Source organism: Pseudoalteromonas sp. NH0006-46 (assembly GCF_057547735.1).
Genome location: NZ_BAAJML010000002.1, coordinates 576,717 through 634,387 on the forward strand (window position 1 = coordinate 576,717; position 57,671 = coordinate 634,387).

Below are 57,671 nucleotides of genomic sequence, written 5' to 3' on the forward strand. Positions count from 1 at the left end.
AATTTATTGAGCAGTTAAAATCGGTAGGGCGTGGTAGTTACGATTTGATCACAGCCATGCTGTATACGTTATACAGTATTCCTGGTGATTTAGTGGTGTTTTTTCCTATGGCTGCATTGATTGGTGGCTTAACAGGGCTTGGTGCGCTTGCTTCAAATAGTGAATTAGTGGTTATGCAAGCTGCGGGTATGTCGCGGTTGCAAATTATTGGTTCGGTGATGAAAACCGCCATGTTTATGGCCATTTGTATGATGGCGCTTGGCGAGTGGGGCGCGCCAGAGGCACAGTTACGTGCAAAAGAAATGCGAAACCAAGCGATACATGGCGGTGATGTGTTTAGCGCGCAAAAAGGAGTTTGGGCAAAAGATGGAAATAACTTTATAAATATAGAAGATGTGGACGAAAGCGGTAAGCTTAACGGTTTGCACATGTACTATTTTGATAATTCGCTTGAACTGACTCAAATTACTAAAGCTAAAGAAGCAATTAGCCGAAAAGATGGGTGGCTTTTACGTGATGTAAACAAAGTCATTATTACGGATGAGTTAATTACTACTGAGCTACATTCAGAAGAGTTTTACCCATCGCAACTAACCGCCGAAAAGTTAGGGGTTGTATCTGTAAAGCCCGAGTCGCTATCGTTTACAGGGTTATGGTCGTACTTAAGTTATTTAGAGCAAAACGAGCAAGATACCAGTACTTACGATCTCGCTCTTTGGCGTAAGTTTATGCAACCTGTGTCGGTTGCGGTTATGTTACTGGTTGCGCTTTCGTTTATATTTGGCCCATTACGTACAGTAACTATGGGCGCACGTATAATCATGGGAGTGGTTACAGGCATTGTATTTCATTTAACAAACGAGATATTTGGTCCTGTGGTAATGGTTTACCAAATACCTGCCATAATCGGCGCCGTGCTGCCTAGTGTTATTTTTATAGGCTTTGCGACTTACTTGATGAATAAACGGGTATAAGCGCTCATATTTAAAAACAAAAAGGGTGACTATTAGTCACCCTTTTTGTTTTTAAATGATTATATCATTATGTATTTACAGGCTAATCGAGCTCGCGGTATATGCGTTTATTCTCTTCTTTTGAAAGCGCAACAACCTCTGTTTTAGATAAGTAATCTTGTAATGCTTTTTTATTTTTAAAATCAACTAACACGACTAAGTTGCCTAAACCAAGTAACGCGGCAAGACAGCGAATAACGGATTGCGACCAGCTAATTAAATTACCGTCGTTAGTTTGCACTCTTAAACGCCATGCTCGCATACCAATTGTTTGCCCACTTTTGGTCCAAAAGTAACTAAAAAAGATAACATTAACGCCCACAAATAACGCACTGCGAATGCCATCTAGTAAAGGCGAATTTTCTATAAATGCAGCAGGGTCTTGGCCTTCTGTTTGCTCAATAAGACCCGTTGAAATTAACACTTGGATTGCAGCAAAGTACAAAATAGCGGTTAGCATAGATAACGAAATGACGACTAAAGAGTCGTATATAAGCGACGCAAAACGGCGCCAAAAACCAGCACGTGGAAACTCACCCGACATAAAAATACTCTCACTGTTAATGTGTGGCTAGTTTAGCAAAAAAGCGCAAAAATACTAAGTGCTATAGTATGTTGGTATCATTTAACTCTAGGTTTAAACAATATCCGTATTTTTAAAAGTACTTTATTTGCATGGTGCTTTAATTTTTAAATGTTAATAGTTGCCTAAATGTTAAGCGGTTGATCATGCTTATGTAATAAAAGGCTTGCTGCTAACCCTATTGTTTGTATAATGCTTGGCATAGAGACGCGGGAACATAAATAATCCTAAGCTCTAAAGTGGTTTTTCTTTATCTTCTCGTGTTTAGAAGGTTAAAGAAAAATGATGCCAGCGTGATGAAATTGGTAGACATGGGGGATTCAAAATCCCCTTCCGAAAGGAGTGCCGGTTCGAGTCCGGCCGCTGGTACCACTTTTTATAACCCCTGCTAGATTTAGCAGGGGTTTTTTTATGTCTGAAATTTGTGATTACGAACTCGAGCGGCACTCAAGTGCGCTGCTATAAGTTAAAGTCCGGCCGCTGGTACCACTTTTTATAACCTCTGCTAGATTTAGCAGAGGTTTTTTTATGTCTAAAACTTGTGATGACGGGCTCGAGCGGCACTCAAGTGCGCTGCTATAAGTTAAAGTCCGGCCGCTGGTACCACTTTTTATAACCTCTGCTAGATTTAGCAGGGGTTTTTTTATGTCTAAAATTTGTGATTACGGACTCGAGTGGCACTCAAGCGCACTGCTATAAGTTAAAGTGCGGCCGCTGGGTGAGAGTAAACCGAAACGAAGTTTCGCAGTTACTAGAAGTGAGTTCATGGATGAACGATGGATATAGCTTCAAGGACGAGTTAAGACTCTATGGTGGGATTTGCACTAACGAACTCGAGCGGCACTCAAGATGATATTTTAAAATATGATGCATTAAATTTTAAATGGTCATATCGCTTTGCGTGGGCTGTTTTTGTATTAGTTTTGTAAATGAATCAGAAGGCATAGGGCGGTACATAAAAAATCCTTGTGCCATTTCGCACTGCGCCTTTGATACGTAATCGAGCGTTTCTTGATCCTCTATTCCCTCTGCAATAATAGCTAAATCCAAATTATGACCAATATCGATAATGCATTTGGCAATGGCAGCGCTTTGTTCATCAGTGATTACATTTTGTAAAAACGATTTGTCTATTTTTAAATAATCGATAGGTAACAACTGTAAATAACTAAAAGAGGAGTAACCTTTACCAAAGTCATCCAGCGCAAACGCAACACCATAGTGTTTTAGCTTATGCATGGTTTTACTCATCTTCTCTTTATTTTCCATAAAAATAGATTCAGTCAACTCAATAATTAATTGATTGCCACTAATTGTTGAATTCGAGATGCTTTCAATAATGTAATCAATAAAGTGCTCATCCTGAAACTCAATAATTGATAAGTTAACCGCAAGTTTTAAAGGCGTTATGTTCTCTTTTTGCCATTGCTCTAATAGTGATATAGCCGAGCTAATAGCAAATTCACCTATTTTTTTTATTAACCCGGTTGATTCAGCAATAGGAATAAATAAATCGGGCGGTACAGACTCTCCGCTGGCCGTAAACCAGCGCATCAAAACTTCTGCTCCTAAAATCTGATTGCAGTCTAAACCTATTTTAGGCTGAAGATATATTTCTAATTCTTGGTTATTTATCGCTTTACGAAGTTCGCGCTCAATATCCATTTGTTCACGGGCATGCGCTTCTAGTTTTCTGTGATAAAAACGGTATGCATTTTTGCCATTATTTTTGGCATCATACATCGCCATATCGGCGTTACTCAGTAAGGAGTCGGGCGTGATACCATCTTCTGGGTATAGTGCAATTCCAATGCTTGATGATACATATTGAGGTCGCCCATTTATAATAAACTCTTTACTTATTGTTTCTAACAATGCGTCACAAAGGTTTTCAATATTATTTTTTGACTTAACAAGCTCAACAAGTATTACAAACTCATCTCCACCTATTCGTGCAAGTGTGTCTTGCTCTCTTAAACGGTGGTTAATACGCTCTACCATTTTAATTAGTAGTTCGTCCCCGCCCTTATGCCCCTCAGTGTCGTTAACCCGCTTAAAGTTGTCTAAGTCTAAAAAGAGCACTGCGGTCATCGAGTCATCACGTCTTGCCAGCGTTAATGAATGCTCAAGGCGGTCCATAAATAATTGACGGTTTGCTAATCCAGTTAGGGCGTCATGGTAGGCTTGAAAATGAATGATTTCTTCATGTTCTTTTTCAACGCTAATATCACGAATACAAAATACACGACCAATAAGTTGGCCATTCTTAAGCTGAGGGAGTGAGCGGTAACTATAATGTTTGTCGTCGATAGATTCAAACTCGCCACTCAATGCCTGTTTTGAGTCTGCTTTTAATTGCGCGATAATGTCGGCGCTTTTGTTGCCTTTTTTTATTACTTTATCTATTTGGCTAAAGTAATTATATGCGTCTAAATTAAAGCGCTCGAAGAACTCTCTGGCCATTATATTGGCGCTCACAACGTTACCTTTTAGGTCTAGCACAGTAACTTGTTCGCCTATAGCGTCAAATGTTGCATTAAGCACACTAATTGAATGTTCTAATTGTTGCTGTGTATCTGAAAGCTCATTAAGCTGGTTTTTAAGTAAATCATTGCGTTCATTTAATTCATTGGACGTAATAAACAATGACCGCTCTAAAATATTAATTTCGCGCTCATTCAGTTCGTAAGCATCAGATACCCGCGATATAATATCGGTATACTCTTGAACGAAGCTTTCATCAACCTTACTCCGTTTTAACTGGCGTGCTAGCAGTTTATGCAACTTGTAAACCTCTTAGTCTTCAGTTAGCAAGGTGAGTGTCATGGTTTGATTATGTAAATGACACGGGCCAAAAGGAACATGAGGCGATAACTCGCCGTAAGAGTAAAAACCGGTTCTAGCGCAGTTCTCGGGAAGTAAGTCTGCGATTGTTTCAAGTTCTTCTTCAATTAATTGGTCAAGTATCATTCGTCGACCAACACAGCTCACTAAAAGCGCAAGAGTAGGCTGGTTACTGCCCATCATGTGTATGGCGGCTTCACCCGCTTGTTGTGCTCCATCAATTAGATTTTCGTAGTTTGCGCGCATTAGTTGGCATTTAGCCCCTTCAGGAAGATTACCTGCAAAGGTCATGCTTTTTTTATCTTCATCAATACTTAAAATGGTTCTGACTACGGATTGTTCTTCACCAACTTCTTGCATAGATAGCGGGAATAATAAAGCAGAGCTTGGCAGCCCGTCAGCGTATTCACCTAGCATCGTTTTGTACAATTCCAGTGAAGGACTGTGGTCTATTTCATAAAGGGTATTTTTAGTTGATTTGGTGATTTCGCGTATAGGGCCAAATGGTTTCCACCCGCCCATGGTGCCATGGCTAATATTTAACTTTTCGCCATAAAACCCGACAAGAACAACTAGGCCTTTAGTAACGTTATCATTGTGCCATACTATGGTTTCTTTAAAGCGAGCCTGATCACCCGCTAAGCCACCAGTTACAAGTACGTTTTTAGGTAATGCGCCAGTAATACTCTCAATGAGCTCGCTGCCATTTATAAGCTGTCCATCAGAAACAACAAACACATAACGTAAGCCATTATGATCTAATTGATTTACAAGTGCGGTGCCCAAAGAGCTTGAGTCGGCATAGTTACTAATGTTATCTGACTTGGCAACAACATGACTTTTCTCAAAGTGGACGGCGGTCAGCGCTATACTTTCGTCGTGTATTTCACTACCTTGAATTTCTCCGCTGGTAGAGCACCCTACAATTTCAGCCTCAGGGAAAGATGATTTTAATTGAGACAACATGTGTGATGTTGCCATGGCATGTCTGTCACCAAAAGCAAATACTAATGCAGCATCAGATTTTTTAGGTAGCGACGTTTGCCATTTGCCTTCTTTATAAATAGATTGAAAAGTGTTCATAATTTAAAGGCTTTCCCGTACAACTATGTTATTTATAATATAGATTATAGGGTAAATGCAGGTAAATCCACATTTGTTACGTTTAATTAACGCTCTTTTGAAGTGCTTACCATTTTATATATTAAATATTTAACCCTTTTAGATAGGAAATTAGGCTTAACATTTAAAAATTGATTTTTTGCTTAAATACAATGAAATCCAACTAAAATGTTTTAGCGTATAATGTAATTAAGTATCATGTTTACAACACGGTTTTAAGAACGTTCATATGACTCAGCTAAGTGCCAAACGAAATATTCAAGCAATTGTTAAAGCTATAAAAGCCGAAGAGGCAGTACTTCGCCAAAAATACCCTTTGCTTGCTCATCAAAATACCATTGGGCTTGTTATATTATTGCTCTCGTTGAGTGCTTTAATTGGTGTTGGGGTTTTGTATTACCTTGCCATTATACCTGCATGGGCTTGTATTATTTTGGCAGCTATGGCGGCTTCGATTTCTCACGAACTTGAGCATGACCTCATTCATAAACAGTATTTTAGTAATCAGCCTTTAATTCACAATTTTATGATGTTAACGGTTTGGTTAATGAGGCCAAACACCATTAGCCCATGGTATCGCCGCAAAATGCATTTACATCATCATAAAACATCAGGTACGGAGCAAGATCTCGAAGAGCGCCTAGTGGGTAATGGCATTAAAAATCCATTTACGCGTGCGCTTGTTATTGTGGACGGTTTACTCGGTTTAGTTATTAATACCAAACGTTTTAGTAAAGAAATTAAAGGATTTAGTTTTTTAAGCGTGTTTAATGCGGGCTTTCCAGTAACAACTACATACTTTATTATTTTGTATAGTGTAATTATATTCCATACAGTTAACTTTTTTGTACCCATTGAAGCAAGCACCCCGGCTCTAGCGTTAGAGGTTTTAAATGTGTTTGAATTTATGATGATTGTGTTAATTGTGCCAAATATAGTGCGCTCAAGCTCGCTTAACTTTGTTACCTCAAGCATGCACTATTATGGCGGCGTAAATAATATGCTTGAGCAAACACACGTAATTACAAGCCGTTTGTTTATGCCGTTTCACCTTTTTTGTTTTAATTTTGGTAAAACGCACACTATTCACCACTTTGTACCAAACCAACCTTTTTACCTGCGTCAAATGCTGAGCAAAAAAATCCTCGACGTAATGCGCCAGCACAATGTACGGTTTAACGATTTTAACAGCATAAAAAATGCAAACGCTTACGACCCCCAAGCTAGTTAAGAAAAAAAGTCTGAGTTTGATTATTAAAACCAATTGTATACGCGATTGGTTTTTTTGTTTTAATTACATTTAACATTTAAATTCAATTTTAGTATCGCAGAGTAAATCTATGTCGTCTGTGCGGTTTAAGGATAGTGTATTAAAAATAGTGTAGGCTATAACTCAACAGCACTCTTCGATAACACTAAATCGGTTGTTGGGTTTCATTAAAATAATAAAGGAAAATAGGATGAAAAAATCACTACTTTCAGTGGCATTGGGTTTTGCTGCGCTCGGTGCGTTTAACGCAAAGGCAAACCTTGATCAGCACGTTAAAAATGTAGAGCAGCAAGTAATAGAATGGCGACGCGATTTTCACCAAAACCCAGAGTTGGGTAACCGCGAAACACGTACCGCAGGTATTGTGGCTAAACATTTGAAGTCGTTGGGTATGCAAGTACAAACCAACATTGCTTACACCGGCGTAGTGGGTATTTTAAAAGGCGCAAAACCGGGGCCTACGGTAATGTTACGTGCTGATATGGATGCACTGCCTGTAACCGAAAAAACAGATGTACCCTTTAAATCAACAAAAACAACAAACTACCGCGGTGTAGATGTGGGAGTTATGCATGCCTGCGGGCATGACACGCATGTCGCCATGTTGATGGGGGCAGCACAAGTATTGGCCGATATGAAAAGCGAGCTGCACGGTAATATTATGTTTGTGTTTCAGCCTGCAGAAGAAGGCGCACCCATAGGTGAAGAAGGCGGTGCTGAGTTAATGCTAAAAGAGGGGATATTTACTAAATATAAACCCGACGTGGCATTTGGTCTTCACATAACATCGAGCCTACATACGGGAAAAATTGGTTATCGAAGCGGCCCAGCTATGGCAAGTTCTGACCGGTTTGAAATAACGGTTAATGGCCGCCAAGCGCATGGATCAGCTCCTTGGACAGGTGTAGATCCTATTGCAGCAGCTGCACAAATAGTAACGGGCGTTAATCATATTGTGAGCCGCCAAGTAAACATAACCAAAGAGCCAGCAATAGTCTCGTTTGGCAAAATAGCAGGTGGGGTGCGTAACAATATAATTCCTGAAAAAGTTGAAATGGTAGGTACTATTCGCAATTTTGACATGAATAATAGAGCACAGATTTTTGAAAAAATAAAAACAACGGCTACACATATTGCTAAGTCGTCGGGAGCAACAGCCGATGTACATATTCACGAAGGCTACCCGGTAACGGTTAATAACCCGGCCCTTACTGCACAGATGCTACCAACCCTTGCAAAAGCGGCGGGTAAAAGTAACGTAGTGGAAATGGATAAAATTACTGGTGCAGAAGACTTTTCGTTTTATGCATTAGAAATCCCCAGTGTATTTGTATTTTTAGGTGGTACGCCAAATAGCCAAGATTTAAAAACGGTACCAAGTAATCACTCACCTTATTTTTATGCTGATGAGTCATCATTTAAAGTAGGCACTAAAGCATTGAGCCAGTTAGCGGTCGATTACTTAGAAAGTAAAAAGTAGACTCCTAAAAATTGAGTTAGTGAAAGTCATAAGCTAACTCAATGTACTTTAAGTACAGTACGTAAATATATGTGAAGGTTTTATAGAACTAAGTTAGAGGGTTACTATATGAAAATTACAGGAAGCTGTTTTTGTGGCGATATAACTTACGAGGCCACGTCACAAAATAATAATGTAGTAGTGTGCCACTGTAGTGATTGCCAACGCATGTCGAGTGGCCCATTTAGAGCCGTTGTAATTGCAGAGCTTAATTCGGTTAATTTTACAAAAGGGCAACCTAAAGAGTATGTAAAAACAGCGCAAAGTGGCAATAAGCGAGCGCAAGGTTTTTGTGCCAATTGCGGCACATCACTTTATGCAACAAATGAGTCACCTATCGATCGCATATATGGGCTACGCATAGGGGCGATTGCTCAACGTGATTTATTTAAACCTTCAATACAAATTTGGACGAAGTCAGCACTGCCTTGGCTTGATGATTTACATCATGTTGATGCATTTGATAGCACTCCACAAAATTAGTCCTGTAAATGCTTGATTAAACGTATGCTTGTAATAAAAAAACAAAACGACTTACAGCGTATATAAGTCGCTTTGTTTAAATAAGCTTTATTTACCAAGTATACGATGCCGATAACATTGCATTGCGTGGTTTACCCGGGAAGTATCTATCGCCAGTAAAACTGGTGTAATCAGCTCGCTCAGCATAGGCTTCGTCGGTTAGGTTAATAATGCGAGCCAAAACCTCAACATTTTTAGTTACTTGCCATTGTGCTCTAAAACTTAAAACTGAGTGGCCTTCGTATTTATTTAAGTTTTCGGGGTCTGTGTAATAGTTTCCAACATGATGCCACTGTAATGCAAACCGTGCATTACTAAGCGCTTGCCAAATAACATCGAGGTTTGCGATGTTGCGAGGCGCCGTATCTATGTCGTTGCCATTTATGTTTGAGCCATTAATTATCTGATCATTTGTGTAACTGTGTTTGGCATGTGTGCCTGCAAAGTTAACCGACACATTATTTGTTAATTGATAATCAAGCTCAAGTTCAACCCCTCTATGGCGAGAGCTGCCATCATTTACAGTAAAAAAGTCGCTATCGCGGTAAATAGTATTGTGCTTGCTCATGGCATAGATAGATAAGCCGTAACTAAGTTTACTGTATATTCCTTTTAAACCAAATTCGGCGTTGTTGGCTATTTCTTCATTTAAATCAGTCGTGGTTTGCATACGTTGTAGTTGGTACAACTCTGCAGCTTGTGGTGCTCGGTAACCACGAGAAAAGTTGGCGTAAAACGTGTTATTAGTGTTGTACTGGTAACTTATTCCAAGCTTAGGCGAGGCATTGCTAAAGCTATTTTCAGTGCTGGCAGGGCGGCTGTACCTACAGCCACCAAACCCACACTCGCTGCCGTCTTCTTTTGTTCTGCCCGCAAGTATATTGTTTGTGTAGTCGTACTGCATGTGTTCGTAACGCACCCCTGCGGTTATCAGCCATTTATTTAATTGCCAATCTAGTGATGCAAATGGTGCATAGAGGGTCGCATTAACATCGTAATCATAATGCTTACCTTGTGGCACGGTAGCGACTAAAAATGCAGATCCTTGCGTTGCCTCATTTTGACTTTGTAAAAATGAGGCTTGGGTATACTCGCCATCTAAGCCTAAGTTTATAGTTACGTTATTATTTATAGGGTGCTGATAAAGCGATTGAATTCCAATACCTGTTTGACTGTTTTTTTCAAGCGGCGTGCCCGGCAAAAAGTGCTTAAAAAAGTCCATGTTTTGATCGCGCATATACACAGTGGTAGAAAGCACATCGTTATTGGCTAATTGCCATGTTGCATTACTCCATGCGCGCAAGGAGGTTGCCTTTCTAAATGCCTCAGGGTCAAAGTTTTGCTGTGCTATATCTTCATTTTTATAGCTTTCGAACCCTGTAATAAAACCAGCCGTTTGCTGATCTAAATGTGTGTATGTGATACCCGACGTAAGCAATACGTTATCACGCTCTAAACGATGACGAATGTTTACTTTTTGCTGCTTAACACTTTCATCATCACGATACCCTGTGTCGTCAGTAATGCTAGCGTTTATGCCAATACCACTGTTGCCATAGTTTTTTCCTGCGCGTAATTTAACGCGTGCGTAACCGTATGAGCCATAATCTAGGCCTAATAAACCGCCACCCTGGGTGGTATCGGGCGTTATTACGTTAATAACACCATGCACAGCGTTAGAGCCATAAAGCGCAGAGCCCGGGCCTTTTAATACTTCAATACGCTTTGCCATTTCGCTATGCGCTTCAAATAGCTCGTTTATATTACAAAAGCCCGCAGCCCGAAGGGCAATACCATCTTCTAAAGTTAACACACCACCACATGCGCCGGCACCTGATAAAACCTGGGAGCGAAGCGCAGGTAAATATTCTTGGCCATTGCCGCGTTGTATATTAGCGCCAGCAACGCGTTGTAGGGCTTCTTCAATATGAGTAGGTGCAATACTATTGAGTTGCGCCTCGGTTAATGTAGAGATCGACAATGGAAGGGGGGCAGAAAGTGCTTCTACCCTTGATGCTGTAGTGGTAATAACTTCAATTGGGTCAGTACTTTTCTGATCAGCAAAAACAGGTTGGCTAAACGGCAAAATGAGCGGCAAACAATAATATTTCATACATACCTAAAACGTTGTAAAAATAGCTTAGGCTGATGATATGTGGTTTTTGTATGCATTTAAACTTGTTGCGTTAAAGCACATACTAACGCTAACCAATTAGCGGTCATTAAAGCGTTTAATTTGCTCATTAATTATGTTTATGTCAACGACACCTTGTTTAAATGCAATATAAACAGGCAAGCTAGATTCATCAAACTGGCGAGCATAAATGTCTGTATTATTTTTAGCAAACCAAAGACCAGCCTGATAATTGGTGATTACATAATCAACGCGTTTTTTTTCTAATAATTTAAATGAATCTGATGTTGAAAGTGAATGTATTATATTTTTAGGCAATATTTTGTATTTATCAGCTATTTCATTAGGTAAAGCAACGCCTCGGAGCATAGCTACTCTAGTGTGAGAAAAGTCTTCGTTATTTAGCGAATTTTTATCTAAAGCAAATAGTCCAAATTTGGTGACATGTGTAGGGTGCTGAGTAAACTCTAAATGTTTTTCGCGCAGTGTATTTGTCGCCAAGGAAAAATAACAGTCGTAATAGTTTAGGATCATTTCTTTTTTTACACGTGCCCAGGGTAAGTGTATTACTTTAATGTTTAAACCTAAGCTTTGCTTTAAGTAATTTATCAGATCAATGTCTGAGCCTGTAAATGTGTTTTTTTGCTCGTCGAAAATAGTATAAGGCGGGTAGTGAGTTGTAACGCAGCGCAATGTTTTACCTGGTTCGGCAAAGGCTAACGATGACGCCGTTAAAGCGAAGATTAATAAAATAAAGCGCATAACTATCAAATCCATTTTCTTTTAAGTATATAACCTATTTTTTAATTTTAAAGTGACTCATGAAATTGATGATCTATGCGTATTATTAACGCGTATATAAACATTTTTGGAAGGCATTATGTTTGACGCAGAGCAGCAATCACGCATCATAGAAATGGCATGGGAAGACAGAACGCCCTTCGAAGCCATTGAACAATTATACGGATTAAAATACCCTCAGCTTGTCGTTTTTATGCGAGATCATATTTCTAAGGGAAGCTTTAAAGTGTGGCGTAAGCGCCACGCAGGGCGTAAAACTAAGCACTTAAAGTTACGCGATCCCGCTATTATGCGCAGCCACTGTAAAACTCAGTATAAACACCGTTAACACCGTAAGTTTAAATTTAAGGGCTATTTCATTTGATGTTCATCCTAGCTTGTTAGTCTTAGATGACTATTAGCACTGGAGATATCCATGAAAGCAGTTATTTATACCGCACTCATCACACTTGCGCTGGCATCAGTTGGTGCACAGGCTAAACCAAACAAAAATAATTATGGTCAGCACCAAGGTAAAAAGGTTGGCCATAAAAAACACAAGCATCATGATCATAACTCTCTTTCTAAAAAAGAGAAAAAGCAGCTACTTCGTGCAGGGTGGACCCCACCTGGTAAAAGTAAGCGTTACTATACCGGTGACATTTTAGAAGTTGATATATACAAACGTGGTAGAGTTGTTGAACGTTCGAAAAATAATGGTACTGTAAGTATTGAAATCGACCGTAAAATTATTCACTTAGTACACGACACACGAGAAATCTTATCAATTTTGAGTCGCTAAATTAATTTAAAGGGATTTAAGTAATGCTTACATTGTTGGCTGTAACTACTGGCTTTTTTTTACTGGTAACTTTACTACCTATGTCATACAGCCAACACTACTTGGTTAGAAGTTGCGACTTTGTCCGCTTACAGGTGTTTTATATTGCTAGTTTTATATTTGTTAGCGCGTTATTTTTATTATGGTTAAACAGTAATACACACTATGCTTTTATTACGATCGTAGCCTTAATTATTATGATATTACAAGGGAAGTGGATTTTTCCTTATACTTGGCTTGCAAAAAAAGAAGTACAAAGCGCAAGTAAAAATAGCCAGCACAGCATAAGAATAATGTCGGCAAATGTCCTTATGTCGAATCACAATAGCGAGCAACTAATAACGTTGGTAAACCAGCATAAACCTGATTTACTCATTACCCTTGAAAGCGATAGCTGGTGGGAAGAAAAGTTATCGGTGCTTAAAAAAGATTACCCTTACTATATAGAATGCCCGAAAGACAACCGCTATGGCATGCATTTATACAGCAAATTTAAATTACTCGATGCCCAAATATGTGAGCTCATTGAAGATGATATTCCTTCAATTCATATTTTATTTGAAAACGACGAAGGCCTAAAAATGCAGGGGCACTTTATTCACCCCGCACCACCTAGCCCAACTGAAGAAGATTCATCGCGTCCGCGTGATAGCGAATTAATCATGGTTGCCAAAGCAGTAAAAAATCCAACTCGCCCAACCATTGTAGCGGGCGATTTAAATGATGTAGCTTGGTCGCGCAGCACACGTTTATTTATGCAAATAAGTGGCTTTTTAGATCCCCGTAAAGGTCGCGGTTTTTATAACACATTCCATGCTGGTTACTTTTTTATGCGCTGGCCGCTCGATCATCTATTTCATAGCCAAGGGTTCAAAGTAAAACGTATTAAGCGCCTCGCAAAATATGGCTCAGACCACTTTGCGCTGCTTACTGAGCTTTCTTATGAAAATGCCAATCAGCAGTCATTAGAGGACAAACCCGACAAGTTAAAGCAAGAGGAAGTAGCAGAACTGACTATGAGCAAAGCCGATAAGCGAAAGGTGCCAAAGTTTGAGAAGAGCTAGCTGTTAGCTATTAGTTTTTAGCTGTTAGTTGAATACGTTTTAACTTGAACGCTCAGGTTTGATTCATGATACTTCATCAGCTAGTGTAGGTCGGACAAGCGAAGCGCCATCCGACACAGTAAAATACCTTGCCAGTTATAATCAATATTTTATGTTGTCGAGTGGCTCAGGGCGTGGAGTTGCCTTCCAGGTTTAACTCGTTTCTGCCCTAAAACGAGTTTAGGCGACGGTCGCAATTGAGCGATAAGCGATCAGCGATCATTGAGATTGGATAAATTTTAAAAATAACCAATATAGCTTATAAATACAGAAATCCAGACGAATGAACATATCAATAGCGCAATTAATACTGCTGCGGAGCCTAAATCTTTAGCGAGACCTGACAATGGATGAATCTCTAAGCCAACTCTGTCTATTGTTGCTTCTATTGCTGTATTAACAACCTCTGCGAATATCACAAATAAAACAGAGATTAGTAGCATGACCTTTTCGTAAATACCTATCTGCCAAATCGAAATAATAGTTAGCGATAAAGCGAGTAAAAAAAGCTCTTGTTTAAAAGCGGCTTCATTTTTAGCAAGCCATTTAAATGCACGCTGTGAATTTTTAAAAGCTAAAACTATTCGATTAATACCTGACGGCTTATTTGCACTATCAAATTGCATTGGAAACTCTCTTTATAGACTTAGGGCCTTACAGGCGTTAAAAATATCGTATTCAGGTTGGTATTGACTGCTGCTTACTTGAGTTAAGCCAAGTAAAGTGTCAAAAATATTGTCGTGTGAAAATGCTTTTAAGCGTTGTAACTCAATACAATGATTAAATTTAGAGTTAGCGAGTTTATTACTCCAAAAAATCATTGGAATATGGGTTTGCTCGCTTGGTGCTAATGCATATGGAAACCCGTGAAGGTATAAACCTTTCTCACCAAGTGACTCACCGTGATCTGACACATATAGGAGTGACTTCTTCGTTTCGTTACTTGTTTGTAATACTTTTATCAACTGGCTCAACACCTTGTCTGTGTATGCGATAGTATTATCATATGTGTTTGTTAGTTCAGTTGTACTACAGTTCTGAATATCGCTTCGAGAGCAATCAGGTTTAAACAAACTCTCGTGTTCAGGGTAACGACGATAATAAGTTGGTCCATGTGAGCCTATCATATGTAGAACAACCAATTTATGTTTAGCGTTACTAGTAGCTATCTTGTCTGCTAGTTTCGTAACTAATATTTCATCAAAACAGTAATGACCATCACATAACGGATCTTCTTTATTCGGCTCAATGTTGTCCGATTTGATGCGAGCACACACTCCTTTACAGCTGCTGTTATTATCAATCCATGTTACTTCAACACCACTACGCTGAATAATGTCTAGAGCATTTTCTTGACTACTAGCAAGCCGAGAATCATATTCTTTGCGGTTCAGTCGTGAAAACATACAGGGGACTGAAATAGCCGTCGCCGTTCCACATGATGAAACATCACTAAAATACTTTACGCCTAACTTGGGAGTATAAGCATTCGTTGCTCTACTATAGCCTTGTAGTGAAAAGTTAGCCGCCCGAGCTGTTTCCCCGACAACCATTACTGTTAGCGAAGTGCTCGTTTTATTTTTTAAACTGGGCAATTTATCGAGTACCTTGAAAGGTAATGGTGGATAAAAGTAATTATCCCTCAGGTATTTATAACCCGCTGTATAGAATGAAAACGGGGTGATATAACTTGTTAGTTGTCGGTTGTTACGCCCAACAGAAGCGTATTCTTTATAAAAAGTTACTACTATTAAGGCACAACAGAGCAAAGCAAGTAGATTTAGCTTTGCAAAGCTTTTTAAACGTGCTCTAAAACTCCCAATAATTGTGAACTTGGAAAATAAGTAAGTAGGTACAACTCCCAATAAAACAATAAATAACACAAGCTGAAAGTTTAAATATGAAAATGCTTCACCTGAATTTGTTTCAACGATATTTTGTAACATGCTTTTGTCAAAAATAACGCCATAGTTAAGTGTTGAATAAAACAACAATGAGCAAACTAAAACACTAAATAGAAGTATAGGTTTAACAAAAGTAATTAAGGACAACCAACTTAAAACTAAAACAGTCAATGAGAAAAGCAATAGAGGGATTGACGCGATAAAAAGCCAATTTATATGCCCTGACTGTGTTGCAGCCATAAAAGTATTGTATAAAAACAAGCCATTAAATGCGATAACGATATACATTGAAACTAAGCAAACAAATTGGCTGTAACTTACTTGCCAAGACGAAATACAAAATCTTTTAAAAGCAATTTTCATAATTATTCCTTATCGCTATTTTTATTAGCTAAACGATAAAGCTGCTCGGTGTAAGCTAAGTTGCTAAATAACACATGAGCGAGTGCCTTTTCAGCTAACGTTTGATCTGCGTTTTGCTGTTCATTTTTTTCTTGTATTTTGGTTTGTTTGTTATAGCGCCAATAGCTGGTTTGTTGATTTGGCATTAGGATGACAGCGCGATCATTTTCTAGGTATGCAAAATTGTCGTAGTACTGCATCATTGCACGTTCAACTGGGTAACTTTTAGTTAGATCAAAGCCCAGCATAGGGGTTGCTTGGTCAATTCCTAAAAGTGACAACAATGTAACAGGTAGATCAATTTGACTAACGAGTCTTGGATCGCGTTTACTTTTCATATCGCTGTTTAAAATAACAGCGGGTATATGAAAAGACTTCAAAGGGACAGGTTCAGAGCCAAAAACACGCACATCATGGTCTGCCACAACCAAAAATACGGTGTTTTCCCAGTACGACCGTGTTTTTGCTTTATTTATAAATTTCCCTAGTGCGTAATCGGCATACTTAATTGCAAGATCACGCTTATAGTTTTCAGGGTTATGCCCTTTGGGTAGCGATACTTTGCCTTGTGGTATATCAAACGGATCGTGATTACTAGAAGTAAATACAAGACTAAAAAATGGCTCTGTCGAATTACTTAATTTAGTCAGTTCTTTATCTGCTTGATTGAATAAGTCCTCATCACTTACCCCCCAAGAGGAGATAAACTGGGGATTTTCAATATGGTTGATGTCAACAATATCGTTAAACCCGTTTCCTAGAAAAAAGCTTTTCATATTGTCAAAATGGCTTTCACCGCCGTAGATAAACTGTGTTTTGTAACCTTCTTGACTCAATACATCCGCTAGTGAAAAAAAGTTATGCTGCGATTTAGATAGTTTAACTACCGAGCGAGATGGTGATGGTGTAAAACCTGTGGTAATTGCTTCAATACCTCTTACGGATCGCGTGCCCGTAGCATAAAGGTTGTCAAATCCCCACCCTTGTTGATAAAGCTCATCAAGTTCAGGCGTAATATCTAACCCACCAAGTTCCCCAACAAATCGGGCACCTAAACTTTCCTCAAGTATTATAACTAAGTTTTTTTTAACACCAGACACAAAAGGCTTGTTGTGCGCCAAGGTTGGAATATTTCCGGTGACAAACTGTTTTCGATAAGAAGCCTTTTTGACCGTATCTATAATTTGTTGACGAGGCATTGTGCCATACAAATTACTGGCACTTTTTTCGTTACCCATGTTTTTCAGCGCAAACGCAACACTGTAAGTGGAGTTAAGAACAAGTGAGTTTACTAGTGAATCTTGAGAAAAATAGACTAATGCAGGATTAAGCGGCCGGTGGCTCAATGTACCTCTAGCAGCAAATAAGCAGATTATTAAAGCAGCCATTAGAATGGGTAAATTGGATGCTTTTTTCAGTGACTGTGGTTGTGTGAATGCCCTGCATAAAAGGCGATAGCTATAAACGCTTGTTAACGAGGCCAAAAGCAATGTACTTAGCATTGCAAAAAGATGGCCATGCACTAACATTGAGAAGACTTCTTGTGGGTAATCAAGGTATTCAATATATAATCGGTTAGGCCTTACATCATATTGATTGATGAATGCAGGTGTTGATGCTTCAACAATAACAACTACAGTTACAACGCTGCTACCGTAAAGTGTAAAAATACGCTGGAAAAGCTCTGTTTTATGGCGTGCAACTACATGCAGTATCAGTATAAAAACCCCAATAGTTGCTAAGTATCCAATGCTACTTAAGTCTATTCTGATTGCTCCTGATATGATCGGCCAAATATCACCATCATTTAATCTTGAATGTTGCCAAAACAATAAAGCAATGCGGGAAGTTATAAAGATTGATATCAATATAATAGTAAAACGCAACAAGGGTTTTAAAACGGAAGTATTTGCTGTCATAGTTGTGCTCGATCTTAATAATTGCAGCAATACTAAAAACCGAAACTTAAGAAATCCTGAGTCTAAACTTAATATTGGCTAAACTATGGAAACTTAAGCAAGTCTTAAGTAAAACTTAAGCTATATGGCGTAACCTAATGATGAAGTTGCATTTCAGGTGAATGAGTAACACATGAAGTTATTAATAATTGAAGATTCAGCGTCACTAAGGCGTAGTTTACGAATTGGCTTAGCAAATCTAGGCTTTGCGGTTGATGACACCGGTGATGGTGCACAAGGGCTGAGTATGGCGATGACAGGTGGGTATGAGCTTATAATACTTGATATTATGTTACCGAGTATCGATGGTATTACTTTATTGCAAACCATAAGAACCAAACAGCTTGATTCTAAAGTCTTAATTTTGTCAGCTAAGCAAGAACCTGAAGACCGTGTTTTAGGGCTTTTAACAGGAGCGGATGATTATCTGACTAAACCCTTTTCATTTGATGAGCTCCACGCTCGACTGCTAAATTTAATGCGCCGTGGAGGATTGAAGATGATGAGTGATATCATAACCATTGATAATTTAGCACTGAATTTACAGTTAAAACTGCTAAAAGTTGCTGACAATGTTATTGACTTAACACCCAATGAGTACAAAATCGTCGAATGTTTATTTAGCAATCAAAATAAAGTGTTTAGTGCAGAAAAGCTAAGTACCTACCTTGCAGGGCAATATGATTTGATATCAAAGAACTCGATTGAAGCCCATCTATCATCTGCTCGCAAAAAAGTAAGAGTTGCAGGAGGGGAGCTGCCAATTCAAACCAAACGTGGTTTTGGTTATATTGTACAAGGACAATAATGAAATCTATTCGCAGTAAATTAGTTGTTACACTCTCGGTAACTATAACTAGCTTTGTTTTATGCATTTTGTTGGCAACCGACATTGCTGTTGATAGTTGGATAGATAATGAGTTTGATCGCAGCCTGCAATCAAAAGCAGGTATGTTAATGACCTTAGTACATAAAACTAATGAAGGTTTTTCGTTTAACTTTTCTAGTGAGTTTATGCCTGAGTTTGCAGGGGAAATAGAGCCTGAGTACTTTCAAATATGGAGCAAAGAAGGCACTTTCACTCGCTCCAAAAGTTTAGATTTATTTGAGGTTAAAAACTTACCATTTGAAGACTTGGAGATTGGCGAATCAAAAATACGCCTTTTACAATTACCTGATGGCCGAGATGGTCGAGTGTTTTATAGTCGTTTTATACCAAAAGGAAAAGACAATACATCAGAAGATACACATAAAAAAACAAATGATGAGCCACTGACTTTAGCTTATGCAGCGTCTTCTGAGGAAGTTGATTTTGTACTTTGGTTGATTGATGTTATTTTTATAGTGACCACAATTGCAGTTATTGTATTTATTCGATTATTTGTCAGGAAGGCGATAGATACATCACTTGCGCCATTAATTAAACTCAACCAAGATATTAGTCAGTTAAGTATTACCAGTGAAGGTTCACAGATATTTATACAAGAGCCAGTTCAAGAACTCTTGCCTATTGTTGAAAGTTTAAACGCCTTTATTAAAGAGAATAGACAACTTTACCTAAGGGAAAAGCGACTTACATCCGATATTGCCCATGAAATAAAAACGCCCATTGCCGAATTGATTAATATGGCTGAAGTTGCTATCAGGTTTCCAAATGAGATAGAACTCAATGAGGATTTTAAGCCAGAAGCGTTGAAAATAAGTTTACGGCTTAAAAATATCGTTTCGAACTTATTGCTATTACATAAATACAGTGATGGTAAGCTAATAAAACAAGATGCTTGTGATTTAAATCAAGTTATTACCAGAGTCTTAGAAAACACTGATTTATCGCGTGTAAATTTGGAGTTGAATGAGAGTGCACCAGCAATTATAAGCAACTTGTTTGCCCTCGAATCAATTATTAGCAATTTAGTTAACAACGCTAAACAATACAGTCCACTAGATTCAAAAATTTTAGTCTCCACGAAGACTGCAAAAGAAAAACGTTTAATACTATCAGTTAGTAACTCCCTTATTGAACCTTTGAATGATAACGATATCGACCAATTATTTGACCCTTTATGGCAAAAAGACACTTCAAGAACATCGAATGATAACTTTGGATTGGGGTTATCAATCGCTAAAACGCTTAGTAAAGCAATTGATGCGCAATTAAGTGCAGAAGTTAGTGACAGAAGAATCACATTCTCTTTAGCCTTAAACACTGATTAGTTTATTTAGCCCTACATAGAAATAAAGGCTGGGGAATGCAATTATGTGATGAGGCTCCTAAATACTTAATTGTACTGGCAGCTATCAAACAATCAACTACGTTTCTGCGGCTTAGCAGGGTGTTGTTATCACTATACATTTTACAGAGCCGTCCTTCGGCTCTAACTCGTTTTTGTCCACAAACGAGTTTGCTGACCGTTTGCTCATCACTCTTACCTGCCAAGCCTGGCTTTCTGAAATGTAAGCTAAGCATCTGTTTTTAATATCAAAATTAAGATTTATTTTAATTTTTCTCACTGTGTTTATGGCTTTAAATACACTTGTAGGATGGATCTATTCGTGCATAAAACCATGGAGATTCGCTCATAAAAAAGCCTAAAAGTGATTGCTCACCTTTAGGCTTAATAATATTTTTAAAATACGTATTAATACTTTTTTAATACGTGTATTTCACGTGTGTAGCTAAATTAGCTATTAACCATAATACATTTAATATTCACAAATTCGCGCATCCCAAAGCCACCATGCTCTCGGCCGTAGCCGCTTTCTTTAACACCGCCAAACGGTAGGTTTGGCTGCGCTAAACCATAGCCGTTAATGTTGATCATACCGGTATCAAAGTGCTTTTTAGCCAGTTCGATGGCTTTTTTCTCATCTTTAGAAAAAATACCACCGCCTAAACCATAGCGAGAGTCGTTGGCGATACGCATGGCATCGTCGTTGTCTTTTGCTTTAATAAGTGAAGCGACAGGGCCAAATAATTCGTCGTCGTATGCAGGCATACCCGGCGATAAGTTATCAACAATTGTGGGCGGGTAGTAATAACCCGTTTGCGATGGAATTTCACCCCCGGTTACAATATTTGCACCTGCTTTAACCGATTGCATGACTTGGTCATGAATACCGTCGCGTAAGTCTTCACGTGCCATTGGGCCAAGGTCTGTATCATCGGCCATTGGGTCGCCCATTTTTAACGCTTCAAACTGTTCTTTAATTTGTGCTTTAAAGTCATGATAAAGTGATTCAACCACTACAAAGCGTTTAGCAGAAACACAGGTTTCGCCGTTGTTAATAATTCGGCCCATTACGCAGGTTTTAACGGCTAGTTCTAAATCAGCATCGTCTAACACTAAGTAAGCGTCGTTACTGCCAAGTTCTAGTACTGATTTTTTGACATGTTTACCGGCTTCTTCAGCTACTTTTTTACCCGTTGCATCACTACCAGTGAAGGTCACGCCACTAATTGCTTTGTGTGCAATTAGGCTGCTTGCCGTTTTGCCATCAATTAATAAATTACTAAAACAGTATTCAGGAAAACCAGCTTGTTTAAATAAGGCTTCAATTTTTTCAGCCATGCCAAATACGTTACCCGCATGTTTTAAAACGGTGGTATTACCGGCCATAATGTTAGCCGCGCTGTAACGTATAACTTGATAAAGCGGAAAGTTCCAAGGTTGAATACCTAACAATACGCCTGTTGGTTGGTAACTAATAATTGCGCGGCCTCCGTCCATGTCGCGCTCTTCATCTGCAAGCACCTGTGGGCCGTTTTCAGCGGTATAACGGCAAATGCCCGCGCACAACTCAACTTCTTGAAAACCTTGCTCGTACACTTTACCCATTTCTTCGGTCATTAATTTAGCAATGGCTTCTTTTTGTTCTTCAAAAAGTGTTGCTAGGGCATTTAAATGTTTTGCACGTTCTTCAAACGACGTCAAACGCCATTTTAAATATGTTTCGTGAGATTTTTCGATTACTTGCTCAGCCTCATGTTGAGAAAGTAGCGTGTAGGTATCGATGGTTTGCTCAGTTGCCGGATTAATCGTTTTAACTGTATTGCTCATTCCTATCTCCTTACAATTTATGTAAGCAAGTAGGTGCAAAACAAAGGCCAATATAATCTAATAAATAATCTAAGGTTAACCTTTTGATTAATAATGGCTATTTTGTTTTTAAATTGTTGTTTTATTTTTTTTTATAGCTTTTTTAAATTAGGGAAGGTAAAAAATACTGGTCAGTGCAAAATTTACAAACTTATAAAGGAGTTAAATAGCGTTAGAAAAGTGTTTGTGCAATTTGTTTGAGCAGGTACGTTTCACGTAAAATAGATAGGCCTTGTTTTTCACTATTTGCTAATGTGCGCTCGTTGTGTGCAATTGCATCGTTTATATCTACCCACTTGGCAGTCATGCCATTTTGCTGTTCGTAGTGTTCTAATTTTGCTTTTCCAAACTTATCGGCAATGTTACACACATAGCAATACGATTTTATATGAATAATATCAAAGTCATCTTTATACCAAGGGCGGTATTCTTCGTAGAGACCAAAGTCTTTAATTACCGTGATATTTTGCGCACCGGTTTCTTCATTTAGCTCGCGAATTAAGCCTTTTTCAATACTTTCACCTTCATCTACACCTCCGCCCGGTAGGCTGTAATCGTCATAACGATTGGTGTACATAAGCAGTATTTTATTATCTTTTATTACTATGGCACGCGCTGTGATGCGTGTGAAATGAGTGCCTTGGTTTATATTAATACCTGAGTGGATTAGGGTTTTTAATTGCTGCATTTCATCTCCTTCTATTAAAAAGTGAGTATATCAGTGGTATAAGTATTAGTTGCCAATAAAAATTATTTTTATTGTGATCGTTTTTTTTCAGCTTACGTATATAGAAGGCTGATATTATGAAACAACAAATCATTTAGGTTTTAAAAGATTAGCTCAATACACACCTTTAAATTAGTTCTTAGGGTGCGTAGAATAAAAAAAAAGAACAGGGATTTATCATGTTAAACATACTTTTAGTAGATGATGACGTTGAATTTAGTGACGTTGTTTGCCACATAGTCGAATTCCTCGGCCATAATATAAGCACCGCAACCAGTTTAAAAGAAGCACACCAGTGGTTTGAAAATAATACCTTTGATCACGTGCTACTTGATTTTATGTTACCTGATGGAAGCGGACTCCACTTGCTTGATCATTTAAAAATAATTGGCCAGTCTCCAAAAATTACACTTATATCGGGCCACCCTTCAGTGAAGGGAATATTAGCCGATATGTGCGAGCCTAATATTGGCCACCTTCTTAAACCACTACAACGGGAAGATTTAGAGCTTGTTTTAAATGGCCCTAAAAAAGTAGCCGTTAAAAAGGCAAAAACCGGTGGTATTACGCGTCATTTTGGCAGCTTAATTGGTGAGTCAGAGCCAATGCAAAAACTTTACAACATGATTGAGCGCGTGGCTAAAACAAACGCTAATGTCATGCTGATGGGCGAAAGTGGCGCAGGTAAAGAGGTAGTGGCTCAAGCAATACATAATGCGAGCCAATGCGAAGGCCCGTTAGTGGCTAGTAACTGTGGCGCACTTTCAAAAGAGCTGATTGGCAGTGAGTTGTTTGGCCATGAGAAAGGCGCATTTACAGGTGCAATTGCGCGTAAAGAAGGGGTGTTTGAGCAATCAAACGACGGTACTTTGTTTTTAGATGAAGTAACCGAAATGCCAATTGATATGCAGCCTAATTTATTGCGCGTTCTCGAAACCAAAAAAGTAACCCGTGTTGGTGGCAATAAAGAAATCCCAACCAATTGCCGAGTTATTTCTGCAACCAACCGTTCGTTAGAAGATTTAGCACAAAATAACGTTATTCGTGAAGATATTTACTTTAGGTTAGCAGTGTTTCCTATTGACATACCGCCACTTAGAGACCGAAAAGACGATATACCACTGTTGGCCAAAGCATTTTTAGATCAGTTAAACGATGAAAATGGCACCGCATTTAGTTGGACTGCTGCACAGCTTAAAGAGCTACAAAGTTATGAGTGGCCTGGCAATGTGCGTGAAATCCGCCATGCAATACACCGTGCTTTTATCATGAGTGACCCTAAATCAGGCGAAGTGACATTACCAGATAATCTTGAGTCGCCATTCTCTCGCGTGAACAATCAAGCCACTGACAACGCGGTATCGGCTGGGCAAACCATAGAAGAAGTTGAAAAAGAGCTTATTCATGCAACACTCGATAAGGTACAAGGAAATAAAACACTTGCTGCACAAATGCTGGGCATTAGTACTAAAACACTTTACAACCGTCTGAATGCCTATGGTGGTATTGGCGAGTATAAATAAGTTGAGAGATAACATGACACAGAGCAATCAACCGGAGCCGCTTAATAAATTAGTTCATGACGCAAGAGCCCCTTTAAATCGCATTTCGATGAATGCAGAGTTAATTAAGTTGGTACTTGAAAACGATATGCCAAAAGAAAAAGCACTTGAGGCACTTAATAAAATTATTGTTAATTGCCAGCAATGCAGTGAAAGCTTACAGCAAATTGTTGATTCTCAATAATTAATGCGTGTTTTATACGCAAACAGGAAAGTAAAATAAGCATGCAAAAACAACAAGGTAAAGCAAACGTTACGTGGGCGGCTTTTATAGTTGTGGTGTTATCTATTATTGTAGGTAATGCATTTTTAGCATTAAATACCATTCAAGGGTTAACTCAAACACAAAAAAGCTTAGATAACACCAACATGCTAAGTTCGGCAATAGAGCAATTGCACTTATCTATTGTACAGGCAGAGTCTGGGCAGCGTGGTTACTTGCTGACAGAGGAAGATGATTACCTCACACCTTACTACGATGCAGTTGGGCAGCTTGAAGCGCAAACCGATCATGTTAAGTCTCTGCACTCAGAAATTGATGGCCAATCAGAGCGGATAGCTCAGCTGCTTGTATTGACAGAAAGTAAAATTGAAGAGCTAAAAAACACCGTTAATTTAGCGCTTGATGATAAAGAGCGCCGTGCACTCGCTATTTTAAACACCCACAAAGGCCGAGAGCTTTATAAGCAAATTCGTGAACGTGTTAATGATATTCAAGACCGTGAATTACTGTTTAAGGTAAGCCATTTCTCTAAACTCGCTCAAATTAAAAACGAAGCTAAAATTACGTTTGCAATTACCGCGATTACTAGCGCAATACTGATTATTGGTATGTTTGTAATGACGCGTATGAACCTGAGAAATGCGGCTCAATATCGGTTTGATCTTGAAAAGCAAAACGAAACATTGGCTAGTAAGGTATCTGAGCGCACACAAGAGCTCACTTTGTATTCAGACGAGTTAAGCCGAAGTAACCGAGAGCTGGAGGAATTTGCCTTTGTGGCAAGCCATGATTTGCAAGAGCCACTTCGTAAAATTCAGGCATTTAGTGACCGATTAGAAACCATGTTTAAAGATGATTTAGGTGAAAAAGGCTTAGATTATATTGGACGTATGAAAAATGCCGCACAGCGAATGTCGAACTTAATTAACGACTTGTTAGAGTTTTCGCGTGTTACTACACGAGGTAAGGACTTTGATGATACCAACTTAAATGAAGTAGTAGACGACATTCTTAGCGATTTGGAAATTGCAATAAAAGAGTCAGATGCGCAAATTGAAGTGGCCGAACTACCGGTTATTCAGGCAGATAAAAGCCAAATGCAGCAGCTTTTTTTAAATTTACTGTCCAATGCGGTTAAATTTAGACGCCCAGATGCGAGCCCGCATATAAAAATTAGCTACGAACACGAAGCTATTTTTAATGAAGATCACAATGCAGAATTAAGCTTTCAAGTTATTACTATAAAAGATAATGGTATAGGGTTTTCTCAAGACTATGCCGACAAAATATTTGTACCATTTCAGCGCTTACATGGTCGTTCACAGTATAAAGGAACGGGTATTGGCCTTTCTGTGTGCAGACGAATTGTAGAACGCCATGGCGGTACTATTACGGCTAAAAGTAAAGACGGTGAAGGGGCAACCTTCATTATAAAATTACCTGTGGAAGCTGCGCTTTTCACTTTGCAAGGAGAGGCTTAAATGCCCTACACAAAAGTTAAACCAATTACTATTTTAATGGCAGATGACGACGAAGATGATCGCTTATTAACGCAAGATGCACTCGCGGAAAGTCGAGTGCTCAATGAGCTTCACTTTGTTGAAGATGGTGTTGAGCTTCTTGAGTACTTAGAGCGAAAGGGCAAGTTTGCTGATAAAGAGGTTTCTCCTCGCCCTGGACTTATTTTGCTTGATTTAAACATGCCAAGAATGGATGGCCGCGAGGCGTTAGAGGCGATTAAAGCAAACCCAAATTTAAAAGGGATTCCAGTTGTTATTTTAACTACATCGAAACAAGAAGAAGATATGGTTAAAGGGTACAACTTAGGTGCGGCTTCATACATTACCAAGCCAGTTACCTTTGACGGCTTAGTTGATTTAATGAAAACACTAGGCAAATACTGGGTTGAATTTGTAGAGCTACCAAGTACTTTTAACGATTAATGGAGATTGTATGTTAGATAAAGTGACTCAATTGCTGCTTGTAGAAGACGATGAAGATGATTACATACTCACCTGCGACTATTTGGAACAATTAGACTCACATACGTTTAACGTTCAATGGGTAAGTTCTCCAGAGCAAGCAATTGAAACGCTCAGTAAAAACGAGCACGACATTTGTTTGCTTGATTACCGCTTGGGTGCATCTAATGGGCTTGATGTTTTAAAAGAGGCAATTGCAAATGGCTTTAGCGGGCCTATTATTATGCTAACTGGGCAATCGGATGATGAGTTAGACTCTGCAGCACTTGATGCCGGGGCCGTTGATTATTTGATTAAAGGAGAAATGAGCTCAAGCCGTTTTGCTCGTGCAATTCGTTACGCCCTTGCCCGAAAAGATGTTGAAGGAGAACGGGTAGAGCGATTAAAAGCGGAAGCTGAAAACCGTTCAAAAGACCGTTTTTTAGCACACCTAAGTCATGAGTTACGTACACCGCTTTCGTCTATTTTAGGTTACACAGAATTGTTGATGCAAAGCGACTTTAGCCAGCAAGCTGAAAACGAGCTAGGGGTTATTTATCGAAATGGTAAGCACTTACTTAGCCTTCTTAATGATGTATTAGACTTATCAAAAATAGCCGCAGATAAGCTAGAGCTTACGCTCAGTGAAGTAAACCTTGATAGCATGCTTGCTGATGTATACACGTTAATGCGTGTGTCGGTGCTTGATAAAGGCTTAACTTTACGCTTTGAATCCGATCAAGCACTCCCGCTTGTTGCTCGCCTTGATGCCACCCGTGTTCGACAAATATTAATAAATTTAATTAATAACGCAGTTAAGTTTACCGATAAAGGCGAAATAGTTGTTAAGGCATGGACGCAGCATGTTGATAACAAAGAAATGCTCTTTTTTAGCATTAAAGATTCAGGCATGGGTATTGCCCCTGAAAAACAACAGCTGATTTTTAAACCGTTTGAACAAATAGCGGATGTTGAATCGCGCTCAGTCGGCGGTGCGGGGCTAGGCTTGGCAATATGTGCAGAGCTATTATCTCGTATGCAAGGCAATATAAGTTTGCATTCAGAAATAGGCAAAGGTTCTACCTTTACTATTTCGGTGTACCCTGGTGACATTAGTGATGTTGAACGGCAAGTGCTTAACTTTAGCAGTGTCCCGCAGTTACAAAGTAAATTAACGCCGAGTAAAGTGCATGGACGTGTATTGGTTGTTGATGATTTACGCGACTTACGTATGCTCGTTGGGCACATGATCAGTAGCTGCGGCGCGCGAGTAGACTATGCAGAGCATGGCCAACAAGCACTTGAGAAAGTACGTATAGCCGACGCCTACAAGGCACCTTACGATATCATTTTTATTGATATTCATATGCCTGTAATGGGTGGTAAAGAAGCAACCATCGAGCTTAGAAAAATGGGCTACAAAGGGCCAATAATTGCGCTTACGGCTGCCACAATGAAAGGTATACACGAAGAGCTTGCCGCGCTTGGTTTTAACGATGTGATACCCAAACCAGTAGATAGCAGTGCACTATATCAATGTCTTCAAGATTATTTAGTGTCGCCGGAAAATGCTCCTCAGGCAAAAGATATTCAAGTTAAAGCGCTAAGTGAAAAAAGGCAGCGCTTTTTACTCGTCGAAGACGATGACGATGCAGCACAAATAACCCAGTTGCTTTTAGAAAGCTTAGGAGTAGAGACGGTTATAGCATCAAGCTGCGCGCAGTGTTTGCAAATACTTAACCACGATCAGCAATTTGATAAAGTATTGCTAGATATGCATTTACCCGATGGCAGTGGAATTGATTTAGGTGAGCAGGTTAATGAACGTTATCCTGAACTTCGCCTAGTTATTGTAAGTGGTGCGGAACCTGATCCTACAGAGATAAAGGATTTAAATATTGATCGTGTTTTATTAAAACCTATAAATTTAGGCTTATTAGAAACACTTATAAGTTAAAGCATAAGGTTTAAATTATATGCAGTTTATAACACTAGACTCTGAAAGATTAACGCCTTCAAAAGTGGTGTGTGTGGGTCGAAATTATACAGCCCACATTGCAGAGTTAAATAACGAAACTCCCGATGAAATGGTGTTATTTAACAAACCTAATAGTGCCATTACTCACTCTTTAAAAGCGCTTCATAATGATGATGTTTTACACTACGAGACAGAATTATGCTTTGTAGTAAAAAATAAAAAGTTTGTAGGTATAGGATTAGGCCTTGATTTAACAAAGCGTACCGTACAAAGCAAATTAAAAAATAAAGGGTTACCTTGGGAGCGCGCAAAGGCATTTGATGGCTCTGTTATTTTTAGTGATTTTATTGTGCTAAGTGATAGCACTCAACAATTTACATTTGAGCTAAAAATTAATGGTGTTGTTACGCAACAAGGCGATACTCATTTTATGTTGCATAAACCCGATGCAATTTTACAAGAGATTAGCGAGTTTATGCACTTAGATGATGGTGACGTAGTGATGACTGGCACACCTTCAGGAGTTGGTGAGGTTGTTGCAAACAGTACCTTTACCGTTGCTTTATTCGCTAATGAGCAGTGTTTGTTGGAGCAGCAATGGAAGGTTGTTCAAAGTTAATAACCTGCTGTTGATAATGTTTATTAAAGTCAGCAAAATTAGAGTTTAAAAAAATATGCTGGCTTTTAATGTATTCAGGTGATTGTAAAATGGTCGTTTTTAATGCGTCATTAATTTTTTTTATAGCTTGAGATGCAAAGTTATTTTCTGCTTTTACAGCACAGCCCACAGCACCTCGTATAAAGTCAGTTTCGTTTCCAGCCAAAGGGAGACTAACTATGTTATTAAACCTTTCTTGTTTATTAAAGTAGTCTGCCATAAATGGGTAATCAATAGAGTAATCTATAAAACCATGACTTAAGCGCGCAATGACAGCCTGGCTTTCATTTTCACTACTCCAACTAAGTGACGAGCTATTATTGCTTTTTGTATTGCTAATAATTGTGTTTATTTTATTTGAAAATTTACGCGCAGCAGCTTGGCCGTAAATGTAGTGTTGATCGGCTAATAAATTAATTAAATTGATTGGTGAGCCATATTTTTTGGTCAATTTAGGGGCTAATTCTTTAGTTGTTAATACGGAAAATGGTGGGTAAACCGTTGTTGGGTTTGATAGTTTGAGTATGTGATTATTATTCTTTTTATAAATAACACATGGAAAGCATACATTTTTACCTTCATTTAAATACTTATTAATACGCTGCTGTGGAACAACAAGCCGTGTATGCTTTACATCAGTGATAGTGTTAATTAGTTGCTCTGTCAGGTTATCGCAAAGGCCACCCTGTGGCGCTTTATCGCTTTTAGTTATGTGAAACGGAGGGGTGTAGCTTTGTAGCCAAATTATTTCTTTAATGGGCTCTACTTTCTTAGCAGTGCCAAGCGCTGTAAACGATATAAGTAACAAACTAATTAATAATACGCGTTTTGCCATTGCACAGACTTTTTTTAAAAAGTAATACTTTTAGTATAGGTAATAATTAACAATAATAAACATTCATTTTTATTAGTTTTAAAAAAAAGCAGGTAGTGATTTACCTGCTTTAATATTAATTTTAAGGTACAAACTTAAGCTAATAAGGCATAGGGAAGTTTTTAAAAATAGTTCCTATTCCTGCTAAGGTTTCGTCATCTAAAGTAATGCTAAATGCGTCTATGTCTTCTTTTAACTGCGCCATAGTTGTAGCGCCAATGATAGAAGACGTTACTCCATCAACCTGATTACACCACGCAAGAGCAAGTTGTGCAGGCGTTATGTTGTTTGCATATGCGAGCTCGGCATATTGCTTAGTTGCTTGCTGAGCATTGGGCGTATCTCTAAATATTCCGTTTCGCTGTGCAAAGCTCCATCGAGAACCTTCAGGACGAGCACCATTAAGGTATTTACCTGTTAATAAACCAGCCGCGAGGGGTGACCAAGGTAAATAGGCAATATCTTCGTGTACACATTGCTCAATTAAATAGGGCCAGTCTTTAGCATGGGCTAAGCTAAATTCATTTTGAATAGACACCATGCGTGGCAAGTTATGCTCTTTGGCTAAGCTTACAAATTGGCTTATCCCCCAAGGCGTATCGTCAGAAAGCCCGCAATGTTTGATTTTACCCGCTTTAACACAATCGTTAAGGCCTTCTAAAATATCAAGCATGCCAGCTTGGTGAGCGTGCGTATCTACATCACTAAATTTAAGTACTCCTGGCCACTGCCTTGCAAAATGTGGCGTTGAACGATTAGGCCAATGCAGTTGGTACAAATCAATATAATCGGTTTGCAAGCGCTTGAGGGAATTATCAACCGCCTCTATAACTGCTTGGCGCGTTATATCGCCACCACCTCGTACCCACGATAGGCCATTACCTGCTATTTTTGTTGCCAGTACTATGTCGCTACGTTTTTGTTGATTACGAGAAAGCCAGTCGCCAATAATATGTTCTGTTTTACCGTAGGTTTCGGGTGAGGGAGGAACAGCGTACATTTCAGCTGTATCAATAAAATTTACGCCTCGATCTAATGCATAGGCTATTTGCTCGTCTGCATCGCGTTGGGTGTTTTGAACGCCCCAGGTCATACTGCCTAAGCAGACTCTTGAAACATCAACACCGCTACTACCAAGTGGGCTGTATTGCATAAAAATTCCTTATTACTCGTCTTGGGCGTATTTTACTAAGGCTGATAAAAGTGGCTCTGTAATAGGCGCTTTTGCACCCGTTTTAAAATCAAACATGACTACTTTTGATATGCCTGTAGTGGTTATGGCATTTTGTGCGTGACTAAATATACTGTAATTCATAACAAATCGGTCGGTTTTAATATCTGAAATAGTCACGCCAACAGTTAGGGTGTCTGGAAAGGTAACCGGGCGTTTATAGCGAACCGTATTTTCACTTATTACAGGGCCAATACCACCTGGTTTAATGGTGTCGAATAAGTTTAGTTTATTTAAAAAGTCTATTCGGGCTATTTCAAAATAACGCAGGTATACCACGTTGTTAACGTGCTGAAGGGCGTCCATGTCGGCCCATGCTACAGTGATGTCGGTATGAATTGGGTGATTATCTTTGAACCTTTGCATGTACTTATAGCTCTTAACTTTAAAGCACTTAGGTTATCAATATGAACTAGCGAGCTCAAGGGAATTTATAATTAGGTGGTTTTAAAAAACTTTGTAACCAATTGATTTTGGTATACAGTTAAAAAACACACACAGGAGCACACACATGCAAAATATAATTAATTGGTTATTAGCTAGTTTAGTTTTTATAGCGTCGTTTACCTGTTATGCAATGGGTAACGCCTCTGGTGCTATTATTCTTATTTTGGCAGGGTTCTTTTTTGAAGTTTTGCTTTGGCTACGAAGCATGAAAGAGCAAGAAAACAATAAACGTCTTTTTTAATTGCCACTAAGCTTGATTATCAATAGTGATTACATGATAATAGCTGTATAAATAAACAGTGTTTATTGTGGTGATGAAAAAGTTTATACACATAGATATGGATTGCTTTTATGCGGCGGTAGAAATGCGAGACAACCCAAAGCTTGCAAATGTACCGCTTGCTATTGGCGGCAACAGTCGGCGCGGCGTGTTATCTACTGCCAACTATATAGCCAGAGAGTTTGGCGTGCGCTCTGCGATGTCTAATTACCATGCTAAGCAATTATGTCCTGATTTGGTTATTGTGCCCGGACGTATGGCTGTTTATAAAGAAATATCGAGCCAAATACGCGAAGTGTTTAGTCGCTATACCCACTTTGTAGAACCACTTTCTCTTGACGAAGCTTACCTTGATGTTACTGACAGCCAAGCCTGTAAAGGCAGTGCTACACTTATTGCTCAGCAAATAAGGGCTGACATATATAACGCTACAGGATTAACAGCTTCTGCGGGTGTGGCCCCCGTTAAATTTATTGCTAAAATAGCCAGTGACGAAAATAAGCCAAATGGCCAATTTGTTGTACTACCTAATGAGGTTGACCAATTTTTGGAACAGCTGCCGCTAGGGAAAATTCCCGGTGTGGGGAAAGTGACATTAGAGAGGTTAAATCTTAAAGGGCTTTATATTGGAAGGGATGTGCGTGAAAAAGGGGTGAACTGGATGCAGCAGCATGTGGGTAATTTTGGTGTATCGCTTTATCAAAAATGTGCGGGAGAATACATTGGTAGCGTTTCAACTGAGCGGATACGTAAGTCGCTAAGTGTTGAACACACCTACGAATACAATAAAACCAGCCTCCAAGAATGTTTGGATCAGATCCCTAGCTTAATTGATGAATTAACGCGTAGGCTTGATAAGCAACAATTACAAAGTCGTATCAACAAACTGAGTGTAAAAGTGAAATTTGCTAATTTTGTGGTTACGTCAGCCGATCAGGCTTATCACCAATTAAATACCGAAATTTTTGTACAGTTACTTACTAAGGCGTACCAACGAGGGTTGCAGCAGCCTGTTAGGTTATTAGGTATTGGCGTCGGTATTAAAAGCCAGCCAGAGCGTAACTTACAATTGAGCATTTTGGATTAATGCGTAAAATTTTTAACAAGCGTTTTAGATAAATTAAACGCTTATCGCATCTTACTGGTCTTCAATATACAAATCGACGATAATAAAGGTCTATGTTTTTAACAGGATCTGTATTTATGGCATACCCTAAAGCCGTGTTAGCCCAAGTAACAAGCGCTAGCCTTGAATGTGCATCACATGACGCACTGATCATCATAAGTGATGACTTTTCTCAATTACCTAATAATTCGCTACGCGATGCAGTTTTAGCTCAGTCAAAAATTGATGCGCGTATTGGCAAGCAAGTAACCTTACTTGTTATTGACAATAAGCGCGTGATTTTAGCACCAACAGGACCATTAAATAGAGATTACGACGATGTGCGTCGTTATTTTGATGCCGCTAAACTTGCAATTAATGAAGCTAAGTTATCAGGTAGTGTAAACCCGGCCTTATTTTTACCTAGCTTGTCAGGTGATAGCCGTTATCAGTATGCGCTAGAAGTTGCATTTTTAGGTATGTGCCAAGCGCTTTGGCAGCCATTAGAAGCACGTGAGCACCATGGCGAGGGCATTGAACCGATAGCCACTATTGGATTAATTAATGCGAGCTCGCAGACAGTTAAAGCCGTTAATGCGATTGCGGCTGGCCAGTATGCTGCTCGTGATTTATGTGGTACTGAGCCTGAGCGTATGGCGCCCCCTCGCTTTGCAGATTATTGTGTTGATTTATTTAAAGGCACAAATATAGCAGTTGATGTTATTGACAATATTGCCGACATTGACAAAAACTACCCTATGTTGAGTACTGTTGCGCGTGCATCCTATGCGGTTGAACGCCACCACCCACGCGTTGTAAAACTTGAGTATGTACCTGAGGGCGAAGTGACCCGTACACTTATGTTTGTTGGTAAAGGCCTTGTTTATGATACCGGCGGTGCTGATTTAAAAGTGGGTGGTTACATGGCTGGTATGAGTCGTGATAAGGGGGGGGCAGCGTCGGTTGCAGGCTTTATGAAGGCCGTTGCTGATTATCAACCAAAAGGTGTAAAGGTTATTGCTTACTTAGCGGTAGTGCGTAATTCAATTGGGTCTGATTGTTTTGTACCTGATGAGATAATTACCAGCCGTGAAGGTGTGCGCGTACGCATTGGTAATACTGATGCTGAAGGACGTTTGGCAATGGGTGACCTATTAAGCGAAATGAAAGATTTAGCTAAAACAGAAGTTAATCCTACACTGTTTACCGTGGCAACGCTTACAGGTCATGCTGCACGAGCTATGGGACCTTATGGTGCCTATGTAGAAAATGGCCCAGCACGGCTTGCTAAAGTGTCTCGCCAAATTGCTGATTGTGGTGATTTATGGGCAGATGGTGCTGAAGTATCGCGCTCGCGCCGTGAAGATTACGATTTTATTAAGCCACGTACCTTAGCAGATGATGTACTTTCAAGTAATAACGCCGCTTCAGCGGTTACTGCACGTGGTCACCAGTTCCCTATGGCGTTTTTAGCTGTTGTTGGCGGACTTGATAAACACGGAACTGACGCTGCACAGCCATTGCCATACGTGCATATGGATATTGCAGGTAGCGGTGTTGAAGGCGGTGATTGGCAACATGGCAAACCAACAGCGGCTTCTGTTGCTAGTTTATTTGCCTGTTACTGCTTATAAGTAGTTAACTGCTTAGATTAAAAAGCCCTGTTTAACAGGGCTTTTTTTATACTCAATGTAATTTAAACCGATTAACAATAGATGAAAGCTCTGTACTACTTTGTTTGAGCTTGTCACTTGCGCTGTTAAGTTGCTTGGTGTTATCTAACGACTGTTCAGTTGATTGAGATAAATCGTTTATGCGTAAGTTTACCTCATCTGCAGCTTGAGTTTGCTGCTCTGTTGCACGTGCAATTTGGCTGTTCATTTCAGTGATAATAGAAACGAGTCGTTCTATTTCATTAAGTGAGTTATTAGCAGAGGACGCCTGTTCAACAGTTGATACAGAAAGTGTTTGGCTAGCTTTTACTGCGTCTACAGCCGCACGGGTACCTTCTTGTAGCTTACTGATCATTGATTGAATTTCATCCGTGCTTTGCCCCGTTCTACTGGCAAGTGTGCGCACTTCGTCAGCAACTACTGCAAACCCCCGGCCATGTTCACCCGCTCGTGCGGCTTCAATTGCAGCATTCAGTGCGAGTAGGTTTGTTTGCTCCGAAATACTTCTAATTACATCAAGTACAGAGCCTATGTTTTGGCTTTCATTCGCTAAATCTTCAGTTACACGGCTTACTGTTTCAATGTTTGCTGAAAGTGTTTCTATGGCGGTTATTGTTTCTGCGACGACATGTTTACCCGTTGATGCATTTTGTGCTGCATCGTTAGCTGCTTGCTCTGCGGCTTCTGCGTTGCTACTCACATCATGTATTTGGTGGGTCATTTGCTCCATTGCCGCTGCAACTTGTGTCGAGCTGTCGTTTTGTAGCTCTATGAATGATTGGCTAGTTTTTGTTGAATCGTCAACGGTGTGGGCGTGTTCGTTAACATCGTTTGCACTTTTTGATACGTGTTCCAAAGATTCACGCATTTTAGAAACAAATAAATTAAATGAATGCGATAGCTTCGAAATTTCATCGTTACCTTCTTCATTTAAAGTACGTGTTAAGTCGCCTTCACCCTGCGAAATATCTTTCATCATATTGGCAGCAAGTCGCGTCGGTAGTAACACACTTCGCCCTATAAAGTAGCTAAATGCAATAACAGCTACAATCATCACCACAGCATTTAAAATAATAAGATTACGTTGAGAGGAAAAGGCCGCATCAATGGTGTCTAAGTAAACACCTGAGCCAATTATCCATTGCCATTGGTTAAACCCTTTTACAAAGGCGATTTTATCAACGGGTTGCTCTTCGCCGGGTTTTGGCCATTTGTAAGGGATAAAGCCTTCGCCGTCTTTTTTAGTAATGTTTACCATTTCAACAAACAACGCTTTACCGTCTGGGTCTTTATTGTTTGTTAAATCTTTACCCTCAAGGGCAGGTTTTATTGGGTGCATTACCATTTCTGGTTGGTAGTTGTTTATCCAAAAATAATTAGTTTTATCGTAGCGAAGGGCACGTATTGCACTTATTGCCTGCGTTTGTGCCTGCTGCTGTGTGAGTGTATTGTTTTGTTCGAGTGTGTAAAAGTGTTCAATAATACTATAAGCGGTTTCCACTACATTTTGTGTTTTTAGGTATTGTTCGTATTTAAGGGCTTTATATTGGTTATTTAAGCTAGAAACACTCAACACAATTAAGCCAAAAATAACAATGCCAACCAACATAGCAAAACGCTGAAAAATACTAAAACGTCGAAGATTAAGCATGTGCGTATCCTTTATTTATTTGCACAAAAAAGTGCATCAAATAAGTTTAGTAAAAATATGCATTTAATCTAGGGGATGTTTATCTTTTGAGGGTTAATTTCGATCTTTATAGGAACCATTGAACAAAGGCTGAGTTTAAGATTGGCTTTAAATAAAAAAGGCTGATTAAAAATCAGCCTTCATAAGTAAGTTACTGTTTGTTATTTAACATCAAAATGACGGTTAAAGAAATTCGTAATAGTTTGATGTAAATGAGTTTGAACCTGTTTACCGCGTAAACTATGCTTTGAACCTGGGTAGGTCATCATTTCAAACTGCTTTTCACTGTCTTGCAGTTGTTTGAATAGTTTAGTTGCATGGGTAAATAATACATTGTCGTCTGCCATACCGTGGTAAATCATCAGTGGCCCTTTAAGGCCATCGGTGTATGGAAATACTGCGCTGGCTTCATACCCTTTTGCATTCGTATCAGGGTGACCCAAATAACGCTCGGTGTAATGGGTGTCATATAATGCCCAATCTGTTACTGGCGCACCTGACACACCGGCATTAAAGTAGTCACCAGCTTTAAACATGGTCATTAATGCCATGTAACCACCGTAACTATGGCCATATATGCCAATGCGCTTAGCATCTACGTAGTCAAGTGTACGTAAAAATTCGACCCCTTTAATTTGGTCTGCTACTTCAACGTCACCTAGGTTTTTGTATATAGCGTCTTCAAACTTTTTACCACGGTTGTACGAACCACGGTTATCAAGTTGAAAAATCACATAACCTTGTTGCGCCATATATTGAAAGTATAAATTTTTGCTACGCCAGCTATTTGTAACGCGCTGAGCATGTGGACCGCCGTATACATTTACAATGACAGGGTGTTTCTTACCCGCGCTCATATTAGTTGGTTTGAATAGGCGGTAATGCATTATTTGACCATCTTCAGCTTTAATTGTCCCGTATTCAGGTTTAGCTAAATTACTAAGGTAAGGAGTAAGTGGATGGTTGTTATCTAGCTTGTTTTCTTCAAGCCATGTAATAAATTCGCCGTTAACTTTGCGCAGTGCCGCTGAGTTTGGTTTGTTCACTGAAGAACTTGTATCGATGAACGTTTTACTATCTTTTGCAAGTACGACGTTGTGGTACTGGCCTTTTTCAGTGATTCGTTTAGAGTCGCCTTTTTTAAATAAAGGCGCGCTGTATAAATGGCTTTCAAGTGGTGTATCTTTTCTGCCTGCAAAGTACACTATGCCTTTTTTCTCATCAACGCCTTTTAAGCTATCAACAGCCCAGTCACCCGATGTAATTTGACGAACTAACTGTCCATTTGTGCGGTAAAGGTACAGGTGCTTAAATCCATCACGCTCAGACGCCCACACAAAGTGTTTTTTGTCTTTTAAAAAAACGAGGTCAAAATGCAGGTTGATCCATGTATCGCTGTTTTCGGTTAGGGCTACTTTTTGCTTTTTAGACTCCGAGTCATAAAAACGTAGTTCTAAAGTTTGCTGTGAGCGGTTTTGCCATTGGTAAGAAAGCGTTTTGCTGTCTTTTAACCATTTAGCACGGGCAATGTATATGTCTTGATTTTTACCTAAGTCAATCCAATCAACTTTTTGATCGTTTAATTTAACGACACCTAACTGAATTTTTACGTTGTCGGTACCGGTAAATGGGTAGCGCTGATTAAATAATTTTACTTCGTCGGCATATATTTCGTTACGAATAGCTTCTTTAACAGGGGATTCATCAACACGGGTGTAAGCGATTTTAGTTTCATCACCAGACCACCAGTAACCTGTCATGCGGCTCATTTCTTCTTGCGCTACAAACTCAGCCATGCCATTTTTAATAACGCCGCCGCCATCTTGGCTTAATTGAATTTCTTTACCTGAATTAAGCTCTAACGCATATAGATTTTGCTCTCGTATAAACGATACGTAGTTACCTTTTGGCGAAAAGCGTGCGTCGGTTTCAAATGCTTCTGTGTTGGTCAGCTTTTTACTTTTAGCTGAGGCTAAGTCGTAGTAGTACAGGTCACCATTAAGCGGAAACAAAAGTGCTTTACCATCGGTTGACCATGTGTACTCTAGGATGCCTTTGCCAAAAATACGTTGGCGTTCACGGCGTGCCTTTTCTTCATCTGATAGGTTTTCAGGGCCAGAAAATAATTCGGCTGAATCGACTAATACGCGATTAGTGTTATCGTTTAGGTTGTATTCCCACAAATCGTAACGGTTATAGTCGTCAGTTTTACCTTGTAAATAGGTTACACGACTTCCATCTGGCGAAAATTTAAGTTGAACGGGAGATTTACCTGACAGGCTTGGGTCATCAAAAATCCGTTCTAGCGATAAAGGTTTTGCTTGAACACTGATAGCACCAACAATAAGTGGTACAGCAAGTGAGAGGTGTTTTATTTTTTTTAGCACAAGGTTACCTTAGCTCAGTATAAATATTATTTTGAATGGTAAAGCCAAGCGTGTGCAACTGCAACTAAATGCTATAAAGTAGCAATTATTAAAGATTAACAAGGATAAACACAATGACTGAGAGTCAATTTGAACTGGCTGTTGAACTTCAACGAGATTGTATCGAGTTAGCCGATTGGCCTCTTTGCAAGGTGCTTTTATTAAACGATAGCCTGTATCCTTGGTTTGTATTAGTACCAAGGCAAGCTGGTTTAAAAGAAATAATCGACTTATCTGAAGACGATCAAGTGGTGTATTTAAAAGAGTCTGCAAAACTAAGTAAGTTACTTATTGAGGTTTTTAACCCAGATAAATTAAACGTCGCGGCTTTAGGGAATATGGTGCCGCAACTACACATTCATCATATTGCACGATTTAAAACTGATAAGGCGTGGCCTGCGCCAATATGGGGTAAGTTTGCGGCAGTCCCTTACACTGAAGAACAAATAGAAAAAATAAAAGCATGTTTTTAAAAGCGAAAACATTTACACAAGTGAGGATTAAAATGAAATTACTTAAAACCCTGAGTACCAGCTTATTTGTTATTGCGTTATCGGGCGGTTATGTTGCTGCTACTGAGCAGGTAAATAATACCGAGGTTGTAAAAAAGGCTGATATTAAGAACTTTGCTGTTCATAGTAACCTTGTGTATTCGGCTGCACAGCCCAGCAAAGAGCAATTAAAGCAATTATCTAAAGCAGATGTGAAGCACGTTATAAATTTACGTGGGACAAATGAACAAGATTGGGATGAAGGTGAGTTTGTTCAAACGCTTGGTATGGGTTATCACGCATTGCCTATTTCTGGTGCGCAAGATATTACAGTCGCGAATGCACGCAACTTAGCAAATTTACTTAAAAAACTAAACGGTGAGCCGGTTTTGGTTCATTGTGCTAGTAGTAATCGCGTTGGGGCTTTAGTTGCTATTTCAGCCCATGAAGACGGGTTAAGTATTGATGAGGCGCTTGAAAAAGGAAGGCGCTGGGGAATGAAGAGCCTGGAATCTAAAGTGCGAGATGTTATAAGCAAATAAAAATAAAGGCGTTACACAGTTAATTGTAACGCCTTTTTAGTTTTAGTTAAGACCAAGTACGTCTTTACCTTGCTTAAAGGTGACATCTACTGGAATGTTAGCTTGGCTTAGTTTTTCTAAATCTTTGGTGAGAGACTCTTTTATATCACCATGGGTTGCAATCAGCTGGTCGACTTTTTGGTAATCGCCGTCACCTTGCAAAGTTAAAATTAGACGAGAAAGCTTTGCCATAGCAATACTCATTTTTTCCATGTTGACGCGGTACAAGCCTTCTTCATTTTTAGAAAATGCGCCTTCTTGTGCAAAAAAGTTAAAGCGAATCATATTCGCTTTCCCGTGTGCACTTGACGCGCCAAAACGTACTGAGCGGAAAATGCCGGCCATAAAGGTAATGTAGTAATCTTCAATGGTTCCTTCGCTGATCTCGCCTTTATTTAATAATTGCTCAACCATGTATAAACCTAAAATGTCGGCTTTACCTTCTTCAAGTGCGCTTGCGTGCTCTTGTAATGATTGGCGAACCGTTCCTTTACCTGTGATCGTATTTTTAATACCTAAACCATGCGCTACTTCATGAAACATGGTGTTAGCAAAAAAAGCATCAAAGGTAATGTGCTTTCGTTGCTCAGGCACGATTAACTGCTCTGAAATAGGCACTAAAATTTTATCAAATTTAGCGCGCATAGCATTTTTAAGTTGTAGGCGGCGCGTGCCTTTTTCTAGCTGTACTTGCTCATCGTTTGGTAAGTTGATTGCAATGGTTTTGCTGCCGGCATTTGAATGACCAGCATAATAAACAACGTCATACGCGTTTAAGTCTGCATCTGAACCGGGGACTTCATGTTTATATTTGTCATCAACAGGTAAACCTTTTTGAAGCTCAGGTAAAAAGGCTGCAAACTTGGCAAGACGCTCACTCCATTTTAAATCTTTAATTAATACATAAGATTCATAGGCAGTACGATAACCAAATAGTTGGTCTTCGTAGGTTTCAATTGGCCCAATAACCACATCGATTGGGTTATTTTTCATGTCCATCCATGCAAAGTCAGATACCTGAAAGTCATCTTTTTGAAGCGCGTCAGCACGAAGATTTAAGTAATTTGCAAATTCTTTATTGTCGGCAAGTTTGCTGGCTTGGCGAAGTAGGTCAGCTGCTTTTGCAAGTTCTGTTGCGTACTCTTTTGAGTAAGGCACGCTGTAAAGCTTACCTTGTTCGTCGCGTTTAATAATTGAGTAGAGGCCTGTTTTATCTTCTACGTCCGCGTTATTAAGCTCTTCTTTAGTTATATCAGCAGGGTAAAACTGTGCACCCAGTGGCTTTTCTTTATAGCCTGAAAGAAACGTTTCATCGCCATTTAAACGGTCCCACGGACCGTAGTTTATATCGGCAAATTTGCGAATGTGTTGATCAGTTAGTTTTGCTAAAAAGGCATCTTTATCTTCACCAAATGCTTGCTTCCAAAATAAGGCATCCATTATTTTTGACGCGTCAATCAGAATAGCAACCATTGCCTTTTGATTATCACTTAAATGTGATAAATCGCTTTGTAAGCTAAAGTCGGTGTATATGTCTAAGCGTTGTTTATCAACATTAATAAGCTCAGGCCCCATTACTTTTACGGGTGTTTGCAATGTGGTCTCTGAAGATGATGACGGTTGTTCTGAACATGCACTCAGAAAAACAACACCAGAGAGTAAAATGGCTTGGCTAATTTTATTTAAGATCATTATTTTGCCTATTTAAAAGTTAATTTAATAATGGGTAGACGCTTGTTTTGGGGCTCATTGGCGGCACGCTACTATATTGTGACAGCATTAAAGCAAACCTAAACAGTAAATAGCAAGTATTAGGCGGTGTATGGTAATTGTGTTGTTGAAAATAAGAGAGCAAAATAAAATTATATAATTTCCTTAACTTTAACGGTAAGTTAGGCAATACTGATTGTAAGTTCATTATTATAAAAATTAACTGTTGTAGCGTGTAGTACTATTACAACTAAAAGGATGACTGCTTTATGTCTACAGAGAATGCATTATTAACAATATTAGTTGATAGAATAAATAACGATACACTTGTATTACCTACATTACCTGAAGTTGCGGTTAAAGTTCGCCAAGCTGCAGACAACCCTGAAGTTAATTTAATGCAAATGTCGGAGGTTATTTCACAAGATCCTTCGTTATCTGCTCGTATGATTAAAGTCGCTAATAGTGCAATTATGGGACGTGCGGTTAAGGTATCTACCTTACATCAAGCGGTTACCCGCATTGGGTTGCGTCAGATTAAAAACATAGCGACAGCAATGGCTATGGAACAATTATTTGTTTCTAACAACGATCTTATTAAAGGCTATATGAGTAAAGCGTGGCAAAAAACATTAACGGTGGCGAGTCATTCAATTACGTTAATGGAGTTTTACTTACAAAATAATAAACGCACGTCGTTAAATCGCGATTCAATTACGTTAGCGGCTTTAGTTTATAACATTGGTGTATTACCTATATTAACTGAAGCTGAGCGCCACCCTGAGGTGTTTGCAAACCCTAGCTTTTTAGCACATGCTATTCAAAAGCTAAGTGGCAAAATTGGGTCATCAATCATGGATGCGTGGGAATTCCCTGTTGAGTTTTCAGATGTGGCATTAAGTTGGGCTGACCCAAGCTATAAACCAGAACAAATAAGTTATGTAGATTTTATTCGAATTGGGGCTATTTTAGAGGGGACTTTACAGGTATCTGATAAATCAGCAGCTCTACAAACTTATATTGATAAAGGTGTTATTTCATCTATGCAGTTGTTCTCAAGCGATGAATACAATGAAATGCTTGTAGACGTAAAAGACATGTTTAGCTAATTAAGCCTTAAATTTAGCGTAATAAAAAAGCACGATTAAATATCGTGCTTTTTTATTACTATTTAACGCGTGCTTAGGGGGTAACTAAATCGTCAGCATCGCCTAAACCTTGGGTTAGCTCTTCTAGCAATTGTTTAATTTCTTCAGATGCTAAAATAAAATCGGCATCAAGTTTTACTGCCATATCTTCTTTAGGTATGTCAGCGTTTTCTTCTTTTAATGTATCTGAATAACTCAAACGTTTGATTGAACCATCATTTTGCAACATGAATTTAACACGCTCTTGCCAATCGAGGGCTAGTTTAGTAACGCGTTTACCACTTTCAAGGTGTGATTTAACTTCATCACACGACAGATCATGGCCTTTTAATTTAACTTGCGCGCCACTGTCATCAGCTTCTTCAAGTTCAGCGTCAGAGCCAATTGCAAAGCCTTCTGGTGTGGTAAAGTTAGTTAGCCAATCAGTTAAAAATACATCAAGGTCATAATTTGCAAATGCAGGCACGACAGGGAGTGTACCTAATGATTTGCGTAATAGTGCTAAAAGCTCTTCAGCTTTATTAAAGCTTGCACTATTTACTACAACCCACCCATTTTCTTGGTCAATAAATGCAAACTGTAGGCTCGACTTTTTAAATGCTTGAGGAAGTAAGGTATGAAGAATATTTTCTTTTAATTCGTCTTTTTCTTTCTTTTTAACTGGACGATTTTCTTCAGCTTCGATTTGGTCAACTTTTTCGGCAACTAATTCATTTATTACAGAAGCCGGTAATACTTTTTCTTCGCGTTTAGCACATACTAATATACTCTTTTGAGAGAAGTGAGAAAGTGCTTCGCTATGCTTTCCAAATGCTTTAGTCCAGCCAAAGGTAGAGAGCTCTTGGCCTGTACAAGGGCGAAATAGGTCTTGTTCTAGAGCTTTATCAAAGTCTTCTTGTGTGTACGAAACATCTTGTTTAAAGCGGTAACAAATAAGGTTACTAAACCACATAGGGGAGATAATCCATCTGAAAAATTTGCTCAATCATAGCAATAAAAATCGTTCCTCGAAATGACTGATTAACGACTATTTAAATTAACTTTAATTGAATATAGAAAGTGGTTTAGCCATATTTTTAGGAAACTGAATAAAGTAATGCAACCCTTCACCAGGTTCACTTGTTGCCTCAATTGAGCCGCTTAAAGTTTGCTTAACTAAATTAAACATTATGTGAGTGCCCAAACCACTTCCACCTTCATCGCGTTTGGTGGTGAAAAACGGGTTAAACAGTTTTTCAAGTTGATCTGGTTGTACTCCATTACCATTGTCTTTGTAGTCAATGGTTAAGTTTTTTTCGTCACTGGTAATAGTAATATCCATTACACCATTGGTTTTACCTTCAAAACCATGAATAAGTGAATTAACTATGAGATTGGTAAATATTTGGCTTATGGCGCCGGCTGGCAAATTTAATACTAGGTCATCGGGGCATTGCAGATTGATAGTGTGCGATGTTTTTTTTAATTTAGGGTGAAGCGAGCGTATTACTTCATTTACATAATCTTTAAAGTTTATGGTACGCACAGCCTCACTGGCTTGGTCTACAGCAATTTGCTTAAAGCTTGCAATGAGGTCTGAGGCTCTATCTAAATTTGTTGTAAGCAAGCTTGTGCTTTGCTTAGCTTCGTTAATGAATTCTTCTAATGCTTTAGGGGAAAGTGTTTTTTCAGCATAGGCACTTTCAAGCTTATTTAAGCGCTCTTCTAAAAATGATACCGCGGTTACACCAATGCCGATGGGGGTATTTATGTCGTGGGTGATCCCCGCAACTAACCCTCCTAAAGCGGCCATTTTTTCTGTACCAACAAGTCGTTCTTGAGCAAGTTTTAGCTCGTCAATGTAACGTTGCGATTCTGTTTGTTTGGTGAGCAACTCTTGCTCGGTGCTTCGGCGCAAGTCTATTTCATCGGTAAGGACTATTTTTTGTTTTTCTAATTCATATTTTTGCTGTTGTAATTCCATCATTGCTTGACTTAAATTAGACGTTTTACGGGCAACATCTTGCTCTAGCTGAATATTATGTTGGTCTAATTTTTCGTTGCTCACAATTAATTTGCTTTGAGTTCGCTCGAGCTCTTTTCTGTACTGAACAACCTTATCGATTAGGTTATTAAAAGATTGCTCCATTACTTTAAGTTCATTGTGCTCTTCGGTCTCAATTTCGATGTGTTGCCCTTCTAGCTCATCGAGTTGTAGGTTTTCGATTTGTTCGGTGAGTTGATAAAGTGGGTCGGTGAGTAATTTTCTAAACGCCATTAAGAATAAAATAATTAAAAATGTTGTTTTAATCATGGCATTACCAATCAAAAAGTAGATTGATACCATTATTCTACTCAGTACCACTTCTCTGCTGGAGAATAACGTTACATCACCTACTTGCGTAGCCCGTCCTGAAAATTCAAAAATGAGTGGGAAGGTATAGCCAAATAACCCTGATTTTGAGTCTTCCAACATGGCTTCTTCTTGAACAAGTTGCTGGCTGTAGAGCTTATGGATATCTAAAGAGCGGCCAAGTTGTGAAATAACCTCGCCACTATCATCACGCACAATAATTCCCTCAATCATAGGAATAGCTAGCAGGCCCTCTGCGGTCGTTATTGTTTGCTTTGTATTAAGCTCCCAAATTGCTCGTGTTAAACTGCGGCTAAAGGTTTTTTGCAAAGTGGCAAGTTCATCTTTAATGTAATCTTTAGTATTTATGTACTCGGCAAGTACCTGCCCGCATGTGACTACAAAGGTAAGCAAAAAATAGACCGATAACACACTGGTCAGTAATCTTTTAGAAAGGCTTTTTTGTAGCATGGGGTATCAATAATTCCTTGAACTTTAATTAAGTATTTGCACTACTATTTAAAATCTAGTCAATAAATGCTTAAAAACAAATAATAAATGATTTATTTTATGACAAATAAAGGCTGATTTTTGTTTTTGTTTATTACACACTACCTATATCGGAGTGTTTGTATATTATTGATAAACTAATTGTTGTTTGTTTTTTATGCATTTTCGCAATAGTAAACTATCCCTTTTAGCTTGTTAAGTTTATTCAATAATAGATTGTTACAAAATGTGGACAAAAAGCACAGGTATTTTGTAGTAAATATAGGTACCATTGTACAAAAATACGACCTTGCTACCGACCGTTGTCCTTAATGACATTAATTATGCTTATTTAGTAGTTTTATAATATGAATTTTTCTATTTTAGTGTGTGATGACTCAACAGTTGCACGAAAACAAGTAATCAGATGTTTGCAACAGTGTATAAATGCCGATATTCAGCAAGCTACAAATGGCGCACAAGCGATTGAACTACTAAATACGAACCGTTTTGATTTGTTATGCCTAGATTTAACCATGCCTGAAGTTGACGGCGTTGGCGTTCTTGAATACATAAAAACAAACAAGGTTGAGTGTTTTGTACTTGTTATTTCTGCTGATATACAAGAGAAAATGAAGTTACGAGTGGCTAAATTAGGCGCTATCGATTTTATAAACAAACCAATAGATAAAACACGAATGAATGATATTTTGCATAAATTTGGCATTCACTAGGTTTTTTTATGTAAAAAAAGGCTGTTTTATCTTTTAATTTGCGCTTGACAGCATAGCCTTTGTTAGTGCAGTCTTACCCCATGAAAACATTTAATCGCGTACTGACCATTATTATTACAACCACCATTCTTTCTGGATAGTGGCATAGGTCGGTGCAACAAATTTAAAGGCCTGTGTTCACTTAGAACACAGGCCTTTTTTCGTTTTATGGAATGAGGAACATAAACAATGCGCGTTTTAAAATTTGGTGGGTCATCACTTGCCGACTTTGCTTGTCTTGAGCAGGTAGCTCAATTAGTTAAAGCACAATTAAAAGATGAAATGCTATTAGTGTTATCTGCACCCGGTGGGATGACTGATTCATTGGTTTCACTGGCAAGTGCTGCAGAGCAAGGCCATGACTTTGGCCCTTTATGGGAGGCGTTAACTGGACGTTGTGATGAGTTGAAATCAGCCGTCGAAAAAAAGTATGGCGCAATTGAAAGTTGGCCAGATTTTAACGCGCTAAAAAATAAGCTTGATGGTGTGTCATTAATTAAGTGCTGCCCTGAACAGGTGCGCGCTTATGTTATTAGTTTTGGCGAGCGTGTTAGTGTATCGCTTATGCAGCGCTTATTAAGCTCACATCAAGCAGTGTATTTAGAAGCGACTAGCTGTGTTGCATCAACAGGTGGCTACATAGATGCAGAGGTTGATTTAGTAACAAGCAAAGCGCGTTTCCAAGCTGTGTTAAAAGAAAACCCAGCCACGATTTATATTATGCCTGGTTTTACAGCAAGCAATGATAAAGGCGAGCTGACTACCCTTGGCCGAAATGGCTCTGATTACTCTGCAGCCATCGCTGCGGCTTGTTTAGAGGCAGATGTTTGCCAAATTTGGACTGATGTTGATGGTGTTTACAGTGCAGATCCTCGTTATATCAAAAAAGCCACTAAAGTCGATTTTTTGTCTTATAAAGAAGCAATGGAGCTTTCTTACTTTGGTGCCAAAGTTCTTCATCCAAAAACTATTTTGCCGTGCGCTAAAGCCGGCGTTCCTTGTGAAATAAAAAATACGCACAACCCTGACGCGCAAGGGTCACTAATCGGTAATGATTATTCGTCAGACGAACCGGTAAAAGCAATTTCAAGTCTGCAAGACCTTGCTATGCTAACGGTCTCGGGCCCAGGCATGAAAGGCAAAGTAGGCATGGCCTCAAAAGTATTCAATGCGCTGGCTCATGACAACGTGTCGATTGTGTTAATCACACAATCGTCGTGTGAATTTAGCATTAGCTTTTGTGTACATGAAAGCGATTTAACACTTGCATTAACAGCATTGCAAACGGCCTTTGAGCTTGAATCACAAGCAGGTTTGATTGAACCTGTACAAGTACAGCGTAATTTAGCCATAGTAACGCTTGTAGGCGATAACATGCGCGCGCACCGCGGTTTAGCGGCTAAGTTTTTTGCATCGCTTTGCCAAGCACAAGTAAATATAGTGGCAATTGCACAAGATTCTACCGAAAGCGCTATCTCAGCTGTGATTGATGGAGAGTTATGTAACGACGCAGTAAAAATATGCCATGAGAACTTTTTCACACATGTGCCATCAATCGATGTGTTTTTGCTTGGGTGTGGTTTAGTAGGGCAAGAGCTTATATCTCAATTAGAGCGTCAACAAGCATGGCTTGAAAAGCGCAATATAAAGCTTAACTTGTATGGCGTTGCAAACTCGCGTCAGCTACATCTTGATAGTGAAGGCATTGCGTTTAGTGATTGGCAACAAAAATTAGCTGCATCAGAGCAGGCGTTTGACTTAAAACTCGTTGAGCAATTTGTTAAGCAAAACCACTTAGTTAATCCTGTGCTGGTGGATTGCACATCGTCTGATGCACTGGCGGCGCAATATGTTGACTTTTTAAATGCCGGTTTTCATGTTGTCGCAGCCAACAAAAAAGCAACAACTAGCTCGTACACTTACTATCAAGATTTAATAGCAGCAACGCAAAAAAACAATCGCAAATTTTTATATGAAACCAACGTAGGTGCGGGGCTCCCAGTCATCGACAATTTACAGTCGTTATTTGGCGCGGGTGATGAACTACTTGAATTTAGCGGTATTTTATCTGGTTCGTTATCTTACATGTTTGGTGCACTTCAAGATGGTTTGTCATTGTCAGAGGCAACCATCAAAGCAAAAGAAAGTGGTTTCACAGAGCCAGACCCTCGAGACGATTTATCAGGAACGGATGTTGCGCGTAAACTTCTCATTATTGCGCGAGAAGCAGGTATGAAACTAGAGCTAAGCGATATTGAAGTTGAGTCGGTATTACCACAAGGATTTGCCGAAGGAGACAGTATTGATGAGTTTATGGCAAAACTGCCAAGCTTAGATGCTGACTTTAATACCCGTATAGAGCAGGCAGCAAGTGAAGGAAAAGTATTGCGTTACGTGGGTACAATTAAAGAAGGGCACTGTAAAGTAGGTATTGAAGCGGTAGATTCATCACATGCGCTTAATGTTATTCGTGATGGTGAAAATGCACTGGCTATTTTAAGCCAATACTACCAACCACGCCCATTTGTTATTCGTGGTTACGGTGCGGGTTCTGAAGTAACTGCTGCAGGTGTATTTGCAGATGTTTTAAAAACGTTATCGCGCTAGGAGTAAAAAATGATTGAAGTATATGCACCTGCGTCTATTGGTAATTTTGCTGTTGGATTTGATGCATTGGGTGCCGCGCTTTCGCCAATTGATGGCAGTTTATTGGGTGACGTAGCGGTTGTAAGTGCAGCGACTAATGATGAGTTTGTCTGTTCTGGCGAGTATGCTCATAAATTACCGAGTGATGCGAAAGAGAACTTAGCATATCAGTGCTTAGTGCATTTCAGAGCGCACGTTGCTCCAGATATGCCTTCAGTAAAGCTTGAACTTAAAAAAAACCTGCCAATTGGCTCAGGGTTAGGATCAAGTGCTTGTTCGGTTGTTGCTACATTTGCAGCGCTTGATAAATTTGCAAAAACACAGTTGAACCAAGTTGAGTTAATTGAGTTGATGGCAGATTTTGAAGCCGTTGTAAGTGGCGGGCGCCATTACGACAACATCACACCATGTTATTTAGGCGGCTTGCAGCTAACTGGCGATTTAATTCCTAATAAATCGATAGAACTTCCGGTTGATGAAAATTGGTATTACGTCGCGGCGTTTCCAGGCTTTTCGCTTAATACGGCAAAAGCGCGCTCTGTATTACCTAAAGAGCTTAGTATGCATGCAAGCATTGAGTTTGCGCAGCGTTTATCGGCCTTTAGTAGCTTGTTACTAACAGCACGTTTTGACGATGCATTAAGCATTATGAAAGATGAAATAGCAGAGCCATATCGAGCGCCACTTATTACTGGCTTTAGTGAGGCCAAAGCAAGTTTACCTGCACTGGGTGCTGAAATAGTGAGTATTTCAGGTGCAGGCCCTACGTTATTTACTGTATGTAAAACACAGGAAGCGGCTGAGCAATGCGCCAAATGGCTAAAAGATAATTATATAAATGAGCAAGGCTTTTGCCATATTTGTAAGTTAGATAACGACGGCACGCGTCAATTAAATGTTTTATAGGAAAAGAAGTCATGCAATTACATAATTTAAAAGATAACTCACAAAAAGTGTCGTTTGTTGAAGCAGTAAAAACAGGACTCGGGCGTAACCAAGGTGTATTTTTTCCTGAATCTTTAGCGCCATTGACTGATGTTGATGCACTGCTTGATATGGATTTTGTTACGCGTAGCGGCAAAATATTATCGCATTTAATTGGTGATGAGTTGCCAAGTGACACCGTTGCCGCCATGGTTAAAAATGCGTTCAACTTTCCAGTTAAGTTAGTCGAGGTAGAGGAAAATATCTATTGTTTGGAGCTGTTTCATGGCCCTACGCTTGCCTTTAAAGATTTTGGTGGGCGCTTTATGGCTGAATGTTTAGCGCAGTTTAACCAAGGCGAGAAGGTTACAATTTTAACCGCAACATCAGGTGATACCGGTGCGGCAGTAGCGCATGCATTTTATAATAAGCCAAATATCGATGTGGTTATTCTTTACCCTAAAGGCAAAATTTCGCTGGCTCAACAAAAACTATTCACTACTTTAGGCGGTAATATTCATTGTTACGCAGTTGATGGTAGTTTCGATGATTGCCAAGAGCTTGTTAAAAAATCGTTTTTAGATGACGAGGTAAAATCAACACTTGGCCTTAATTCTGCTAACTCAATCAACATAAGTCGATTAGTAGCGCAAGTGTGTTATTACTTTGAAGCAATTGCGCAACTGCCAAAAGAAAAGCGTGCAACAGCACATATTTCTGTACCAAGTGGTAACTTTGGTAATGTATGCGCCGCAATGATTGGTGCTGTAATAGGGTTACCAGTAGGGAAGCTAAGTGCAACTACTAACCAGAATGATACAGTTCCACGTTTTATGCTAGACAAAAACTGGGCACCAAATACAACGCTTGAATCGCTTTCAAATGCGATGGACGTAAGTAAGCCTAACAACTGGCCACGAGTGCAAACGATGTTGGATAACAACTGGTTTAGTTACGACAACTTTTATTCAATTAGTGTTGACGAACAAAACACTCAAACAGTGATGAAAAATATTCATCAAACAGGGTATGTTGCAGAGCCACATACAGCAATTGCATACCAAGGTTTAGTTAATAACCGAGCACCAGGTGCTGCGGGTATCTTTTTAGCAACTGCACATCCGGCTAAATTTAAAGAAAGCGTGGAAGATATATTAAATATCGAGCTTAATATGCCAAAACCACTAAGTGACGCATTGGCTAAACCCTGCCTAGCAAGCGATATAAACGCCGATTATGACGCGTTACGCACAGAAATACTGGCTAAGTTAGGTTAAATAAAAAGCAAAAGTTAAAGCGGCTTAGGCCGCTTTTTTTGTATGTTTTAAACCGTGAAACAGCGTTGTCAATTAACTAATTAAATGTAATAAATGAAAAACATTTAAAATAGTTATGTAAGTTATTTAAAAATATCATCTTAAAAGGACTGTGAAATAGTTTCAATCCCTGATTAAATATCCTCAACTTAAGAACGTAGGCAAAGCGCGGTTTTAAGCGTACAATATAGCCTCTAAAAAATACCATACACGTTGCCCAGGAGCCCCCAATGTTAGAACGTAGCATGAATATTTCGGACTTTGATCCAGAGTTATTTGACGCGATGAGTAAAGAAACATCACGTCAAGAAGAGCACATTGAGTTAATTGCATCTGAAAACTACTGTAGCCCACGCGTACTTGAAGCACAGGGTTCTCAACTTACTAACAAATATGCGGAAGGTTATCCTGGCAAGCGTTACTACGGTGGCTGTGAGCATGTAGACGTGGTCGAGCAATTAGCGATTGACCGTGCAAACGAATTATTTGGTACTGATTACGCAAACGTTCAGCCGCATGCTGGCTCGCAAGCAAACGCAGCTGTTTTTCAAGCATTATTAAGCCCGCTAGACACTGTTTTAGGCATGAGCCTAGCGCATGGCGGCCATCTAACTCATGGCTCACACGTAAACTTTTCAGGTAAAACGTACAATGCAATCCAGTACGGCCTAAACGAAGAAACGGGTGAAATTGATTACGCACAGGTTGAAGCGCTAGCACTAGAGCACAAACCAAAAATGATTATTGCAGGTTTTTCTGCTTATTCAGGCATTGTTGATTGGGCTAAGTTCCGTGAAATTGCAGACAAAGTAGATGCTTATTTATTTGTTGATATGGCGCATGTTGCAGGTTTAATTGCGGCGGGTGTTTACCCAAGCCCTGTACCATATGCACATGTTGTTACTACAACAACGCATAAAACATTAGCGGGCCCTCGTGGTGGTTTAATTATTTCTGCATGTGGCGACGAAGCAATCTACAAAAAGCTTAACAGTGCAGTATTCCCTGGTGGCCAAGGTGGTCCTTTATGTCACGTTATTGCTGCAAAAGCAGTGGCATTTAAAGAAGCTCTTCAACCAGAATTTAAAGAATACCAAACACAAGTTGTTAAAAATGCGCAAGCAATGGTTAGCGTGCTACAAGAGCGCGGCTATAAAGTTGTTTCTGGTAAAACAGACAATCACCTATTTTTACTTGATTTAATCGATAAAGATATCACTGGTAAAGATGCTGATGCAGCGCTTGGCAATGCGAATATTACGGTTAACAAAAACTCAGTACCTAATGATCCGCGTTCTCCTTTTGTAACCTCTGGCTTGCGTATTGGTTCTCCTGCAATCACACGTCGTGGTTTTAAAGAGGCAGAATCTAAAGAGCTTGCTGGCTGGATCTGTGATGTACTAGACAATATTGCTGATGAATCTGTACAAGCACAAGTAAAAGAAAAAGTGAAAGCTATTTGTGCAAAACTACCTGTTTACGCTTAACAAAGTAAAACGGTAATTTAGATCACATAAGTAAACATGTTATTATAAAAGCCGCTTTTTAGCGGCTTTTTTGTTTTTAAAACGGATACCTTGATTTATGCATTGCCCATTTTGTACAGCAAAAGACACCAAAGTTATAGATTCGCGCCTTGTTGGCGGTGGTCATCAAGTTCGCCGTCGTCGAGAATGTAACGATTGCCACGAACGTTTTACGACGTTTGAAGGGGCTGAGCTGGTTATGCCCCGTGTTGTTAAACAAGACGGAAGCCGAGAACCCTTTAATGAAGATAAGTTACTTAATGGCTTAAATCGTGCACTTGAAAAGCGCCCTGTTAGCACAGAGCAAGTTGATGAAGTGGTAAATATAATTAAATCACAATTACGTGCAACGGGTGAGCGAGAAATTTCGAGCCATTTGGTGGGAGAATGTATTATGGAGGCGCTTAAAAAACTTGATAAAGTAGCTTATGTAAGGTTTGCGTCTGTGTATCGCTCGTTCGAAGATATACGCGAGTTTGGCGAAGAAATTGCCCGTTTAGGGGAATAATTGTGAGCAGCCAAGTCGTATTTACTGAGCATGATAAACTATATATGGCGCGTGCTATTGAGCTTGCTAAAAAAGGACGATTTACCACAACGCCTAATCCTAATGTTGGCTGTGTACTTGTAAAAGATAATCAAATAATTGGTGAAGGGTTTCATCAATTAGCAGGGCAAGGGCATGCCGAGGTAAATGCCCTTGCTGTGGCCGGTGAAAAAGCAAAGGGTGCAACCGCCTATGTAACACTTGAACCTTGTAGTCATTATGGGCGCACGCCGCCCTGTGCAGAAGGGCTCAAGGCTGCGGGTATTAAAAAGGTGATTGCTGCCATGGTTGATACCAACCCAGAAGTGGCAGGCAAAGGCCTTAAAATACTGAGCGATGCTGGAATAGAAGTCGCTTATGGATTGCTTGAACAACAGGCTCGCGCATTAAATCTTGGTTTTTTTAAGCGAATGGAGCAAGGGCTTCCTTACGTAACCTGCAAATTAGCAGCCAGTATAGACGGTAAAACAGCGCTAAAAAATGGAAAAAGTAAGTGGATCACAGGTCCTGCTGCACGAAAAGATGTGCAGCTATACCGCGCTCAAAGCTGTGCCATTTTAACGGGGGCCGATACGGTTCTTGTTGATGATGCAAAACTCAATGTTCGGCAAAGCGAATTACCGTATTCATTACCGACCAACTTACCGCTTCGCCAGCCAGTGCGTGTTATAATAGACTCGCAAAATAGGTTAACACCCAACCTTGCGCTATTTAAAATAGCGCACCCAGTAATAATTTTTACCACCGAGGTTGATAAATCGACTCTGTGGCCGCATTTTGTTAAGCACATAGCGGTGCGTGAGCAACAGGGTAAGGTTGATTTAACCGATGTATTACAAACACTCGCTAAGCATCAATTTAATAATATATGGCTTGAGGCTGGGGCAACCCTTGCGGGGAAAATGACCGAGCTTGATTTAATTGACGAGTATGTTTTTTATATCGCACCAAAACTGATGGGCTATGATGCTAAAAGTTTAGTAAACTTCCCTGAATTGACGAGTATGCAAGATACTATCGATTTATCCTTTAATGAGTGTGTGCGTGTTGGTGACGATTTGCGTATCAATGCGTTAAAAAAGCACTCACTAAAATCACTTAACAAAGAAGAGTAGCGCTATGTTTACTGGGATAATAGAAGCCACAGGCAAAATTGCTTTATTACAAAAAAAACAAGGCGACTTAGCCATTCGCATTCAAAGCGCCGACCTTGATATGAGTGACGTGAAGCTGGGCGATAGTATTGCAACAAATGGTGTATGTTTAACCGTAGTTGATAAACATATTGATGGCTTTAGTGCTGATTTATCTAACGAAACAATTCATTTAACTGGTTTTGCGCATTATTCAATAGGGCAAACGGTTAACCTTGAAAAAGCCATGCAACCGGTTTCGCGTTTAGGTGGGCATTTAGTGTCTGGTCATGTTGATGGTATTGCAACCATTGCTGCAATTACACCAAATGCGAGAGCGACTGAATATTGGCTTACAACCGATGAAAGTTTAATGAAATACATACCTTACAAAGGATCGGTATGTATTGATGGTATAAGCCTGACAGTTAACGCTGTAGAGGGTAATAAATTTAAATTAACAATTGTGCCGCACACCAGTGGTCAAACAACGATTGCCGACTTTAAAGTCGGCACCCAAGTTAATTTAGAGGTCGATCAAATTGCACGTTATTTAGAGCGTCTTATTAAAGGCGCTGAGCAGCCAACCGGCGCAGACATATCAATGAGCTTACTCGCAAAAGCGGGCTTTATTAAATAACGAAACTGACAACTTACACGAGCGAATTTATGAATTTACACAGCGCACAAGAAATTATAGACGACATTAAAGCCGGTAAAATGGTCATTTTAATGGACGACGAAGACAGAGAGAATGAAGGTGATTTAATTATTGCTGCCGAGCATATCAGTGCAGAGGCAATTAATTTTATGGCCACTCATGGCCGCGGTTTAATTTGTTTAACGATGACACAAGAGCGTTGTGAACAACTTGATTTGCCTCTAATGGTTAAAAATAACGGTGCTGCGTTTTCAACTAACTTTACAATGTCGATAGAAGCGTCAAAAGGCGTAACTACAGGTATATCTGCAGCAGATAGGGCACGCACAGTACAAGCTGCAATTGCTAAAGGTGCTGTCCCTGGCGATATAGTACAGCCGGGTCATATTTTCCCAATTATGGCGCAGCCAGGCGGGGTGTTAACACGCGCAGGTCATACAGAAGCAGGGTGTGATTTAGCGCGATTAGCGGGCCTTGAAGCGTCTTCTGTTATTGTTGAAATTTTAAATGCAGATGGCACTATGGCGCGTCGCCCTGATTTAGAAATTTTTGCCAAAGAGCACGATATAAAAATAGGCACTATTGCTGATTTAATTGAATACCGTAATTTAAACGAAACCACAATTGAAAAAGTAGCTAAGTGTAAGTTACCGACAGAGCATGGTGAGTTTGATTTAGTAACTTATAAAGATACGATCGACGGTCAGTTACATTACGTACTACTCAAAGGTGAAATTAAAGCGCAAGAACCAACGTTGGTACGTGTGCATTTGCAAAGTACGTTTAACGATATCTTACTTTCTGATCGAAGTGCGGATAGAAGCTGGGGCTTATCTGATGCAATGGCATACATTGCTAAAAACGAGGGTGTGCTCGTTATTTTGGGTAAGCAGGAAAGTACTGAAGAGCTTGAAGCAACAGTAAAAGCATTTGCAGCTGCAGACGCGGGTGAAAATGTTACACCGCGTAAATTTCAAGGAACATCTCGTACCGTTGGTGTAGGCTCACAAATTCTTGCAGACTTAGGTATAGAGCAAATGCGCTTAATGAGCAGGCCAAAAAAATACCATGCACTTTCGGGGTTTCACTTAGAAGTTGTTGATTACATTGAGCCACAATAGGCAAACGCTTAAACTAGGCTATTTCATTATTATTATGGTATGATGCGCAGCAATTTTTGCGCAATCGCAACCGCTTGAACTTATTTTTAGGGTTATCGAATGAAAATTATTGAAGGTAATAAGTACGCTCCGGGCAAAAAATTTGCCATTGTCATCTCTCGTTTTAATGACTTTATTGGTAGTAGCCTGCTTGAAGGCGCTGTTGATGAGCTAAAACGTACTGGTGGTGTATCTGATGACGATATTACTGTTATTTATGTACCGGGTGCAGTTGAATTACCTTTAGCGGCAAAACGCGTTGCGGCAAAAAAAGAGTATGATGCAATCATCGCTTTAGGCGTAGTGATCAGAGGTGGTACACCACACTTTGACCTAGTTGCTGGCGAATCAAACAAAGGTCTTGCGCAAGTATCACTAGAGTATGATATACCGGTTGCATTTGGCGTATTAACTACTGAAAGCATCGAGCAAGCTATTGAGCGTGCAGGCACCAAAATGGGTAATAAAGGCGGCGAAGCTGCTTTAGGTGCGCTTGAAATGGTTAATGTGTTAGATAAAATTTAAGTTTAAGGAATTTTTGTGAAACCAGCAGCAAGACGTAAAGCACGTATCTTAGCACTTCAAGCCGTTTATTCTTGGCAATTAAGCGGCAATGCAATTGCCGATATCGAACAACAAATGTTGATCGAGAACGACGTTACCAAAATTGATGTTGAATACTTTAAAGATTTAGCCTCAGGTGTGGCTGTTAATTATAAGCAACTTGATGAAGCGGTATCACCTCATTTAACACGTCCGTTTGATGACTTAGATATGGTTGAGCGAGCAATTTTACGTTTAAGCAGCTACGAACTTAAGTTTCGTGAAGATGTACCTTATAAAGTTGCTATCAACGAAGGTATTGAGCTGGCCAAAATATTTGGCGCAGAAGACAGCCATAAATTTGTAAACGGTGTACTTGATAAAGCGGTAAAGCATTTACGCAAGTAGTAGTACTTTCTCTGGTTAAATAATCAGAAGATTACTTTATATAACCGTTAAAAGGAGAGCCGGCATAGGTCGGCTTTTTTGTGTATGAAGGAATTTGAATTAATTAACCGCTACTTTAAAGGTCGCGGTATTTCTCGTCGTGATGTTAACCTAGGCATAGGTGATGATTGCGCGCTTGTCACTGTTCCACAAAACTGCCAACTTGCAGTCACAACTGATACGTTAGTAGAGGGCGTGCACTTTTTTGAAGATATTTCTCCTCGCGCTTTAGGGCATAGGGCACTCGCTGTAAACCTCAGTGATTTAGCCGCAATGGGGGCAGAGCCTACGTGGGTATCTGTTGCATTAACATTACC

51 protein-coding genes and 1 tRNA gene (2 of these 52 cut by a window edge) are annotated in these 57,671 nt (G+C 39.4%); 34 read left to right on the forward strand and 18 right to left on the reverse strand.

The annotated features are described in order from the left end of the window. Positions 1–974, forward strand: the 3' portion of a protein-coding gene (lptG, locus tag AC27I2_RS07495; protein ID WP_058405108.1) for an LPS export ABC transporter permease LptG. The gene continues 94 nt to the left of window position 1, outside the view; the window shows 974 of its 1,068 coding nt (coding positions 95–1,068); its start codon lies beyond the left edge, outside the window; the stop codon is at positions 972–974. Between the two features lie 82 nt (positions 975–1,056). Here the strand turns inward: lptG and AC27I2_RS07500 are convergent, their stop codons facing one another. Continuing rightward, positions 1,057–1,557 (reverse strand): RDD family protein, encoded by a 501-nt coding sequence (locus tag AC27I2_RS07500; protein ID WP_058405107.1) that lies wholly within the window; start codon positions 1,555–1,557, stop codon positions 1,057–1,059. 326 nt (positions 1,558–1,883) lie between these two features. Between AC27I2_RS07500 and AC27I2_RS07505 the strand changes: the two genes are divergently transcribed. Then, positions 1,884–1,968, forward strand: a tRNA-Leu gene (locus AC27I2_RS07505). A 507-nt stretch (positions 1,969–2,475) separates the two neighbouring features. Here the strand turns inward: AC27I2_RS07505 and AC27I2_RS07510 are convergent. After that, positions 2,476–4,380, reverse strand: a complete 1,905-nt coding sequence (locus AC27I2_RS07510; RefSeq protein ID WP_487203885.1) for a putative bifunctional diguanylate cyclase/phosphodiesterase — start codon at positions 4,378–4,380, stop codon at positions 2,476–2,478. 12 nt (positions 4,381–4,392) lie between these two features. Further along, positions 4,393–5,523 (reverse strand): FIST signal transduction protein, encoded by a 1,131-nt coding sequence (locus AC27I2_RS07515; protein ID WP_487203886.1) that lies wholly within the window; start codon positions 5,521–5,523, stop codon positions 4,393–4,395. A gap of 268 nt (positions 5,524–5,791) precedes the next feature. Between AC27I2_RS07515 and AC27I2_RS07520 the strand changes: the two genes are divergently transcribed. The 3 genes from AC27I2_RS07520 (at position 5,792) to AC27I2_RS07530 (ending at position 8,834) form a co-directional block, all read left to right on the forward strand. Continuing rightward, positions 5,792–6,793, forward strand: coding sequence for a fatty acid desaturase (locus AC27I2_RS07520; RefSeq protein WP_487203887.1), 1,002 nt, complete (start codon positions 5,792–5,794; stop codon positions 6,791–6,793). 229 nt (positions 6,794–7,022) lie between these two features. Beyond that, positions 7,023–8,312, forward strand: coding sequence for a M20 family metallopeptidase (locus tag AC27I2_RS07525; protein ID WP_487203888.1), 1,290 nt, complete (start codon positions 7,023–7,025; stop codon positions 8,310–8,312). A gap of 108 nt (positions 8,313–8,420) precedes the next feature. After that, positions 8,421–8,834, forward strand: a complete 414-nt coding sequence (locus AC27I2_RS07530; RefSeq protein ID WP_058404225.1) for a GFA family protein — start codon at positions 8,421–8,423, stop codon at positions 8,832–8,834. A gap of 91 nt (positions 8,835–8,925) precedes the next feature. Here AC27I2_RS07530 and AC27I2_RS07535 read toward each other — a convergent pair whose 3' ends face one another. Both AC27I2_RS07535 and AC27I2_RS07540 read right to left on the reverse strand, forming a co-directional pair. Continuing rightward, positions 8,926–10,986 (reverse strand): TonB-dependent receptor, encoded by a 2,061-nt coding sequence (locus AC27I2_RS07535; RefSeq protein ID WP_487203889.1) that lies wholly within the window; start codon positions 10,984–10,986, stop codon positions 8,926–8,928. A 99-nt stretch (positions 10,987–11,085) separates the two neighbouring features. Then, positions 11,086–11,769, reverse strand: a complete 684-nt coding sequence (locus AC27I2_RS07540; RefSeq protein WP_058404227.1) for a substrate-binding periplasmic protein — start codon at positions 11,767–11,769, stop codon at positions 11,086–11,088. Positions 11,770–11,887: 118 nt separating this feature from the next. On the opposite strand from AC27I2_RS07540, the gene AC27I2_RS07545 reads away from it, so the two are divergent. From AC27I2_RS07545 to AC27I2_RS07555, 3 genes are all read left to right on the forward strand, one after another. Further along, a complete protein-coding gene (locus AC27I2_RS07545) occupies positions 11,888–12,136 on the forward strand; it encodes a TIGR03643 family protein (RefSeq protein WP_058404228.1) in 249 nt (82 codons plus the stop codon). 87 nt (positions 12,137–12,223) lie between these two features. Beyond that, a complete protein-coding gene (locus AC27I2_RS07550; protein WP_058404229.1) occupies positions 12,224–12,589 on the forward strand; it encodes a hypothetical protein in 366 nt (121 codons plus the stop codon). A 23-nt stretch (positions 12,590–12,612) separates the two neighbouring features. Then, entirely contained in the window at positions 12,613–13,692 is a 1,080-nt protein-coding gene (locus tag AC27I2_RS07555) for an endonuclease/exonuclease/phosphatase family protein (protein WP_058404230.1), read from the forward strand. 278 nt (positions 13,693–13,970) lie between these two features. Here the strand turns inward: AC27I2_RS07555 and AC27I2_RS07560 are convergent, their stop codons facing one another. Genes AC27I2_RS07560 through AC27I2_RS07570 form a run of 3 tightly spaced genes read right to left on the reverse strand, consistent with a single transcriptional unit; the run spans position 13,971 to position 17,956 of the window. Then, positions 13,971–14,357, reverse strand: a complete 387-nt coding sequence (locus tag AC27I2_RS07560) for a diacylglycerol kinase (RefSeq protein WP_487203890.1) — start codon at positions 14,355–14,357, stop codon at positions 13,971–13,973. A gap of 12 nt (positions 14,358–14,369) precedes the next feature. Next, positions 14,370–15,998 (reverse strand): phosphoethanolamine transferase, encoded by a 1,629-nt coding sequence (locus AC27I2_RS07565; protein WP_487203891.1) that lies wholly within the window; start codon positions 15,996–15,998, stop codon positions 14,370–14,372. Between the two features lie 2 nt (positions 15,999–16,000). Next, positions 16,001–17,956 carry an LTA synthase family protein gene (locus AC27I2_RS07570; protein WP_487203892.1) on the reverse strand — a complete coding sequence of 652 codons (1,956 nt, stop codon included), beginning with the start codon at positions 17,954–17,956 and terminating at the stop codon, positions 16,001–16,003. Positions 17,957–18,128: 172 nt separating this feature from the next. Between AC27I2_RS07570 and AC27I2_RS07575 the strand changes: the two genes are divergently transcribed. After that, complete coding sequence (locus AC27I2_RS07575) at positions 18,129–18,803, forward strand: response regulator transcription factor (protein ID WP_058404233.1); 675 nt, start codon at positions 18,129–18,131, stop codon at positions 18,801–18,803. After that, positions 18,803–20,209 carry a sensor histidine kinase gene (locus AC27I2_RS07580; RefSeq protein WP_487203893.1) on the forward strand — a complete coding sequence of 469 codons (1,407 nt, stop codon included), beginning with the start codon at positions 18,803–18,805 and terminating at the stop codon, positions 20,207–20,209. Before AC27I2_RS07575 ends, AC27I2_RS07580 begins: the two co-directional genes overlap by 1 nt. 467 nt (positions 20,210–20,676) lie before the next feature. Here the strand turns inward: AC27I2_RS07580 and AC27I2_RS07585 are convergent, their stop codons facing one another. Both AC27I2_RS07585 and AC27I2_RS07590 read right to left on the reverse strand, forming a co-directional pair. Then, positions 20,677–22,053, reverse strand: a complete 1,377-nt coding sequence (locus AC27I2_RS07585) for an NAD-dependent succinate-semialdehyde dehydrogenase (RefSeq protein ID WP_487203894.1) — start codon at positions 22,051–22,053, stop codon at positions 20,677–20,679. A 211-nt stretch (positions 22,054–22,264) separates the two neighbouring features. Then, the gene (locus tag AC27I2_RS07590) at positions 22,265–22,780 is read right to left on the reverse strand and encodes an NUDIX hydrolase (protein ID WP_058404236.1); all 516 of its coding nucleotides are present in this window, start codon (positions 22,778–22,780) and stop codon (positions 22,265–22,267) included. 218 nt (positions 22,781–22,998) lie between these two features. Between AC27I2_RS07590 and AC27I2_RS07595 the strand changes: the two genes are divergently transcribed. The 6 genes from AC27I2_RS07595 to AC27I2_RS07620 are packed head-to-tail and all read left to right on the forward strand — an operon-like array spanning position 22,999 to position 29,162. Next, complete coding sequence (locus tag AC27I2_RS07595) at positions 22,999–24,342, forward strand: sigma-54-dependent transcriptional regulator (RefSeq protein ID WP_487203895.1); 1,344 nt, start codon at positions 22,999–23,001, stop codon at positions 24,340–24,342. A 13-nt stretch (positions 24,343–24,355) separates the two neighbouring features. Beyond that, a complete protein-coding gene (locus tag AC27I2_RS07600) occupies positions 24,356–24,565 on the forward strand; it encodes a histidine kinase (RefSeq protein ID WP_058404238.1) in 210 nt (69 codons plus the stop codon). 35 nt (positions 24,566–24,600) lie between these two features. Then, a complete protein-coding gene (locus AC27I2_RS07605; protein WP_138529761.1) occupies positions 24,601–26,085 on the forward strand; it encodes a sensor histidine kinase in 1,485 nt (494 codons plus the stop codon). Further along, on the forward strand, positions 26,086–26,547 hold the full coding sequence (locus AC27I2_RS07610; RefSeq protein ID WP_008126515.1) for a response regulator: 462 nt from the start codon (positions 26,086–26,088) through the stop codon (positions 26,545–26,547). A 10-nt stretch (positions 26,548–26,557) separates the two neighbouring features. Beyond that, entirely contained in the window at positions 26,558–28,522 is a 1,965-nt protein-coding gene (locus AC27I2_RS07615; protein ID WP_138529759.1) for a response regulator, read from the forward strand. A 19-nt stretch (positions 28,523–28,541) separates the two neighbouring features. Next, entirely contained in the window at positions 28,542–29,162 is a 621-nt protein-coding gene (locus AC27I2_RS07620) for a fumarylacetoacetate hydrolase family protein (RefSeq protein ID WP_487203896.1), read from the forward strand. On the opposite strand, the gene AC27I2_RS07625 is transcribed toward AC27I2_RS07620, so the two are convergent. From AC27I2_RS07625 to AC27I2_RS07635, 3 genes are all read right to left on the reverse strand, one after another. Beyond that, positions 29,113–30,036, reverse strand: a complete 924-nt coding sequence (locus AC27I2_RS07625) for an ABC transporter substrate-binding protein (protein ID WP_487203897.1) — start codon at positions 30,034–30,036, stop codon at positions 29,113–29,115. The genes AC27I2_RS07620 and AC27I2_RS07625 overlap by 50 nt on opposite strands. Before the next feature lie 139 nt (positions 30,037–30,175). Then, complete coding sequence (locus tag AC27I2_RS07630; protein WP_058404243.1) at positions 30,176–31,228, reverse strand: aldo/keto reductase; 1,053 nt, start codon at positions 31,226–31,228, stop codon at positions 30,176–30,178. Positions 31,229–31,240: 12 nt separating this feature from the next. Next, on the reverse strand, positions 31,241–31,672 hold the full coding sequence (locus tag AC27I2_RS07635) for an acyl-CoA thioesterase (RefSeq protein ID WP_487203898.1): 432 nt from the start codon (positions 31,670–31,672) through the stop codon (positions 31,241–31,243). 145 nt (positions 31,673–31,817) lie between these two features. On the opposite strand from AC27I2_RS07635, the gene AC27I2_RS07640 reads away from it, so the two are divergent. The 3 genes from AC27I2_RS07640 to AC27I2_RS07650 all read left to right on the forward strand — a co-directional run bounded on the left by AC27I2_RS07640 (position 31,818) and on the right by AC27I2_RS07650 (position 34,772). Further along, positions 31,818–31,994: a hypothetical protein gene (locus tag AC27I2_RS07640; RefSeq protein ID WP_171034614.1), complete on the forward strand. Its 177-nt coding sequence runs from the start codon at positions 31,818–31,820 to the stop codon at positions 31,992–31,994. A 73-nt stretch (positions 31,995–32,067) separates the two neighbouring features. Then, complete coding sequence (dinB, locus tag AC27I2_RS07645; RefSeq protein ID WP_138529753.1) at positions 32,068–33,120, forward strand: DNA polymerase IV; 1,053 nt, start codon at positions 32,068–32,070, stop codon at positions 33,118–33,120. Between the two features lie 116 nt (positions 33,121–33,236). Beyond that, the gene (locus AC27I2_RS07650; protein ID WP_487203899.1) at positions 33,237–34,772 is read left to right on the forward strand and encodes a M17 family metallopeptidase; all 1,536 of its coding nucleotides are present in this window, start codon (positions 33,237–33,239) and stop codon (positions 34,770–34,772) included. Between the two features lie 52 nt (positions 34,773–34,824). On the opposite strand, the gene AC27I2_RS07655 is transcribed toward AC27I2_RS07650, so the two are convergent. Then, entirely contained in the window at positions 34,825–36,462 is a 1,638-nt protein-coding gene (locus AC27I2_RS07655; RefSeq protein ID WP_058404246.1) for a methyl-accepting chemotaxis protein, read from the reverse strand. Between the two features lie 200 nt (positions 36,463–36,662). Continuing rightward, positions 36,663–38,888 (reverse strand): S9 family peptidase, encoded by a 2,226-nt coding sequence (locus AC27I2_RS07660; RefSeq protein ID WP_487203900.1) that lies wholly within the window; start codon positions 38,886–38,888, stop codon positions 36,663–36,665. 113 nt (positions 38,889–39,001) lie between these two features. Here AC27I2_RS07660 and AC27I2_RS07665 point away from each other — a divergent pair, with 113 nt between their 5' ends. Together AC27I2_RS07665 and AC27I2_RS07670 are read left to right on the forward strand one after the other, a co-directional pair. Continuing rightward, positions 39,002–39,400, forward strand: a complete 399-nt coding sequence (locus AC27I2_RS07665) for an HIT domain-containing protein (protein ID WP_487203901.1) — start codon at positions 39,002–39,004, stop codon at positions 39,398–39,400. Positions 39,401–39,432: 32 nt separating this feature from the next. Beyond that, positions 39,433–39,960: a protein tyrosine phosphatase family protein gene (locus AC27I2_RS07670; RefSeq protein WP_487203902.1), complete on the forward strand. Its 528-nt coding sequence runs from the start codon at positions 39,433–39,435 to the stop codon at positions 39,958–39,960. A gap of 42 nt (positions 39,961–40,002) precedes the next feature. On the opposite strand, the gene AC27I2_RS07675 is transcribed toward AC27I2_RS07670, so the two are convergent. Further along, positions 40,003–41,691, reverse strand: coding sequence for a dipeptidyl-peptidase 3 family protein (locus AC27I2_RS07675; RefSeq protein ID WP_487203903.1), 1,689 nt, complete (start codon positions 41,689–41,691; stop codon positions 40,003–40,005). A gap of 287 nt (positions 41,692–41,978) precedes the next feature. Between AC27I2_RS07675 and AC27I2_RS07680 the strand changes: the two genes are divergently transcribed. Continuing rightward, positions 41,979–42,818, forward strand: a complete 840-nt coding sequence (locus tag AC27I2_RS07680; RefSeq protein WP_487203904.1) for an HDOD domain-containing protein — start codon at positions 41,979–41,981, stop codon at positions 42,816–42,818. A 73-nt stretch (positions 42,819–42,891) separates the two neighbouring features. Here the strand turns inward: AC27I2_RS07680 and rdgC are convergent, their stop codons facing one another. Both rdgC and AC27I2_RS07690 read right to left on the reverse strand, forming a co-directional pair. Continuing rightward, a complete protein-coding gene (gene rdgC / locus AC27I2_RS07685; RefSeq protein ID WP_058404252.1) occupies positions 42,892–43,809 on the reverse strand; it encodes a recombination-associated protein RdgC in 918 nt (305 codons plus the stop codon). Positions 43,810–43,899: 90 nt separating this feature from the next. Further along, on the reverse strand, positions 43,900–45,660 hold the full coding sequence (locus AC27I2_RS07690; RefSeq protein WP_138529747.1) for a sensor histidine kinase: 1,761 nt from the start codon (positions 45,658–45,660) through the stop codon (positions 43,900–43,902). Positions 45,661–46,046: 386 nt separating this feature from the next. Here AC27I2_RS07690 and AC27I2_RS07695 point away from each other — a divergent pair, with 386 nt between their 5' ends. The 12 genes from AC27I2_RS07695 to thiL all read left to right on the forward strand — a co-directional run. Next, a complete protein-coding gene (locus AC27I2_RS07695; protein WP_487203905.1) occupies positions 46,047–46,412 on the forward strand; it encodes a response regulator in 366 nt (121 codons plus the stop codon). Positions 46,413–46,640: 228 nt separating this feature from the next. Further along, entirely contained in the window at positions 46,641–49,058 is a 2,418-nt protein-coding gene (gene thrA, locus AC27I2_RS07700; RefSeq protein ID WP_487203906.1) for a bifunctional aspartate kinase/homoserine dehydrogenase I, read from the forward strand. A gap of 9 nt (positions 49,059–49,067) precedes the next feature. Further along, the gene (gene thrB, locus AC27I2_RS07705) at positions 49,068–50,003 is read left to right on the forward strand and encodes a homoserine kinase (protein WP_487203907.1); all 936 of its coding nucleotides are present in this window, start codon (positions 49,068–49,070) and stop codon (positions 50,001–50,003) included. A gap of 11 nt (positions 50,004–50,014) precedes the next feature. Further along, on the forward strand, positions 50,015–51,298 hold the full coding sequence (gene thrC, locus AC27I2_RS07710; RefSeq protein WP_058404257.1) for a threonine synthase: 1,284 nt from the start codon (positions 50,015–50,017) through the stop codon (positions 51,296–51,298). A 269-nt stretch (positions 51,299–51,567) separates the two neighbouring features. After that, complete coding sequence (gene glyA, locus AC27I2_RS07715) at positions 51,568–52,824, forward strand: serine hydroxymethyltransferase (protein ID WP_058404258.1); 1,257 nt, start codon at positions 51,568–51,570, stop codon at positions 52,822–52,824. Positions 52,825–52,921: 97 nt separating this feature from the next. Further along, entirely contained in the window at positions 52,922–53,371 is a 450-nt protein-coding gene (gene nrdR, locus AC27I2_RS07720) for a transcriptional regulator NrdR (protein WP_006794272.1), read from the forward strand. A 2-nt stretch (positions 53,372–53,373) separates the two neighbouring features. Then, complete coding sequence (ribD, locus tag AC27I2_RS07725) at positions 53,374–54,525, forward strand: bifunctional diaminohydroxyphosphoribosylaminopyrimidine deaminase/5-amino-6-(5-phosphoribosylamino)uracil reductase RibD (protein WP_058404259.1); 1,152 nt, start codon at positions 53,374–53,376, stop codon at positions 54,523–54,525. A 4-nt stretch (positions 54,526–54,529) separates the two neighbouring features. After that, the gene (locus tag AC27I2_RS07730; protein WP_058404260.1) at positions 54,530–55,183 is read left to right on the forward strand and encodes a riboflavin synthase; all 654 of its coding nucleotides are present in this window, start codon (positions 54,530–54,532) and stop codon (positions 55,181–55,183) included. A gap of 29 nt (positions 55,184–55,212) precedes the next feature. Then, entirely contained in the window at positions 55,213–56,325 is a 1,113-nt protein-coding gene (ribBA, locus tag AC27I2_RS07735) for a bifunctional 3,4-dihydroxy-2-butanone-4-phosphate synthase/GTP cyclohydrolase II (RefSeq protein ID WP_058551590.1), read from the forward strand. A gap of 99 nt (positions 56,326–56,424) precedes the next feature. Continuing rightward, on the forward strand, positions 56,425–56,889 hold the full coding sequence (gene ribH / locus AC27I2_RS07740) for a 6,7-dimethyl-8-ribityllumazine synthase (RefSeq protein ID WP_006794268.1): 465 nt from the start codon (positions 56,425–56,427) through the stop codon (positions 56,887–56,889). Positions 56,890–56,904: 15 nt separating this feature from the next. After that, positions 56,905–57,315 carry a transcription antitermination factor NusB gene (gene nusB / locus AC27I2_RS07745; protein ID WP_058404262.1) on the forward strand — a complete coding sequence of 137 codons (411 nt, stop codon included), beginning with the start codon at positions 56,905–56,907 and terminating at the stop codon, positions 57,313–57,315. A gap of 84 nt (positions 57,316–57,399) precedes the next feature. Further along, on the forward strand, positions 57,400–57,671 hold the start of the coding sequence (gene thiL / locus AC27I2_RS07750; RefSeq protein ID WP_138529734.1) for a thiamine-phosphate kinase. It continues 703 nt past the right edge of the window; only the first 272 of its 975 coding nucleotides appear in the window; its start codon is at positions 57,400–57,402; the stop codon falls past the right edge of the window.

What these genes read in the sequence shown, in the direction of transcription:
- AC27I2_RS07530 (WP_058404225.1), top strand. Translation starts at nt 8,421, where the DNA reads ATGAAAATTACAGGAAGCTGTTTTTGTGGCGATATAACTTACGAGGCC.
- AC27I2_RS07665 (WP_487203901.1), top strand. Translation starts at nt 39,002, where the DNA reads ATGACTGAGAGTCAATTTGAACTGGCTGTTGAACTTCAACGAGATTGT.
- AC27I2_RS07580 (WP_487203893.1), top strand. Translation starts at nt 18,803, where the DNA reads ATGAAATCTATTCGCAGTAAATTAGTTGTTACACTCTCGGTAACTATA.
- glyA (WP_058404258.1), top strand. Translation starts at nt 51,568, where the DNA reads ATGTTAGAACGTAGCATGAATATTTCGGACTTTGATCCAGAGTTATTT.
- AC27I2_RS07675 (WP_487203903.1), bottom strand. Translation starts at nt 41,691, where the DNA reads ATGATCTTAAATAAAATTAGCCAAGCCATTTTACTCTCTGGTGTTGTT.
- AC27I2_RS07520 (WP_487203887.1), top strand. Translation starts at nt 5,792, where the DNA reads ATGACTCAGCTAAGTGCCAAACGAAATATTCAAGCAATTGTTAAAGCT.
- AC27I2_RS07625 (WP_487203897.1), bottom strand. Translation starts at nt 30,036, where the DNA reads ATGGCAAAACGCGTATTATTAATTAGTTTGTTACTTATATCGTTTACA.
- AC27I2_RS07535 (WP_487203889.1), bottom strand. Translation starts at nt 10,986, where the DNA reads ATGAAATATTATTGTTTGCCGCTCATTTTGCCGTTTAGCCAACCTGTT.
- ribH (WP_006794268.1), top strand. Translation starts at nt 56,425, where the DNA reads ATGAAAATTATTGAAGGTAATAAGTACGCTCCGGGCAAAAAATTTGCC.
- AC27I2_RS07640 (WP_171034614.1), top strand. Translation starts at nt 31,818, where the DNA reads ATGCAAAATATAATTAATTGGTTATTAGCTAGTTTAGTTTTTATAGCG.
- AC27I2_RS07565 (WP_487203891.1), bottom strand. Translation starts at nt 15,998, where the DNA reads ATGAAAATTGCTTTTAAAAGATTTTGTATTTCGTCTTGGCAAGTAAGT.
- AC27I2_RS07575 (WP_058404233.1), top strand. Translation starts at nt 18,129, where the DNA reads ATGAAGTTATTAATAATTGAAGATTCAGCGTCACTAAGGCGTAGTTTA.
- thrA (WP_487203906.1), top strand. Translation starts at nt 46,641, where the DNA reads ATGCGCGTTTTAAAATTTGGTGGGTCATCACTTGCCGACTTTGCTTGT.
- AC27I2_RS07545 (WP_058404228.1), top strand. Translation starts at nt 11,888, where the DNA reads ATGTTTGACGCAGAGCAGCAATCACGCATCATAGAAATGGCATGGGAA.
- AC27I2_RS07500 (WP_058405107.1), bottom strand. Translation starts at nt 1,557, where the DNA reads ATGTCGGGTGAGTTTCCACGTGCTGGTTTTTGGCGCCGTTTTGCGTCG.
- nrdR (WP_006794272.1), top strand. Translation starts at nt 52,922, where the DNA reads ATGCATTGCCCATTTTGTACAGCAAAAGACACCAAAGTTATAGATTCG.
- AC27I2_RS07655 (WP_058404246.1), bottom strand. Translation starts at nt 36,462, where the DNA reads ATGCTTAATCTTCGACGTTTTAGTATTTTTCAGCGTTTTGCTATGTTG.
- AC27I2_RS07620 (WP_487203896.1), top strand. Translation starts at nt 28,542, where the DNA reads ATGCAGTTTATAACACTAGACTCTGAAAGATTAACGCCTTCAAAAGTG.
- AC27I2_RS07550 (WP_058404229.1), top strand. Translation starts at nt 12,224, where the DNA reads ATGAAAGCAGTTATTTATACCGCACTCATCACACTTGCGCTGGCATCA.
- AC27I2_RS07585 (WP_487203894.1), bottom strand. Translation starts at nt 22,053, where the DNA reads ATGAGCAATACAGTTAAAACGATTAATCCGGCAACTGAGCAAACCATC.
- AC27I2_RS07600 (WP_058404238.1), top strand. Translation starts at nt 24,356, where the DNA reads ATGACACAGAGCAATCAACCGGAGCCGCTTAATAAATTAGTTCATGAC.
- AC27I2_RS07525 (WP_487203888.1), top strand. Translation starts at nt 7,023, where the DNA reads ATGAAAAAATCACTACTTTCAGTGGCATTGGGTTTTGCTGCGCTCGGT.
- AC27I2_RS07595 (WP_487203895.1), top strand. Translation starts at nt 22,999, where the DNA reads ATGTTAAACATACTTTTAGTAGATGATGACGTTGAATTTAGTGACGTT.
- thrC (WP_058404257.1), top strand. Translation starts at nt 50,015, where the DNA reads ATGCAATTACATAATTTAAAAGATAACTCACAAAAAGTGTCGTTTGTT.
- rdgC (WP_058404252.1), bottom strand. Translation starts at nt 43,809, where the DNA reads ATGTGGTTTAGTAACCTTATTTGTTACCGCTTTAAACAAGATGTTTCG.
- AC27I2_RS07670 (WP_487203902.1), top strand. Translation starts at nt 39,433, where the DNA reads ATGAAATTACTTAAAACCCTGAGTACCAGCTTATTTGTTATTGCGTTA.
- AC27I2_RS07730 (WP_058404260.1), top strand. Translation starts at nt 54,530, where the DNA reads ATGTTTACTGGGATAATAGAAGCCACAGGCAAAATTGCTTTATTACAA.
- AC27I2_RS07695 (WP_487203905.1), top strand. Translation starts at nt 46,047, where the DNA reads ATGAATTTTTCTATTTTAGTGTGTGATGACTCAACAGTTGCACGAAAA.
- thrB (WP_487203907.1), top strand. Translation starts at nt 49,068, where the DNA reads ATGATTGAAGTATATGCACCTGCGTCTATTGGTAATTTTGCTGTTGGA.
- AC27I2_RS07610 (WP_008126515.1), top strand. Translation starts at nt 26,086, where the DNA reads ATGCCCTACACAAAAGTTAAACCAATTACTATTTTAATGGCAGATGAC.
- dinB (WP_138529753.1), top strand. Translation starts at nt 32,068, where the DNA reads ATGAAAAAGTTTATACACATAGATATGGATTGCTTTTATGCGGCGGTA.
- AC27I2_RS07690 (WP_138529747.1), bottom strand. Translation starts at nt 45,660, where the DNA reads ATGCTACAAAAAAGCCTTTCTAAAAGATTACTGACCAGTGTGTTATCG.
- AC27I2_RS07560 (WP_487203890.1), bottom strand. Translation starts at nt 14,357, where the DNA reads ATGCAATTTGATAGTGCAAATAAGCCGTCAGGTATTAATCGAATAGTT.
- AC27I2_RS07515 (WP_487203886.1), bottom strand. Translation starts at nt 5,523, where the DNA reads ATGAACACTTTTCAATCTATTTATAAAGAAGGCAAATGGCAAACGTCG.
- AC27I2_RS07555 (WP_058404230.1), top strand. Translation starts at nt 12,613, where the DNA reads ATGCTTACATTGTTGGCTGTAACTACTGGCTTTTTTTTACTGGTAACT.
- AC27I2_RS07630 (WP_058404243.1), bottom strand. Translation starts at nt 31,228, where the DNA reads ATGCAATACAGCCCACTTGGTAGTAGCGGTGTTGATGTTTCAAGAGTC.
- AC27I2_RS07635 (WP_487203898.1), bottom strand. Translation starts at nt 31,672, where the DNA reads ATGCAAAGGTTCAAAGATAATCACCCAATTCATACCGACATCACTGTA.
- ribBA (WP_058551590.1), top strand. Translation starts at nt 55,213, where the DNA reads ATGAATTTACACAGCGCACAAGAAATTATAGACGACATTAAAGCCGGT.
- AC27I2_RS07590 (WP_058404236.1), bottom strand. Translation starts at nt 22,780, where the DNA reads ATGCAGCAATTAAAAACCCTAATCCACTCAGGTATTAATATAAACCAA.
- AC27I2_RS07540 (WP_058404227.1), bottom strand. Translation starts at nt 11,769, where the DNA reads ATGCGCTTTATTTTATTAATCTTCGCTTTAACGGCGTCATCGTTAGCC.
- AC27I2_RS07680 (WP_487203904.1), top strand. Translation starts at nt 41,979, where the DNA reads ATGTCTACAGAGAATGCATTATTAACAATATTAGTTGATAGAATAAAT.
- AC27I2_RS07570 (WP_487203892.1), bottom strand. Translation starts at nt 17,956, where the DNA reads ATGACAGCAAATACTTCCGTTTTAAAACCCTTGTTGCGTTTTACTATT.
- AC27I2_RS07650 (WP_487203899.1), top strand. Translation starts at nt 33,237, where the DNA reads ATGGCATACCCTAAAGCCGTGTTAGCCCAAGTAACAAGCGCTAGCCTT.
- AC27I2_RS07615 (WP_138529759.1), top strand. Translation starts at nt 26,558, where the DNA reads ATGTTAGATAAAGTGACTCAATTGCTGCTTGTAGAAGACGATGAAGAT.